Here is a 57,671-nt window from a genome sequence, read left to right on the forward strand (position 1 = left end):
AAAGACGGCTTTGTGCGACTATTTTTCGAGCATGTATTTTGGGTAAGTTTTTTTCGTTGTTTGTTTTACTCACGTTGCCTTCACAGGATACACTATTGCAATACCTAAACCTTAGCATAAGGATAAACGCTTGGCACTGTTACCATGGCATAAGATAGAAACTGTTTTACTCGATATGGACGGCACATTACTCGATTTGCACTTTGATAATCGTTTTTGGTTGCATCATATTCCGCAGAAACTTGCAGACAGAAGCGGAAAACCTTTTGCTCAATGCCAGCAAGAAATAAAAGACGCTTATGCCGAAGTGTATGGTCAATTGGAATGGTATTGCCTCGACTACTGGGCCGAAAAACTCGACTTAGATATAATGCAGGCAAAGCGTGAGCTGGTGCACTTAATTAAAATGCGTGAAGACTGCATCCCATTTTTGGATGCCCTCAAGGCGAGTCAACGTGAAGTGGTATTAGTAACCAATGCGCATCCTGGTAGCTTAAGCCTCAAAGTAGAAATGACCCAGCTCGATGAACATATCAACCGATTAATTTCGACTCATCAATTTGGTGTATCGAAGGAGTTCCAGTCTTTGTGGCAACAGTTGCAGGCTGAACTCGGCTTTAATCCAGCAACAACGCTTTTTGTTGACGACAGTGAACGCATATTGGACGCAGCAAAGGAGTTTGGCATAGCTTATACCCTTGGTATCACTAATCCCGATAGTCAAATGCCTGAAAACGAAATAGTGGGACATCCGCATACCAATAACTATCATGATTTACTATCTTCGATTATCGAAGACAATTTTTCTGCTGAGTCCTGTAAATAAATGTCTACTAAGATAGCCGTGGCCTCAGCCAATCCAGTAAAAGTAAATGCCGCCAAAGAAGCTTTTGAAGTCATGTTGAACACCGAAGTAAAAGTAGTTTCAGTCGATGTGGCATCGGGAGTGCCTGATCAACCTATGCATTCTGAAGAAACTCGTTTAGGTGCAGAGAATCGAGTTGATAATGCCATAAAGGCAATTGAGGCCGACTATTACATTGCTTATGAAGGTGGCGTCGATGTTTTTGAGGATGGCCCCAAGACATTTGCGATATTATGCATATCAAATGGCGAAGATAAGGTGTTTGGGCAAACGGCCACTTTGCCAATTCCTATCGGTATATACAATCAGTTACTTAAGGGTATTGAACTGGGGACAGCCATGGACGCGCTATTTAATACGCATAATATTAAACAAAAGGGCGGTGCAATAGGGCAACTTACAAATGAAGCCGAAACGCGTAAGAGTATTTATGCTTCGGCAACGAAACTAGCACTAAGCAGGTTTGTAAACGCTCACTTATTTTAATGGCTAGTGTTTCAAAAAGAGAGAGTATTGCTCAAAAATCTATCCGATAAGTGCCCGAACTAGTTTCTACTCCAAATAACGAAGCGCCTGCTTTTAGAGCAGGTGGAAAATCACTTGGCATTTTATAAGTACCTTCGGGGAAGAACTTACCGTCTAGTTGTAAACGGACATTGGCATCTAATGATAAAATATTATCGGGCAGAATCTGTAAAACAAAATCTGGTGATTGACAGCTTAAATTAGCTTCAAATAGGCCAAGTTTGGTTTGCTGCTGTTCAAAATCAATAGAAGCATTTAACCATGAACCTTTGCCCTTTAGGGCAACACAAGCTTGGTCAAATTCAAAATTTTCGACATCGACTCGTAGTCGGCCAGACGCAATTACTGGCACCGGCAATTGCATTTGCGACAGAGCAGTTTTAGCAGGAATAAACAATTGCGCATTTTGCGCACTAAGGGCTTGCGTATTTAATAGAGAAGCGGTAACTGACCCTTTTAAGGAAATAGCGTCGACATCACGAATGTTTCCGCTGTCTATATTGAGTTTTGCTTTAAGCATAAACAGGTACAGTGGTGACAGCTCCCACTCTATATCGTTTACGCGTAAACCCTTATAATCTAGTGCTTGGGCTGCGCCACTAAATAAGGTTCCTGAGACGCCGACAAAGCGTATTTGTTGTTGACTATTTTCTTGTATTTGCCCCGTAACAAAAGAAGCCGGAATGTAAGCAATTAAAAAGATGATATAGCTTACGAGAATTAATACTATCCACTGCCATGTTTTCAACTTAAGAGCTTCCTAATACTAAGCGTCTAACCTGCACAAAGCCTTGCGTATCGACTTCGCTAAAATCAGAACTAACAATAACTATACCGCGTTCTTCAACGGTTTCTAACCAAGTCATTAATCCATTAAATGGCACTTCGTCTATCCAAATTTGTAGGTTTTCGCCTTGCGGCTGCATCCTAGAAACAGATATACCTAAGTTACGTGTGGTTTGATTCACAAACTGGGTTAGCGAACCATTAAATTTAGGAGCTGTGCCTGACTGGCGTAATAATGCTGCGCGATTCGCTTGTTGCTGAACCCATGTTAAGGTTGACTTTTGACCTTCAAGCTCACGTTTTTCATTTTCAATTGCAGAGTTTAGTGGTGACCAAATTGCAAAATAAAAGATTGCGATTACCGCCGCTATACCAGCGATGACTATCAGCTTTTGTTCACGTTCTGTTTGTTGCTTAAACCATATTTTTAAGGCATTCATTGTATGCAAACTACCCTTTTACCGTAATGGTGCCAACAACTTGGTCACCTTGGTTATTAAAAGCGCCTTGTTCTATTTCAAAGCCTAGGTTGCCTACGTCGCGTGAAAATTTTTCGAGCGCCTCAAAGTTTGCCGCTACCGACTGCATACGAAGTTCGGCACGTTTGCTGTCAAATCGAATACTACGAGGCTTTACCCCTGAGCTTTCAAAGGCAGTACCTAACTTACTTAACATCACTAACATACTGGCGTTTCCACCACCTTGCTCTAAGCGTCGTACTTCATTTTGAATAGCCTTGCGTTTATTCAGCCTAACCGAAGCCAAAGACGGAAAGTTTTGTTTAATACTGGCATCAATTTGCTGGGTGAGTTGCGAGCGTTCACTTTTTAAACTGTTTAGTTCTGTCGCTTTGAACACTAAATTAATACTCAGTGCAACCGCGGCTAGCGTTGCGACCAACTTCCATTTGTCCCAGGCCGCATTAGATTTGTGCTTAACCACAAAATCGCCTTGGTACAAATTGAGCTTGGCTGCTTCAGCGCCTTCCAGTAGAAGTTGCATGGGAAGTAGGTCAAAGTGGTAAGTTGCTTCAATATCGCTAGGCCAGTTGTCGATTTCGCTGTAACAGTTAAAGCTTAGCTCAGAATCACTCTTGTTTTGCATGTGGCCTTGACTAACAAGCGGTAATAGCCAGCTTGCCTCACCTTGCATAATGTTGCCATTAGATGATTTTACTAAGAGCTCTGAACCCAATTGTAGTAGGGTAGTTGTTTGCGCTTTTGTTTGTGCTTCTTGCGGTAAGCCCTCTCTTGGTAAGCAATATGCATCAGGGATAAGTGTATCGCAAAACAAGTTAGCGTCGGCAAATGCTTGTTGCCAATTATTTAACTTTTGTTTGTCGATAACGGCAACTTCTTGAGTATCACCGTGTCGTTCACCCAATGCAAAAAATAAGTTATTGATGTCACCACATAACTCTTCTTCAATCATAAATGGAATGGCTGAAAGCACTTTTCGACTGGCGTTTTCAGGCAATGCTACCTGGGCAAAATATAATTCACTAGACGGCGCAAGTGCTATGATTTTTGCACTACTGGCGCGTTCTTGCAAAGAGCTCAGCTCGTCTGCATTTTGCAGTACACCCGAAGCAATGATTTCTTGTTCTTGCTTGCTATACACTAACCAATGTATTGGGTCTGCGGCGTTAGCGCCCAAGCGTATTATTAACTGCTGCATTTAAAATGCGCCTCCAAACTCTCTGCTAATGATGGTAATACCGTCTTCATTGACTCTAAAAACGGTCGACATCTTAAATTGCGAATCTTGAAATTTCGCTTTAGTGTTTAGTTTAAAATATTGTGTAGTAATATCAAACCAATCTCTTTGCTCAGCGCTCAACTGTATACTTTGTACTTCGTTAAGTTCAAAAAATTCTGCTATTTCAGTAAAACCTTCTTCTGGGCGCGTGCTAATGATCCCATTGGCGATATCGGCAGTTTCGCCTAAAAGAGCATCTAATACAATGGCGCTTTCTTCCGTAATGGTGTTTACATTGATTTTAATGTTAGTTTCTGGAATCACGCAAACCACTTTTTGTAAATCGTTTAGCCAGCCAGCTTGTGCGCCTTGGTCTACGCCATTGACTAAGCGTAATTCTGAGATATGTGACATGGCATTATTGGCAGGTAAATAGGGTGTCACTAAAGACTCATAATCTGCGTCTTCTGCGCCTAACTGGGCGGCCCGATCGTCTTCGTCTATCCAATCAATTAATGAATCTTTTATCACTTCTGCAAGATAGGTATCTTCGGTGAATTTGTTTAACAATGTTTCGAATGCTTTTTGTGCGGCTTCGCCTTTGGTACCAGTGCCACTCGAGCCCCCACTAGGGTTTCCGTTTCCGCCGCCACTGTTGCCGGTACCGCCGTTGTTGGCAGTAGCGCCATTGTTGCCGGTACCTCCGTTACCGCCAGAACCTCCGCCACTAGCATTAGGCGTATACTCTGAGCCAATTGCATTAAGATTAAAACAGGCCTGTAAGTCGCTCAACTTAGCTTCTATAAAGCCGCCTTCAATAGGGTACTCAAACTCTTGTGCCCAAGGTTGACTCAGATTGATATTATCGCCAGTTAAAGATTTCAAGGTCGCTAATGAGCTTTTAGCAAATTCTTCTGCACCCAGGGCATACCAATAGGCTTGATTGTTGGTTTTGATATTGACCGCTCGCGCAATGTTTATTTGCTGCCGGGCACTCATTTCAACCGCCAATACAGTTACCAATGCCATAATTAGTAACACCACTATAAGAGCGACACCGCGCTGCTGCTCAATGGAACTTTTAAATGTGTGTTTCAGTATCATTAGGCACGCACCTTAAATACGCGCCGTATTTCACCAAAGTTCTCTGTTGTGATGGTAACCGCAATAGCAGCCGGCAAAGTCGTATTTTCGACAGTTTCTTCCCATTCAAATTCCTCTTTAACGGTTTGCAAAACCTCAATTTTAAAGTCGCTGACTTGTTCAAGTAGTACTCTGACTTTGGGTTCGGTGCCAATAACTGAATCTACATATATAGTGTGTAGTCGCTCTAAACGGTTTTCTTGTACGCGATAAGCGACATTTTGCAAGTTGCTGCGCTTTAGGCGTAATTGTGGGTTTTGCCAACCGCCACGCACAAAGCCAATAGCATAGGCGTCGCTGTCGAGTTCAAATTCACCACCGTTGATGACTAGTTGGTTTTCAAGGCCTTGGGTGCGAGGAATACGCTCTTGCATTTGCAGAAAATCCCTTTCCATAATGAGCATTGTGCGTTGTAAGGATTCTAATTCTTGTGAGCGTTCATCAACTAATTTACTGCGCTCAAAAATTTCTACAAATATCGCGTTTGCCCCAAGGGCAACTATGGCAAAAATAGCAATAGCAATAATAACTTCGATAAAGGTAAAGCCAGTTTGTTTCTTATTTATGCCTATGGTGTCAATCTTACACCCCATGCAAGTCATGTTAGCGGCCTGCTAATAAAGGTGCTGATATCGGTTACTCGGTCGTTCATTTCTTCGTCGGTAGCTACGACAATAGTGAGTTGAAATAATGAGTCGTCGGGTGTTTTAGACACGGTTTGTTGCCAAAACCACTTTTTGCCAGCCATCTCTACTTCACCTTTGTCATTATTTTTGAGCGGCCACTTAACTTGTGCTCTTAATGTGCTTTCGGTCATTTGGTTATTGGCGACCCAACTGGCAATACTTAACTCTTGCACGCTGGTAAGGGTCATAATATGTTCTTGGGTGACTTTCAGAATAGCCACCCCAGTTATGGCCATAACAGCTAAAGCAACCAAAACCTCGATTAAAGTAAATCCTTTGTTTCGCTTATTATATGTGAGCATTAGATTGGACCCTCTCGAACTAAGGGCACCGTATCTATCCCTTTTAATAAGAAAGAGAAAGATTCTTCATCAAAATCTTGGCCTTGGTAGTCTAAGCGCAATTCAAAAGGTGTGATTTCACCGCTTGATAGAATAAATATTTGCGGTGGGTCAGGTTCTTCATCTTCTTCGTTGCCAATTTGCACGCCATCGCTGCTAACGCTTAACTCTTCGTCAAAAATGCGATTATCGAACAAACCTTCATCTTCTTGCCACGACAAACCTTCTAATGTGAGTTCTAGGCTAAGGCCTTCAGGTAGTTGGTATAAAGCAAAGTGCTCTTGGTCATCCATTGCGAGCCATTTTTCATCATCGCTGAGTTTAACAAATTCGTAAGTCTGCTCTTCGTCGTCAATACGAAGGCCCATTTCTAGTTGATTTATTACGGCATAATCGCTGGCTAAACTGAATAAGGCTTGCAAGCGTTGGGTTTCTTTTTCAATTTCTCTGCTTATATCTTTTGAGAAAATGGTGAATTGCACGGTGGCCATAACCAAGCCGATAATAGCCATCACCAGTATTACTTCTAATAAGGTGAACCCGCCTTCAGGTGTGCGCAATACGCCAGGTTTTAACATGATTTAAGTTACAGGTAATCGTTCAAATTCCAGGTGCCGATGTCGTCGTCGGTGCCCTCTTGACCATCGGGGCCAAGGGAATAAAGATCATAGCGGCCAACTTCTCCCGGGTATAAGAGTACGTAGTCGTTATCCCAAGGATCTTTTGGTAAGCGAGTAATGAACCCGCCTTCAGGGTAGGAACGAGGGATATCGCCGGTGGTCGGCGCGCTGACTAGAGCTTCCAAACCTTGTTCTGTGGTAGGGAAAGCGTTAGTACGCAAATTGTAACGCTGCAATGCACCTTCTAATTGCTGAATATCAATGGCTGCTTTTTTCAGACGGGCTTCTTCTGTATTGTCGAATAAAGCTGGCGCAACAACCGCTGCCATTAGGCCAATAATAAATAGTACGACCATTATTTCGATTAAGGTAAAGCCTTTTTGAGACTTGGTTTGTTTACCTTGAGCATATACATTCATAACAACTCTCTTTGATTATTGTTTAAATTAAACCTGTTAGCGTTAAATTCCGGTTAGGTTATTTAATGCTAAAATTGGCAACATAATTGCCATGACTATAAATAATACGACGGCTGCCATGGTAACGATTAAGGCAGGCTCGAGTATTTTAAGTGACATACTAACGGTGCTTTCAAACTCTCGCTCTTGATTGTCTGCAGCGCGTTTGAGCATTTGCTGCAATTCACCTGAACGCTCACCCGAGGCAATCATGTGCATCATCATAGGCGGAAACACTTTTGTTTCGTCTAAAGCTGCGCGCAAACTACTGCCTTCTTTGACCCTTTCAGCCGCTGTTTGTACTAAATTTTGTAGGTGCTTATTTTCAAGCACTCTGCCTCCAATTTTCATTGACTCCAGCAAAGGGACAGAACTTGCAGTTAATATACTCAGGGTTTGAGCAAAGCGAGCCGTGTTAGTTCCCCTAGCAAGTTTGCCAACAAAGGGTAGATTTAAAATTGTTTTATGCCATTTTAATTCCATAGCGGGATTTCGTAACAAACGGCTCAATATCAGTATCACAACAGATAACACTATTGCGGCAATAATGCCGTAGTCTTGCGTGCCCTCGCTCATGGCAATCAATATTTTGGTAATGGTAGGCAGCTCTTGCCCCATAGTGTCAAATTGTCCGACTATTTTTGGCACCACAATCGTGAGCAACATCACTACTACTGCCAAGGCTACCGTCATCATAATAATGGGGTAAACCATTGCTTGAGTGGTTTGGCTTTTTGTCTGTTGGCGTCGTTCTGAATAATCAGCTAGCCTGACAAGTACCGAGTCTAAATGCCCCGATTTTTCACCTGCAGCAACCATCGCCGTGTATAGGCGATCAAAGGCTTTTGGATATTCTGCTAATGCCTCGGCTAAACCATAGCCTGCCACCACTTTACTGCGCACCGCCATCATCATGTTTTTGGTGCGGGGTTTTTCTGATTGTTCGGCCACTGCTAACAAGGCTTCTTCAATAGGTAAAGAGGCTTCGATAAGTGTGGCTAATTGACGAGTTAATAAAGCGAGGTCGCTAACTGAAATTTTGGGGCTAAAAAAGGACTTAAATGACTTTTTGCTGGCTTTATCTTCGGCAACTTGCTCAACTTCTAAAGGGATTAGGTTTTTATCGCGCAACTGCTGACGTATTTGGCGAGAATTATCGCCTTCCAATACACCGCTGGTGTTTTTACCTTTGCCGTTTAGGGCCTTGTATGCAAATGCTGGCATTACTCTTCTCTGGTTACCCGTAGCACTTCTTCAAGCGCAGTAATACCGCTTAACACTTTATCGCAGCCGTCTTGACGTATAGAAGGTGTTGTTTTGCGAACATATTTTTCAATAGCTTGTTCGCCTTTGCCTTCGTGCATCATTTCTCTAATTTTCTCGTCAACAATAAGCTGTTCATGAATACCAGTTCGCCCCCTATACCCAGTATGATTACAGCTAATGCATCCTGTTGGTGTGAATATTTGGGTATTGTCGTCGGGTGCTAAGCTAAGTATTTCTTTTTCGCCAGCGCTGGGTGAATGGGGCTTTTTACAATCGTTGCATAATGTTCGCACCAAACGCTGTGACAGCACCGAGAGCAAACTAGACGATAACAAAAAGGGCTCTATGCCCATATCTTGTAGACGAGTAATGGCGCCAGCGGCAGTATTTGTATGCAGTGTTGATAGTACTAAGTGACCGGTTAAACTCGCTTGTACCGCTATTTGTGCCGTTTCTAAATCGCGTATTTCGCCCACCATGACTACGTCGGGGTCTTGGCGTAAAATAGCACGCAAACCACGCGCAAAGGTCATGTCGACTTTAGGGTTTACTTGAGTTTGTCCAATACCTGCTAGGTCAAACTCGATAGGGTCTTCAACGGTCAAAATGTTGCGGTCTTTAGAGTTTATTTCACTTAAACCGGCATACAAGGTCGTACTTTTACCTGAGCCAGTAGGGCCCGTCACCAGCATTATGCCGTGAGGCTTTCTGATCAGCTCCGAGAAGTAATCGCGGTTATGTGAGGTCATGCCTAAATCTTCTAAATTCAAACGCGCGTTGTTTTTATCTAGCAAACGTAATACAACACGCTCACCATGACTTGAAGGCATGGTTGACACTCGCACATCAACTGCGCGGCCACCAATTTTTAAGCTGATTCTGCCGTCTTGCGGAACACGTTTTTCGGCAATATCCATTTTTGACATGACCTTAATACGTGACACTAGCATCGATGACATTTTACGATTAGGGCGCAAAATTTCGCGTAATACACCATCAACTCTAAAGCGCACTACTAGCTGATTTTCAAAGGTTTCGATATGAATATCAGAAGCGCCTTCTTTAATTGCTTCACCAAGCATAGCATTAATCAACTTGATGATGGGTGCGTCGTCTTCATTGTCGAGCAAGTCTTCAGTATCGGGCATTTCTTCGGCAAGTGAGAATAAGTCGCTCTCGTTACCTAAGTCTTCCATTAACTGTTTGGCTTCAGACGAGTCGCGTTGGAATGAATCGGTGAGTAGCGCTTCAAAATCGTCTTGAGGTGTTTTTTTAAGAACAAAACCTTCACCGGAAAATCGTCGGATTTCGGCAAAGGCCGACATAGGTGTTTCTGTTGTATAATAAAGGTCGTAAGGTTGTGTATTTGTATCTAGCAATACACTAAAGCGTTTAGCAAAACTAAAAGGTAGCTGTTTACTTTCATGCTCGCCGTTTGCACTGTCTTGGGCATCAAATTCGTCATTCTGTGAATCATTAGAATAGGCATCAGCTTCAGTTGAGACTTCAACGATGCCAGCATCACTTAATAAGTCTTCGACCTCAGCGTGTTCGTTTTCAATACCGCTAGCCATTACTGATCTTCCTGCTTCTTTTTATCCATCAAATATTCCTCAAAAGATGGCGGTAAAGTAAGTTTATCATCCCAAGCCGGCAAACTCGGACTGCTGACGCTTGGCATAAGCGGTATACCTTTTGATTGATGGTCTAGTTGTTGCGCTCGAATGTACTGGTATTTACGATGACTGATTTCGTTCATGGTCATGCCATCACGAACAATGGTAGGGCGTAAAAACACCATCAAATTACGCTTACGTTTACTGGTTGTAGTGGTTTTAAATAAGTGCCCTATAATTGGGATGTCACCAAGCAAAGGCACTTTCGATACACTTTCTTGTACATCTTCATCAATGAGGCCGCCTAACACTATAGTGCCGCCGTCGTCCACTATCACCGTGGTTTTGATTTCTCGTTTGTTAATTGAAATGTCCACGCTGGTAGCACCACTTACGCTCGATACTTCTTGCTCAATGGTCAATTGTACAGCGTCACCCTCGTTTATTTGCGGGGTTACTTTTAATTTAATGCCCACTTCTTGCCGGTCGACCGTTTGAAAAGGGTTAGAGTTGTTTGAGCCTGTGCTCGTGCCAGTGATAATGGGTACATCCTGCCCCACAATAAAAAAGGCTTCTTCATTGTCCATTGTGGTTAAGTGCGGTGTAGCCAAAATGTTTGAATTAGTGTCTGTGCTTACCGCCTGCACCACAGCACCCCAGCCATTGCGCACAACACCTGCGATAAGGCCATTTGCACCGCCTAAAAGCTGTGCGAGTGGCGTCAAGTTGCCGAGGGTTTCATTAGTAGTTTGCACAGGTGTACCATCAGTCGATAAGTTTGTAACGGTAGTAGTTCTATCTTCTGCTTCTCTCAATGCAACGCCTAAAGAACCCACACCCACAACACCGTTGGTAAATTGTGTACCGCCACCTTCTTCTGAAACAAGTTGCACACCTAAGGTTACGCCATCGCCTTCAAACACCTCAACAATAATCGCTTCGACTTGCACTTGTGCACGACGCACATCGAGTTGTCTAATGATACCCTCTAAAGAACGCATCATGTCGGGCTCGGCAGTGATGACCAATGAGTTACTATCTTCATGGGCATCAATACTGATATCACGATTGTTGTTCGAACGTCGCTGCTGAGAATTGCCTTGAGATTCAGATTGCAAAGACGCACTCGCCCCTTGTAACACTTTGACCAAGTCTTCAGCTTTAGCATAGTTGAGAAATATCACACGAGTGTTACCAGTAGACTCTAACTCTTGGTCCATGCGTTCAATTAAATTAATCAAGCGCTTTCGGGATTTGTTATCACCACTTACAATGACGCTATTTGTACGATCATCTGCCACTATACGAGGGCCCGAGCGAGCGTTGGCGGTTTGCTTGCCCTGGTTACTATTTATGCTTTCAACAATTCTGACCATTTCCGATGCCGACGCATATTTTAATTTAATCACTTCGACTTCTTCGTCGCCGGCTTGGTCCACGCGTTCTATAATTTCAGCTAAACGATTAACAACCGCTGCTCGGCCTGTAACCATCATCACATTAGAAGGGTCATGAGCAACCACCTGTCCCCCGCCTGCTTGGTCGTTTAATTGACGAAGTATTGGCGCCAAATCACGCACTGGCACGTTATATACTGGGATGACCCGTGTGATCATCTCGTCGCCGTTAAAACTAGTTGCCTCTACTACTGGAATATTAGATGACTTGGCATCTTTCGAACGTACTACTTTCAATATGCCATTAGGCATTTCAACAACTGCAAAGTCATAGACTTGAAGTACGTTCAGAAAAAACTGGTAGTATTGTTCTTCGGTCATTAAGTCATAACTACGGACACTGATTTTGCCTCGCACGTTAGGATCGACAATGATGGTGCGTTTTAAATTTTTACCAACAATATTAATAAATTCAGTGATTTCAGTATTCTTGAAATTTGGCTGGTACTCCGCACCTTGCGATAGTGCTTGAAAACTATGCGCCACTAAAAAGCCGGTGGCGGCAAGGCTAAGAAAAAATCCTTTTAACTTTTGTTTGTGCTGTTTCAGCATCATATAAGGTTTACCTTTTTATCTACTGAGCAGTTAGGGTGTGTTTTCACTTGGGATATCTATGCTTAATGACATAGGCTCCCCATCGCGAATTATTTCTAACTGCAAATAATCTGCTTGCCGCAGTTGTACTACGGCTTCTTGTATTCTGCTGACATCGCTTAAATCGATGCCGTTTAATTCGGTTGCCACGTCTCCATTTTTCAAACCCAGCGTATTGAAAAGAGCTGGTTTGGGACCGGGAGAAACTCTAAACCCAATAAACTCACCATTCGAACGGTGGGGTCTCAGTGATATTAGTTCAGCAAAATTTTGTGGCGATTGCTGTAATTTTTGCCGTGCTTCTTGTACGGCTTTTTGGTTCTCAGTGGCAACTGTTTGCTCTTGGCTTGGTCCAACCGTAGATTGTTGACGACTATTTTGTAACGCTCGGTTTCTATTTCGGTTGGCTTCATCAAAGTCGATCCCTTCAAGCATCAACGTTTCGCGTGTAACTCTGTTTTTTATAATAACTCTGTCGGCATATATTTCGTCAAGTGTAACATTAGTACCGTCAATCTTATCACCAACACCATATGTCCCTTGTGTGTTTCGATAAGCCACAACCGCGGCACCAAGTTTTGGGTCGCTACTTAACACAACACCCGACAGCACCAAATTTAGCTTCGTTTCAGGCACATCGGTTATTGCTTCATTGCTGGGCTCCACCTCAACAGCTTCTGCATCGCCAAACAAGTTAAGCGCAAGAATATTGGAAATATCGGCGGTACGAGTTTGTGATGTATTGTTCTGAGCATTCTGCACTAGCATTGCGTTTTGTGAAGTTTGTTCTTTTTGCGGCATTAATTGCCAGGTCATTTTTGCAGCAAAAGCAACTAAATACAGGCTCAACAATAACACAATGACAAATATTAATTTGTTCTCGTGGCGATGATAAAAATCAGTGACTGTAGAAAGCGTTAAAGTGCTCATTCAATTAAATTTGATGTTTTGTTGGCTCATAAAGGTCAATGATAGCTAGTACGCGTGCTAGCTACAACCGTTGTGACGAAAACTTAGTTAAAAAGTTACATATATAGACTGTCTAAAATGGAATAAGTGCAACTTTTTGTTGCCAGATTCACTTTGCTTCGGTATTGCCGTGGTGTGTTATCGACACCAAGCCTATTTATGATAGTGGCACTGCACTTTTTTCGGCGTAATGATTCATCTCCAATTGAATCATTTGTGTACTTTAGATTTTGGCAAGATTATATGAAATGTTTTGTAATCTGTTAAACTACTAAGCATGAAACCACAAAAAATTGCATCAACAGAACCGGTTCGAATCGACAAGTGGCTTTGGGCTGCAAGGTTTTTTAAAACACGATCTTTAGCTCGGTCTGCGGTCCAAAGTGGCAAAATTAAGTATAACGGACAACAGTGCAAGCCGAGTAAAGCGGTTGAAGTAGGTGCGCAGATAAAGATTCCAACAGGCTACGATGAAAAAATAGTCATTGTAAACGCCATATTGGATAAGCGGCAGGGTGCACAGATTGCTCAGACACTTTATACAGAAACGCAAGAGAGTGCTGAGCAAAGAGAAAAGAATCAACAGGCACGCAAGCTAAGTGCTTTTCATAGCCCTCGGCCAGATTCGCGACCGGACAAAAAGCAGCGGCGTCAAATTATACAATTTAAGCAAAAGTAGACCCATACAACATGACAGATACACTCAACAGATTTTTGTTTGCAAACAGGCCTATCAGAGGCGAATTAGTCACTTTAGAAAAGAGCTTTCAAGAGACGCTGCGGGGAACAGAGTATCCAGTTGCGGTGCAAAAACTTTTAGGCGAATTAATGGCAGCCACTAGCTTGCTATGCGCAACACTCAAGTTTGAAGGCGAGATAGGCCTGCAAATTCAAAGTGAAGGCCTGATCAAATATGCGGTTATTACCGGCACGCATGAGCAAAAATTGAGGGGTGTAGCGCGTTGGGATGAAAGTGTTAATGAATTCCCTGACACCTTTTCTCAGTGGTTCGAAAAAGGTTATTTAGCGATTACTCTAAGCCCTTTGAAAGGTCAGCGCTATCAAGGAGTTGTTGCTTTAGACAAAGAAAACTTAGCAGAATGTTTAGAGGACTACTTTTTACAATCAGAACAACTGCTGACGAAAGTTATGTTGTTTGCTGATGTCACTGATCAAGCAAAAGCTGGTGGCATGCTTTTGCAAATTGTGCCTACTACCAGTGAAACAAGCAACGTGGTTAAAACACCAGACTTTGAACATGTCAGTATTATGGCTGAAACGCTTTCACAACAAGAAGTCTTAAATTTGCCGCATCAAGATATTGTGAAACGTTTATATCACGAAGACGACATCAGAATGTTTGAACCTCAAATAGTGATTTTTCATTGTGATTGTTCAAAGGAGCGCAGCGCAAATGCCTTGAAAAATGTGAGTAAGGAGGAGCTACTTTCTATCATCGAACAAGACGGCGAAATACAAATGGATTGCCAATTTTGTCTCGCCAAGTATAGTTTTGACAAAATTGACGTAGAAAACATTCATGGCCAGAACTTTGATGTAGGGCAAGCTTAGCGATTTTTGCTTTTCGCAGCCAAGATGATTCTATCACTAGCCATTATTGGTAGTGCGAAACCTGCGTTTAAGCCGCCATCAGGATGATTTTTGAACTGCATTTTGCCACCATGGCTTTCAATAATACGCTTCACTATGGCTAAACCTAATCCAGACCCTGAGCTCCCACGCGCAGCATCGCCCTGCATAAAAGGTGTGAAAAGGTCGTCTAACTTGCTTTCGTCTATGCCGTCGCCAAAGTCACGAATGGCGCAAAATATATATTTATTGTTTTCAACTAGTCCAGATTTAATTTTGATCTTATCGCTACCATATCGGAATGCGTTTTCGATCAAATTTTCGATAACTCGTTTTATACCAATTATTCTCAATTTAATTGGAGGTAATGGTTTTAAGTCGAGCTCTATATTGTGATTGGCTTCAATGCTTCGGGCATCTACTGATTCACTGATAAGGTCGTTTAAATTGGCAGTTTCCATTGCTTCTTGTTGATCTTGTCGGGCGTAATCAATAAATTGATCAATGATAGAATTTAAATCACCGATATCGTGGTCAATCCCGTCTTTGACCCATTCTTGTTCTTGCGGCAGCATCTCGCTGGCAAGTCTAATTCGGGTGAGTGGGGTGCGTAAATCATGAGAAATACCGGCAGTCATGATTATCCGGTCACTCTCAAGTTGTTTAATGCCTTGCGACATCTTATTAAAAGCCTCGGTTACAGCAACTACTTCGGTACTGCCTACGAGCGGCAGTGGTTCGGGAAAATGTCCTTTACCTACTTTTCTGGCTGCGGTTTGCAATGCCTGCAGGGGCCTATTTAGCCGCCTTACAAATAGCCAACCACCTGTCACACTCAAGGCACCAATCACTATAAAATACATGGTAAGTGGAGACAGTGATTTTTCATTTGCGCCTGCTAAAGGAATCGAAATCCATATATCAGTATTTTGAGGTGGTTTTATCCACACCACGTAGTCTTCGCCCGATTTAATTCTTATTTCGGTAAATGCCTGTAATTGTTCACTGACTTGCTGAGACATAAAATCGTAATAAGTTGCGTTTCCTAAGCCTGCGTGCAGGGCTGAAACTTCATCATGAAAACGCATGCCCGTGGTTTGTCTTAATTTCCACTTTTGCTCCTCAGTCAAGTCATTAATATCATGAACAAAAAAGGTGTTTATTTGGTTTGATATGAGTTTATTGATTTGCTTATAGCTGGGACTAATGAAGTAATGGGTCACCGACAGGTAAGACACTAATTGATTAATAAATAATAAGCCGCCAATTAACAGCGCCGTTTGCGCGAAGGTGCTGCTGGGGATGAACCGTGTAAAAAGTTGGCTAAACGCTGGTTTGGCCATCAGGCACAAATACGTAGCCTAGTCCCCATACGGTTTGTATATACCGCGGGTTGGCAGGGTCTTGCTCTAGCATGCGACGCAAACGTGACACTTGTACGTCGATACTTCTTTCTAAGGCACTGTAGTCTCTGCCTCTGGCCAAGTTCATAAGTTTGTCGCGTGAGAGGGGCTCCCTTGGATGTTGGACTAATGACTTAAGTACTGCAAACTCACCACTGGTTAAGGTCATGGGTTTGCCATCTTCACTCATTTCTCGGGTACCCAGATTAAGTTTAAAAGGACCAAATGTAACCAGTTGTTCTGATTGCGAGGGGGCACCAGGAGCTTCATTGGTTTTTCGCCTCAATACAGCTTTCGCTCTCGCTAAGAGTTCACGTGGATTAAAAGGCTTAGGCAAGTAATCATCAGCACCCATTTCAAGGCCAATAATACGGTCAACTTCGTCACCCTTTGCCGTAAGCATAATGATAGGAATTTCGTTTTCTTGTTGTCTAAGACGCCGACAAATTGATAAGCCGTCTTCGTCAGGCAGCATAAGGTCAAGCACCATTAAATGGAAATTTTCGCGTTCTAGTAGCCTATCCATTTGTTCGCCATTGGCCGCACTGCGAACTTGATAACCTTGTTCAAGTAAGTAACGCTCTAATAGAGAACGAAGTCTCATGTCATCGTCGACTACCAGAATTTTAGTTGTTTCTTGACCCATTATTCTTGACCCATTAAAACGTGCCTATGTTTGAATTGACTTGCCGAATCAACACCTATGCTTAAAATATAACGAAAACTCACGCATAAGCCAACAACGCTTATGTTTCATATTGTTTCAACTGCCTATATATTTACTTAAAGGCTACTTGACTAGCTATTTGGCTAGTCGTCTGCCACCCAGTCAACTTGCACACCGGCTCTTCGTTTCTTTTCCATCAGTTCATCAATAAGAGGTGTAAGGATCAATTCCATCGCAAGCCCCATCTTACCGCCAGGTACCACTAATGTATTCACTCTTGACATAAAGGAGCCATCAATCATTTTGAGTAAAAATGGAAAATCCATTTTAGTCATATCTCGTCGAAAGCGAACAACCACAAAGGACTCATCTTGCGACGGTATCTCGCGCGCACTAAAGGGGTTAGATGTGTCAACTGTAGGGACTCGTTGAAAATTGATATGAGTTCGCGAAAACTGCGGTGTAATAAAATGAAAATAGTCATCAAGACTTCGTACAATGCTGCTCATTACCGCATCTCGAGAGTGACCCCTGTCTGAAGTATCACGTACAATTTTCTGAATCCATTCTAGGTTTACTATAGGCACCATGCCTACAAGTAAATCAACATACGACGCGACGTCACAATCGTCGGTTTTTACACCACCATGCAAGCCTTCATAAAAGAGTAGGTCGGTTTTTTCGGGTAAATCTTGCCAAGGTGTAAAAGTCCCTGGCATTTGATTAAAGGGTACGGCTTCATCAAAAGTATGCAAATATTGCCGAAATTGCCCCTTACCTACTTCGCTGTATTGAGTGAATAATTGCTCCAGCAATTCAAAGTCATTCGCCTTTGGACCGAAATAACTAATATGTTTACCTTGCTCTTGGGCTTTACGAATTTCGACTTCCATTTCTGGGCGGGTAAAACGATGAAAACTATCGCCGCCAACAGAGGCTGCATTAATGTCCAGATTTCTGAAAATGTGCCTAATAGCATTGGTTGTTGTGGTCGTGCCAGCGCCAGACGAACCGGTTATGGCAATAATTGGATGTTTAATAGACATGATAATTTTCTTGAATTGTATACCCCATTTTTATGCATGGACGGGCGGGGCGTCAAGTTCTTTTCGAAATTAAGCGAGCGCGACGGGGTAAAAAATACCCCATCAATACAAACAAAAAGGCTTAATTTTCGCGTTTAATTGCACGGTAAGCGATGTCTGTTCTGAAGAAAACCTCGTCCCAGTGAATCTGCGCAAGCGCAGCGTAGGCGGTATCTTTAGCAGAAGAAATTGAATCGCCTAAACTGGTTACACACAGCACTCTACCGCCATTTGTAATTACCTTATTGTCAGCTTGCTTAGTGCCAGCATGAAATACTTTGGTGTTGGGATAGATTTTGTCTAATCCGCTAATGACTTTACCTTTGGCATAGGCTTCAGGATAACCACCAGCCGCCATAACCACACCAATAGCAGGACGAGGGTCAAACTCAATATGGGTACCTGCAAGTTTACCTTCACATGCTTTTACACATAAATCGACAATATCTGTTTTTAAGCGCAACATAATAGGCTGGGTTTCGGGGTCACCAAAACGGCAGTTAAACTCGATAACCTTGGGCTGGCCTTGCTGGTCTATCATCAGCCCAGCATATAAAAAGCCTTTGTAAGGAACTCCATCACTAAGCATGCCATTCACCGTTGGCATTATAACTTCAGCCATAATTTTTTTGTGGACTTCATCGCTTACAACTGGTGCTGGTGAGTACGCCCCCATGCCACCGGTATTAGGTCCTTTGTCTTCATTATATGCACGTTTATGATCTTGACTGGTAGCAAATGCAGCAACATTTTTGCCGTCAACCATCACAATAAAACTGGCTTCTTCGCCTTCTAAAAATTCTTCAATGACTACGCGACTACCCGCGTCGCCAAATTTATTGTCGGCAAGCATGTCATTAATTGCGTCGATGGCTTCTTGTTCGGTCATGGCAACAATGACGCCTTTCCCAGCGGCAAGTCCATCGGCTTTTATAACAATGGGTGCACCTTGCTTTTTAACATAAGCAATCGCTTGGTCAATCTCTTCAAACGTGGCGTATTCAGCAGTTGGAATATTATGTTTAGCCAAAAAATCTTTACTGAAGGATTTTGAGCCTTCTAATTGCGCTGCGGCTTTTGAAGGGCCAAAAATATTAAGGCCATTTGCTTCGAAGATGTCGACTACTCCGAGCACTAGCGGTTGTTCTGGACCTACAATGGTAAGACCAATACTATTCTCTTTTGCAAAAGCTAAAAGATTGTCAATGTCGTCTGCAGCAATATCAACATTACTCATGTTATTTTCTGTTTGGGTACCTGCATTACCCGGCGCCACAAACACATGCTCGACTTGCTCAGATTGCGCTGCTTTGTATGCCAATGCATGCTCTCTGCCACCGCCACCAATGACTAATACTTTCATTTTTGTTCTCGCTTGATACTCGTTTTTATAAAAGACTTATTATGCAAAAATTAGTTGTTTCTAATGATTAAAATGGCGCATACCTGTGAACACCATGGCAATGCCATGTTCATTGGCTGCATCAATGACTTCTTGGTCGCGCATTGAGCCACCTGGTTGGATAATAGCGGCTATACCGGCTTCAGCTGCAGCATCAATGCCGTCTCTGAACGGAAAAAACGCATCTGACGCCATCACACATCCTGCTACTTCTAAGCCTTCGTCAGCTGCTTTTATACCGGCTATTTTGGCTGAATATACTCTGCTCATTTGGCCCGCGCCCACACCTACCGTGGCTTGAGATGATGCATAAACGATGGCATTGGATTTAACGTATTTAGCCACTTTCCAAGTAAACAATAGATCACTTAATTGCGCTTCGCTCGGCGCCAATTTTGTAACAACTTTTAAATCGTCCAGCTCGACCATGCCAAAATCACGGTCTTGCACTAACAAACCGCCATTAACCCGTTTTAAGGTTTTTTCTTGGGTTAATTGACCATGCCAATCGCCGCATGCCAATACGCGAACATTAGCTTTAGCAGCAAGTATTTCTTGGGCATCATCATTAACACTTGGAGCAATAATCACTTCAACAAACTGTTGAGCAATAATCGCTTTGGCTGTTGCCGCATCGAGTGCTTTATTAAAAGCAATAATGCCACCAAAGGCTGACGTTGGATCGGTTTTAAATGCTTTTTGATATGCACTTTCAATGTTTGAGCAAACTGCTACACCACATGGATTAGCATGTTTGACTATAACACATGCAGGTTGATCAAATTCTTTAACGCATTCCAAAGCAGCATCGGTATCGGCAATATTGTTAAAGGAAAGTGCTTTTCCTTGTAGTTGTGTTGCGGTAGAAACTGATGCTTCTTCGATATTGTGTTCAACATAAAACGCTGCATTTTGATGGCTGTTTTCGCCGTAACGTAAGTCCTGTTTTTTCAGCATTTGCATACTGTAAGTGCGAGGAAACTCAAGAGGGGAATTTTTATCTTCTACTAAGCCACCAAAATAATTAGCGACCATTCCATCGTAACGAGCAGTGTGTTCAAAGGCTTTTACTGCAAGAGAAAAGCGTGTTGCATCAGATACACTATTAGTACTCTTTATTTGCTCCAGCACCTCGGCATAGTCATTTGGGTCAACCAAAATGGTCACGTCTTTATGATTTTTAGCGGATGCACGAACCATCGCTGGCCCGCCTATATCGATGTTTTCTATGGCATCTTCAAAAGTACAGTCTGGGTTTGCAACGGTTGCGGCAAAGGGATAAAGATTAACAACTACAATATCAATAGGGGTAATTTCATGCTTAGACATGGTGTTTGCGTCTACATCGCGTCGTCCCAAAATACCACCATGTATTTTAGGATGGAGTGTTTTAACACGCCCGTCCATAATTTCTGGGTGCCCGGTATGTTCGCTCACATCTTTTACGTCAATATTTTCTTGTCGTAATAAAAACGCTGTGCCGCCGGTAGAAAGGATTTCTACGCCCATGTCGTGAAGGGTTTTTGCGAACTCAACAATGCCTGTTTTGTCTGATACGCTCAATAGTGCCCGTGATATTTTGCTAGTGTTTTGCATGTGGTGCTCTTATCTGGAATTTTGATAAAAAAAAGAGCGCAAACAGACGCTCTTTATGGATTTTTATGCTTAGCCTAAACCGCATTGCTTAAGCTTTTTACGCAATGTGCCACGGTTGATGCCCATTAGATTTGCTGCTCTGGTTTGGTTGCCGCGTGTATAAGTCATTACTTCTTCTAGCAAAGGCGCTTCTATTTCAGCAAGAACGAGTTCATACAAGTTGTCTATATCTTGGTTATTCAATTCTTTTAAGTACTTATTGACAGCCTGTTTAACCGAAGAACGTAAAGGTTTTTGGGCTTGTGTTTGGGTAGGTGTTGTGACCGTCGTAGTAAACGGAGAAGTAAGGTTTTGATCGAACATTGTATGTGACAGCTCTCTTTTATTAGTCTAAATTAGGCTACATCGCAATTGCTGCTAAGGGCATTGCTGTGTAACGATGAAAAATAGTATGTTAATGCTTCTAATTGTTCTTCGGCGTCTTCGATTGCATTAAAGGAACGCCTAAATTCACGATTTGGATCGTACGAAGCGATATACCATCCGACGTGTTTTCTTGCTATTTGAGACCCTTTTTTCACCCCATATAACTGATGAATTTCACGCACATGATCAACAGAAATTTGAGCAAGTTCCTCAAAACTTGGGTTGGGTACCTGCGCACCACTTTCTAAATAAGCTGCAATTTGCTTAAAAATCCAAGGTTTACCTTGTGCAGCTCGGCCAATCATTAACCCATCGGCACCGGTATAGTCGAGAACCTGTTTTGCTTGCTCTGCGCTAACCACATCTCCATTTGCTACAATGGGAATATTTACCGACTGTTTAATTGCTTTAATGGTGTCGTATTCTGCATTACCTTTAAACATGCAGGCTTTTGTTCTTCCATGTACAGCCAACGATTTAATGCCGCTACCTTCAGCAATTTTGGCTATTTCAACGCCGTTTTTATTTTCTTGATCCCAGCCAGTACGAATTTTCAGGGTTACAGGTACTTTTACTGCATCTACCACCGCTAATAAAATTTCTTCTACTAGTTTAGGTTGCTGTAACAGAGCAGACCCCGCCAATTTCTTATTCACCTTTTTTGCTGGGCAACCCATGTTGATATCAACAATTTGTGCCCCGCGTTCTACATTAAATTGTGCCGCTTGTGCCATTAATATAGGTTCGCTTCCAGCGATTTGTACTGACCTAATACCCACTTCACCATCATGATTCATGCGCGCTAGGGATTTTTCAGTGTTCCATACTCTCGGATTAGACGAGAGCATTTCAGAAACCACCAATCCAGCACCCATTTTCATGCACAAACGTCGGAAAGGTCTGTCTGTGACCCCCGCCATTGGCGCTAGAATAAGATTATTTCGCAGTTTATACGGACCTATTTGCATATGCTAAGGCAACCCTCAAATTGGGCGCGTATGTTAATCGTTTTTGCAGGCTTTTTAAAGGCTATTTTTTAATCAATTTGACAAAAATATGCTTGACTTAGGAATTTTTAACGGCGTTTAGACGCAGCCACTCACCTTCTATCGCAGGCGCCGCAAAAACAAAACTATCGGAGTAATGCGCTTCTACAGCTTTTTGCTGTTCTAACAAGATACCAGACATCAGCAATTTACCGCCGGGTCGACAAAAGTCAGAGATAGTATTCGACAAAGACTTTAAGGGTGCTGCTAAAATATTTGCCAATACTACGTCGGCTTGTATTGAGGGTTGGTGCTCAGTTAAATAAAGTGAGAGTCTGTCGTCGACCCCATTGCGCTGTGCATTGTCTTTGCTAGCAATAAGCGCTTGTGGATCAATATCGATACCAATCACCTTACTGGCGCCGAGCATTAAAGCCGCTAATGACAGTACACCAGACCCACACCCGAAATCCACCACAGTTTTCCCAGCTAAGTCGGTAGCGTCTAGCCATTGCAAACATAAGGATGTGGTAGGGTGAGTGCCTGTACCAAATGCAAGGCCAGGGTCTAGTTTAATATTGACAGCGTTTGGGTCGGGGGGTGTTTGCCAACTTGGGCATATCCATAAGCGGTCACCAAATTGCATGGGATGGAAGTCTTTCATCCACTCGCGTTCCCAGTTTTTTTCTTCGAGTTGATCAAACTCAACAAAGCAATCGCTATGACCTGCCATTGCTTGAATTATTTGCTCTTTAAGGGCAATGAGATCTTCACTCGCGTCGTATAAGCCAATTACCTGAGTATCGGGCCACAACAATACTTCGCCAGGTTTAGGTTCGTAAACGGGAGTATCTTTGGCGTCGACAAAGGTCACCGCTTGGGCACCATGTGTTTCAAGAATATCGCTTATAGTTTCAGCATATGCCCCTTTGAGGCTTATTTTTATTTGTTGCCACGCCATTTATTTTTTACTTTTGTTGTGATTCTAAGGCTTCAATTTCTTTCCAAATTCCTTCTGCCTCGGCAGTTAACATTGAATAAGTTTTGATATCGCCTTTACGTTGCGCAAGCATAGCCTGTTCAAGTTTTATATCATAAGTTTTTCTGAGTTTTTTGCTAGGGTTTGATTTAAATAAGCCGAACATAGTTTTCTCTTTGAGTTTGTATTCTATTCTTATACGATAAACATGCTTAATTGTTTACTAATAGTCGCATTGAATGCCAAATATGAAATTTATTTCAATAATTCATGCACTTGCATATTTACTCGTAAGTAGAAAAGGTATTATGAGGTCACTAACGGTGTTTGCTTCAACTCAACAAGGTAGAAAGTTTTATGAAACTGCTTAAATGGTTTTCAGTGATGGTAGTTTTCATGATTTTTGTATTATCGATTGGTATTTATATTTTGGTGTCGGAACGTAATTTTGATTCAGAAAGCAAAGCTCTTTTTACCGAAAAACATCCATTGCCTCCAAACGATGGACAAAATACAAGCTCGTTAAGGGCCAAATATTTTGGGACTAGCACGATTTTATTTAATGATGGTGCTCAATCTATCTTAATTGATGGCTTTTTTTCACGCCCTAGTTTGTCAACAATTCTCTTTAGAGACTTTGAACCTTTGCCTACTTCAGATATTGACGCAATATTAAGTGATGCAGGTATTTCTGATTTACAGACAGTTGCAGTTGTTCATTCTCATCATGACCACGCTATGGATTCTACTTGTATCGCCAATAGTCAAGGCGCCATTTTAGCAGGTTCACCGTCAACGATGAATATTAGTTGTAAAGGAGAGGTGGTAAAAGAACAGTTTGTGGTTGATTTTCGTGATTCAACAGAAACCTCGATGACGCAAGTTTTTGGTAACTATACACTCACATTTATAAAGTCTAAACACTCTCCCACTGAAGGCGCTGCAGCAGAGCTCCTTGGTATTGGTCAACCTATTCATAGCTTGATTACGCCACCATTGGGCATAAGGGCTTATGCTGAAGGGCAAAGTTATTCTATTTTGATTGAACACGACAAAGGCAATGTGCTAGTACATGCTAGTGCTGGCTTTTTGCCCGATGTATTACTTTCCGAGTTACAAGATAAGCGGATTGATTGGCTATTTTTGGGTGTCGCTAATATCAAAGAAGATTATGTAAATGACTATTTTGCACACACAGTTGCGCCTGCACGTGCAAAATATATTGTCCCTGTGCATTGGGATGATTTCACCCGTAGTTCAAGTGAAACCCTTTATCCTGCTCGCGCTATTTTTGGTGATTTCAGTTTAGAAATCGAATTGCTTGCGAACTGGCTACAAAAATCAGAACAACAAGGAAGAATCAATAAAACACATTTAGTGTTAATGAACATGGGTGATGAGGTAAGTATTTCAGCTTCGCAATAACACTGCCGAAAAGTTAGAATGTCCTTACCTTAGCAAGGACATCTTAGTGTGTATTTACTTTTCGCGATCTAGCTTTTTCTCTAAATAGTGAATGTTTGTGCCACCATTAAAGAAGTTTTCGTCTAGCATAATACGTTGTTGTAGAGGCACATTGGTCTTAATACCGTCTATTACTAATTCGTCTAAAGAATGACGCATTCTGGCGATTGCTTCGTCACGGCTTTCACCGAAGGTAATTAGTTTACCAATCATCGAATCATAGTAAGGCGGAACGGTGTAACCCGAATAAATGTGCGACTCCCATCTTACGCCAAGTCCACCTGGTGCATGGAACATCTTTATTTTTCCGGGACTAGGAATGAAGCTTTCTGGATCTTCAGCATTGATACGGCATTCTATTGCATGACCCCGAACTTTAATTTGTGATTGTTCTATCGATAATGGTTGTCCTGCGGCAATTCGCAATTGTTCTTTAATGAGGTCAACACCAGTAACCATCTCAGTGACAGGGTGTTCAACTTGAATACGAGTATTCATTTCAATGAAGTAAAATTCGCCGTTTTCGTATAAAAACTCAAAAGTACCTGCGCCGCGATAGCCAATTTCAATGCACGCTCTGCGGCAACGATCACCTATTTTTTCGCGCATTGACTCAGAAATTCCTGGTGCGGGTGCTTCTTCTACCACTTTTTGGTGACGGCGCTGCATTGAACAGTCACGTTCACCTAAATGAATAGCGTTACCTTGACCATCAGAAAGTACCTGTATTTCTATATGCCGTGGATTTTCGAGGTACTTTTCCATGTACACAATGTCGTTATTAAATGCAGCACCGGCTTCTTGTTTCGTGGCGCGCACCGACTCATCGAGTTCAGCTTCGCTTCTAACAACGCGCATTCCGCGACCACCACCACCGCCAGCCGCTTTAACTATCATTGGATAGCCAATGCGTTTCGCTATTGCTTTGTTCTTTTCGAGATCATCACCAAGTGGGCCATCAGATCCAGGTACGCAAGGCACACCGGCTTTTCGCATCGCACTGATTGCAGAAACTTTATCGCCCATTAAATTAATTGTGTCGGCCGTTGGGCCAATAAATACAAAACCGCTTTTTTCGACGGCTTCCGCAAAATCAGCGCTTTCTGATAAAAAACCATAGCCAGGGTGTATTGCAATTGCGTTAGTAACTTCTGCAGCCGCAATAAGGCGCGGGATATTTAAGTAACTTTCCATTGCTGGAGCATTACCAATACAGATTGATTCGTCAGCAAGTAATACGTGTTTTAGATTACGATCAGCCGTAGAGTGCGCAGCCACCGTTTTGATGCCCAGTTCTTTGCAGGCACGCAATATACGTAGCGCAATTTCGCCACGATTAGCAATTAAGACTTTATCCAACATAATGTTGCCCTTTATTCAATGATGAAAAGAGCTTGTTCAAACTCAACAGCTTCTTGGTTAGCAACAAGGATATCTTTTATGATGCCGTCGGTATCAGACTCAATTTGGTTCATCATTTTCATGGCTTCAATAATGCAAAGGGTATCACCCTTACTCACTTTTTGGCCTACTTCAGCAAAAGGTTTAGCTTCTGGTGAAGATGAACGGTAAAAAGTACCTACCATTGGTGATTTAACAACATGTCCGGTGGCCTTTGCAGGCTCAGCAGCCGGCGCTGTTTCTACTGCGGGTGCAGCTGCTGGCATTGGTGCTACAGGTTGTGGCGCATAAATAGGAGCGGGTTGGGTAGAGCCACCTCTATGTATACGAACAGACTCCTCGCCCTCTGTAATCTCAAGTTCGGCAATGCCAGACTCTTCAACTAATTCGATAAGCTTTTTAATCTTTCTAATGTCCATGTTTTAGCCTTATTAATCGTTATTATATGGTTACTGTTGTGTCGTAATTTATTTCTGTAAAGTGGTGACCAAAGCGTCGAAAGCGTAATCGTAGCCCTTTGCACCTAATCCAACAATTGTGCCTATGGCGATGTCAGAAAAATAAGAATGATGTCGAAAATTTTCACGTTGGTGCACATTAGAAATGTGTACCTCAACAAAAGGAATGGCGACCCCAGCCAATGCATCTCTTATCGCAACACTCGTGTGAGTATATGCCGCTGGGTTAATAATGATGCCGTCTATAACGCCTTTAGACTTATGTATACGCTCGATAATTTCGTGTTCAGCATTTGATTGGCAACAAGAAACTGCCACATTTTTTTGTTGCGCTAAGTCTTTTAACGAGTTTTCGATATCCTCTAAACGAATTTGTCCGTATAAATCGGGTTGGCGAGTACCTAGTAAATTAAGGTTGGGGCCATTTAATAGTAAAATATGCATTAAAATACTCGTTATTGGACTTATTTAAGCAAATTCTGCAGACATCGTTAAAAAACGGAAAAATTACACTGCTGTCTGAAAAAAATCGACGTCCGAAATCAATATTTTGTAAAATAACACAGATTGTGAGTGATTTTCAGCTTTTTACTGGTCTTATCAGCGAAGTTGTCGACTATTTTGCGTAAATTATGAACAATATTTTTGAATTAAGATCTTATCTTCTCGAATGCAAGCGTTACAAATGATGCCTTTAATATTATTGTCTTAAAAACTCAATATTTATCTATCAATTTTCAGTTGATGACCGATAACATATTTATGTTGGATAACAAAAAAGTATTTGTTTAACGTGGCAATACCAAACACTGATGATTTATCTTCAAAATATAGCCAACTGCTAAGCCGCTTAACGCGAGCTTGGGCGGTATGCCGTCGGGATGAACTAGCCTCACTAGATAACTTCATTGCGTCTTGCGATGCATTGTATACCTTTAGTAAAGCACATGATTTTTCAGCATTAAATTCACTACTGTCGAAAGTATTGACAGTGTGTAACAGCATTAAGCAAACAAATCGAAATGACAAAAACGCCGCTAAAGAAATTGAATGGTTACTTAACCAATTACTAAGAAGTAGTTCTGACAATGTTTCCCCGTTTATAAAGTCGGCTAATGCGCTTAAGTATACAAATGACAAAGCCAGCGGCACTTTGGACGAACAAGTCGAACCAGAGGTTTTAGTTGACGACGCTGAACTTATATCCAGTCGCAATTTGTCGAGACAAAAGACCAATATTGTTGTTATTGATGACCAGGTCTCTATCGGCAAAGCGCTAACAATGACACTAGAAGATTTTTCTTTGAATGCCCAGTTCTTTGAATCGATAGAAGCATTTAAAGAGGTAATGAAGGATATTGCCGTAGATCTAGTGTTGCTCGATATTATGATGCCCAATGTGACTCAAGAGCAAGTATTTGAATTTGCAAATGAGTTAGTAAAAAAAGATATCAAGGTGATTAGCTGCTCTGCTACTTTTACCCTTGAAACAAGGTTACTCGCTGTAAGGGCAGAAGTATCAGACTATATTGTAAAACCGATTAATACTTATGTGCTAGTAGAAAAAATAAGCCGTGTTTTAGAATGGCAAAAACGCGCAAAATTTAATGTAGTTATTGTTGATGATCAACAGACTATGGGCGAGTTTTATAAAACTATGTTAGAACAAGCCGGCTGTAACGTGAAATTTTTTAAGTCTGCGGCGTTGCTATTTAATTCATTAGAAGACTTAAGCCCTGATATATTTTTGTTAGATATGAATATGCCTGATGTAAATGGCGTAGAAATAGCAAAAATGTTGCGACAAGAACAAAAATTTGAATTTGTGCCTATTATTTTTATCACTGCAGAAGAAAATAAAGAAGAGCATTTGTTGGCCCTAGAGGCAGGTGCAGACGACATAATTACAAAATCTTTGCCGATTCAGCAAATTACACGTCAAATTAATCATCGTTTAATGCGGGCTTCAGAACTCAAAGCGTTTGTTGCTACTGATCAGCTAACGGGTGTGTTAAATCATGGCCAAATAGTTGAAACAGCGAATCAAACCATACGCCTATCCAATCGTCGCAAAACATCCACAGCTATTGCCGTAATTGATGTAGATCGATTTAAGTTAGTCAATGACCACTACGGTCATCTTATGGGTGATAAAGTATTGTGCGTATTAGGCCAGCTTTTGTCGGCTTCCGTGCGTGAAACAGACCATGTTGGTCGCTACGGCGGAGAAGAATTTGTGATTGTGTTTGTCGATTGCGAACTAGACCATGCGGCAAGGAAAGTCCAATATATCAAAGATACATTTAATCGTATGAAGTTTAATAGCGAGGGCACTAAAGAGCAATTTTCGGTGAGTTTTTCTGCCGGCGTGGTCGACTTACTGGCATTTGATAATATTCAAGAAGCGATTGGCAGTGCAGATAAAGCCTTATATAAAGCGAAAGAACAAGGACGCAACAAAGTTATAAAATATCGCCTTAAGTAAAGCTAACCCGCGATTAACAATCCTTTAAAGCTCTTACACTCTGCATTATAGCCGAGTACCGCCACCAAGTTGTTCGACAGCTTTTGATAGTGCTTTACCCATATCGTTTAGCGCAATAATATTTTTTGTGGCCCCCAACTCAATAGCAACTCTTGGCATACCAAATACAACGCAAGACTGTTTATCTTGGGCCATGGTAATTGCGCCTGCTTGATACATCTGCAACATGCCATTTGCGCCGTCTTTACCCATGCCAGTTAAGATACAAGAAATAGCATTTTTGCCTACTACACTTGCTAAACTTGCAAACATTGTATCAACAGAAGGTCTATGACCAGATACCAAAGGGCCGTCAGACAGCTTTATTCTGTAATCTGCCCCGTGTTTAAAAACTTCTAGGTGCTTATCGCCAGGCGCAATATAAGCGTTACCTGCCAGCAAACGTTCATTATCTTTAGCTTCTTGTACATTTATTTTACACAAGGAATTGAGTCGGTTAGCAAAAGACTTGGTGAAATTAGGGGGCATATGCTGAGTAATCACCGTAGCAGGAAATGCTGGTGATAAGTTAATCAATACTTGTTTAATTGCCTCAGTCCCGCCAGTTGAAGCACCAATACCGACAATCGTTTCGGTTCCAGAGTATTGCAATGGAATCGCTTTAGCACTTGTTGACGCAGGAGGACTGGCTTTTGGTGTAGTGTTAGCTGCAGCTCGAATCTTTTCAACAATTTCTTGTTGATATTGACCAATGCCATTAACCACATCAAGCTTAGGTTTGGCGATAAAATCAATGGCACCTAGCTCTAAGGAGCGTAAGGTGGCTTCAGCACCGCGTTCGGTTAAGGTTGAAATCATTACCACCGGAGTGGGTTGTGCTTTCATTAGTTTGTCTAAAAAAGTCAAGCCGTCTACTTTAGGCATCTCTATGTCTAAGGTAATTACGTCGGGCTTATGTTGCACTACCATTTCTTTTGCGACAAAAGCATCTGGCGCAGCTCCGACCAATTCAAAGTCGGGTGTTTGGCGAATTATTTCACTTAGCAAGCTTCTAATAAGTGCGGAGTCATCTACAACAAGAACTCTTATTGTCATTACAAAACCTCTATCATTTAGAATAAATCAACATCGCCAGAAGCTGGAGCGGTATTGACTTTTTTGCGATACTCGCTTTCTCTTTCAAGTATCGTAGTATTGTGTAGCGATTTAAGTTTGCGGACTTTTACTTCACCCGTCAGTGGAAAAAAATACACTTTTCGAGGGTATTCTCCAAGCAAGTCTTCGGCTTGAACTTTTATGTTCTCTGTGGCTAAAAAGTCTCGAATAAAGGAAACATTTTGCTCACCTACACTGTTGGTTCTGAGCTGCTGTAATACATTGGCGCCACCAAATACTTTTGCTTCAAGCCGTTGTTTTCCAGCGCCTAATTTCATCAAGTGGTTAATAAGAACTTCCATGGCATAACTGCCATAACGAGCTGACTCTGAATTAAAATTAACGTCATCTTTATTCGCGGGCAATAAAAAGTGATTCATACCTGCAACGCGTGTTATTGGGTCGCGTAGGCAAACAGAAACACATGAACCTAACACAGTCACAATGAGCGTAGAATCTTGAGTGGCAAAATACTCGCCGGGCAATATTTTAACGGCATCAATATTAAAATTTTTGTCGAAGTATCGATTAGGAGCTAGGTCATCACTGAAAAATTCACTCAAAATTGCCTACCTCCATTTAATTGATAAATCGTTTTTCCTAGCGGCTTAATAATATTTTTAGCATGCGAGAAATTTTCTGAGTGGCCAGCAAAATATAAACTTTTATCATGCATATGTTTTGTTATTTTTTCTAGAATATTAAGTTGTGTACTTTTATCGAAATAAATCATTACATTGCGGCAAAACACGATATCAATATTCTTGGGTAAGTCCCAGCTAGCATCCATTAAGTTAAGACGCTGAAAAGAAATTAACCGTTGAAGTTCAGGTACAACTTTTACCAAACCTGCTTGCGCACCTTTGCCACGATAAAAAAAACGTTTTTTGAAGCTTTTATCAAAAGCATCGAGTTGTTCTATTTTAAATACACCTGCTTTTGCTTTGTCCAAAACGTTCGAATCGATATCTGAGGCAATAATTTTCACCGGTATATCAAAGGATTTAAACGCTTCAACCGCGGTCATAGCGATGGAGTAAGGTTCTTCACCAGTAGAGGATGCGGCGCACCATATACTGACGCTGCGCCCTTGACCAGTAAATCTATTCTGCGAAAGTATGTCGCGTAGCTCATCAAAATGATGTTTTTCTCGAAAAAACGAAGTAAGGTTTGTTGTGAGCGCATTTATAAACTCTTGATGCTCGCTTGTATTGGCATCAACAAATTTCAAATAAGCCTCAAAGCCCCCTAGCTTTAGTTGTCGAACTCGCCGGCTTATACGGCTATATACCATTGAGTCTTTACTATCGGCTAAATTAATACCCGTAAGTGCTTTAAGGCGCTTACGCACGGCCTCAAAATTGGCCGGCGTATAGGGGAACTCTTTATTTTTTGACTCACTCTCGGCCAACATGCTTAAAAGCTTTCCCACTCATCTTCTTCAGATGCTACAGGTAACAATTTACGGCTCGAGCTCGACTTGCTTGGTTTTGCTATTACTGGTGAAACCGACGCAGATGGCAGTTCTTCGAATTGTTGACTCAAAACATCACCTTGAGATGGTGTCAGTTCAGTAGTGGTGTCACCCTCGTTTAATTTGAATGTGCCTACTCTTTTGGTTAAATCGCCAGCTTGAGTGCTCATGCTTTCAGCAGCAGCTGCTGATTCCTCTACTAAGGCAGCATTTTGCTGGGTCATCTCATCCATTTGGGTTACAGCTTTACTGACTTCATCGATACCGCTGGCTTGCTCAGCAGAGGCGGCAGCAATTTCACTCATAATGTCGTTAACGCGCTGGATAGACACTACAATTTCTTGCATTGTGTCACCCGATTTATTCACTAAAGTATTCCCACTTTCGACTTTAGAAACCGAATCTGAAATAAGGTCTTTAATGTCTTTGGCAGCATTGGCAGAGCGCTGCGCAAGTGTACGTACTTCAGACGCTACCACTGCAAAACCTCTACCTTGCTCTCCTGCTCGCGCGGCTTCAACTGCAGCGTTTAGTGCAAGTATGTTGGTTTGGAAAGCAATCCCGTCAATAACGCCAATAATATCTGCGATTTTTTGAGAAGATTCATTAATTGACGACATAGTATCGACCACTTGGCCAATTAATTCTCCACCACTTCCTGCAACTTCCGCAGCTTGCGAAGCTAAACCATTAGCTTGGTTGGCATTTTCTGCATTCAATCTAACAGTGCTGGTTATTTCTTCCATACTAGAGGCAGTTTCTTGTAAACTCGAAGCTTGTTGTTCGGTTCGCACCGACAAGTCAGAGTTACCTTTGGCAATTTCAGTAGAAGCGTTATTAATGGTCTCACTGGCTTCTCGAATTTTACTGATCATTCCTGCTAAATTGGACGATGTTGTGTTGCAATAGTCTTTCAAGTCTTGGAAAGTACCTTGATAATCACTTGTAACACGTTTTGTTAAATCACCTTCGCTTAAACCAAGCAATACATTACTCACTTCATTGAGTCCTGACTCAGTAGTCTTCATTAACTGATTTAGGCCTTGCGCTAAGGTTAATAAAAAGTCTTTTTTACCGTCTTCGTCGATACGTTTGGTAAAATCACCCGCCAAACTCGCTTCAACAATTTCTGCTATTTCACTTTCGGCATTAATTTCGTCAGTGCGCTCTAACCACTCTACTACCGTACCGATGCGAGAACCGTCCGCACCCAGTATTGGGCTGGCAGTTAATCTGAAATGACGAGGCCCTATGGTAATCTGAACCACATGCTTACTGGTCATGCGTTCAAGCATGGCTTTTTGGTGACTAGGATCTTTATGGAACAAATCTATATTTTTTCCGATTATGTTGTCGGCATCAAAGTGTGGAAGCACTTTCTTTAAATCCGCTTCGCATTCTTTTAACATGACTTTTACAGAGCGATTTAGATAAATTATTTCACGGTCGGCATTAGCAATCATGACATTGACTGACGCACTATCTAAGGACTCTAGAATGCGAGCAACACGTCTCTCTTCCTCGTATACTTCAGTCATGTCGTGCCACTCAACAGAGTTACCGATATTTTTACCTTCGTTATCCTTGATTGGGTTAATCATTAGCTTAAAGCTATATGTTCCCAAGTCTAACCGAGCCTCATGCACGTTAGTTAACTTGTCGAGCACTGAATGTTGGTGTGCAGGGTTTTTATGGAAGCCATCGATGCTGGTACCAATAAGCGTTTCCACGTTAAATTGTGGTAAGTTTTTACGAATGTCGCTTTCGGCTTTTTTAAGTAAGGTATAAACTGCATCATTCATATAAACAATTTTACGATTTTCATCAGACATCATGAAACAGGTAGAACTGTTGTCTAAGGCCTGTTTGATTTTTTGCGATTCGAGCGCAGTAACAGCGGCTGCTTTTAACTGTTCGGTGAGTTCAGACAGTCTCTTTTCTAATATCCCCATCTCATCTTTACGGCTGGTATTAAAGGGGATTTCATAATTTCCTTTGGCAATCTCACTAAAATTACCAATCAATTTGTTTGCTGATTTATTTAACGAACGCACAATTGTAAAACCAATAATTGAACTGATAAATAGCATCGCAGTGATTATGATAAGGGTAGTGGTTCTGCTGCTAGAAATGGTTGAAATACGCTCTTCTAAAAGCGTTTCTAGTATTCCGATACTACCGTTATGAATGGTATATAGCGAATTAATAGCAGCACTATAATCATTAAAGAAATTAGTAGAACTATAAGTTCCAGCACTTTTCTGCAATATTTCACGCTGAGTAAGTTGCGATAGTTGATCTAGATTTGATTTTAAACTTTTGGTTTCTTGAGCAAGCTTGCTAAAACGTTCGTCTGACTCCGCCGCAGATTCCATGTTATAGAGCAGGTCAAGCAAAGGTGACTCAATGTTATTCAAATAGCCATTGATAGCGGCCTTTTGCACGGGGCTAATTTGGGCTGCAGATAACGCGCCTGCGCCGGCACCTCTTACACGGCCAAGTGAATCTGAAAGTCGTGGCAGATTCTGAAAATTAGCGATAATTGCATGATAAGAAGCTGCGGCTGGGTCATAACTCAATAGGTAAAACTTAGAAATTTCCGAGATGAGCATATCACCAGATGTAATTATGCCAGAATGGATACTAAATGACTCACTTGGACTCACTCTGTTGCTGGCAACACCACTTTTAATATTATTCCAAGTTTGTCTGATATTATCTAAACGCTCAAGCAAATTTCTGCTAGCTTCGCTTTGTTTTAAAGAGGCTTCGACTTTCTTAATTTGCTGTTCAACATCAATCGCTTTTTGATTGATTGACGAAAGCTTAGATGAATCCCCGTTTAAATAACTGGCTGACAAGCCGCGATGTTCAGCTATCACTTTGTTTAACATCACAACATGTGAGGCTGGCTGTACACCATTTTGCTCAATAACTGTAGACGCTTGTGATTCAACTGAAAGGCTAGTGTAATAGTAGGTAGGTAAGGCTAAGCCTAAAAGCGCTAACAAACCTATCACTGACATTTTCAAAGACAATTTAAAATTATCAAAAATACTTAACACTTTCATTTTATTCTTGCTCCACTTTTAAGCTTGAATCTAACAACCCTAATTCATCACTCGAAATTAGCTTTTGTATGTTGACTAAAATTATCATTTGCTCATTAATTGAGGTGAGTCCATGCAAATAAGCACTGTCGAAGGCGACGCCAAATTCTGGTGGGGATTTCACTTCAGACTCACCTACTTTAATAACGTCGCTAACTTCGTCTACCACTATGCCGACAATACGCTCGCCAACCATCAACATGATGACAATGGTGAATTCGTTATAAGTGGCTTCTCCTACATTAAATTTGAGGCGAAGGTCAACAATAGGCACGATATCACCCCTTAAGTTGATGACTCCTTTAATGTAATCAGGCGCATTGGCAATTTTAGTGACTTCTTCATAGCCCCTAATTTCTTTTACCGTCATGATGTCTAGAGCGTAGTTTTCTTCACCTAAAACAAAGGTTAGAAATTCCTGATGAGCTTCATTGCTTAAATGATGCTCAATATTTTGTGTTTGTTTGGGAGTGGTTTGACTAGCTTGCAATGGACACCTCCTGAGGGGTAACTGTATTGATTTCTGTGGCAATTGACTCTACGTCCAAAATCATAGCAACACTGCCATCGCCCATAATGGTTGCGCCTGCAACGCCAGGGACTTTTTTGTAATGTTGTTCTAAGCTTTTTATGACCACTTGTTGTTGTCCTTCTAAGCCATCTACTAGAATACCAAATCGTTTTCGACTGGTTTCTACCAGCACTACTATTGCTTCTGTCGGTTCGCTTATAGCGTTGTCGAGCGACATGAAATCATGTAGGGCAATTAACGGCCAATATTCATCTCTGACCCAAAGTAAATGGTCATTTTTAAGTGTCTTAATTTGTTCAGCGGCGGGTTGCATCGACTCAACAATATTGGTTAAAGGAATAACGAAAGTTTGCTCGGCAACAGAAACACACATTCCATCGACAATCGCTAAAGTCAACGGCAAACGAATTTTAAACACGCTACCAGTGCCTTCATGACTTTCAATTTCTACTAATCCACCAATGGATTCAATATTACGTCTCACCACATCCATTCCAACGCCGCGTCCTGATACATCCGTAACAGCTTCAGCGGTTGAAAATCCGGCTTCAAATATTAATGGCCAAACTTTTTCGTCAGGCATGTCTTCACTGACATCTAGGCCATTTGCCATGGCTTTTTCCAAAATTTTGTCACGATTGAGGCCAGCACCATCATCGGTAATTGAAATAATAATATTACCGCCTCGTTGCTCAGCAGCTAAAATTACCGTGCCTTTTCTCATTTTACCTTTTGCTTCACGCGCGTCGGGCATCTCTATGCCATGGTCAATGCTGTTGCGGATTAAATGGGTAAGTGGGTCGACTAATTTTTCGATGAGGCCCTTATCTATTTCTGTATTACCACCCTCAATAATGAGCTCGACTTCTTTATCGAGTTTGTCTGCTAGATCCCGTATGACGCGAGGAAAACGATTGAAGGCAAATGACATAGGCAGCATACGCATAGACATAACAGCTTCTTGTATTTCTCTGATGTTTCTAGATAATTCACTGATGGCGCCGTCTAACTTTTCTTCCACCTCGCCATGTACGTCTCGGCCTACAATCTTAATCATAGATTGTGTAATAACGAGCTCACCCACAAGGTTGACTAAAGAATCAATTTTTAGTGTGTCCACTCTTATCGAACCAGATTCTTTTGTATCAGCTTTAGATTTCTTAGCAGCACTTGGTTTTTTTGTCGCGTTAGTTTTTATAGGTTTGGTGACTTTAGGCTGGCCTGTTGTTGAGTCTTTTGCCACTGCCGGCGCGTTATTGCCGCTTTTATTTGAGTTGTTTGGTTTATTTTGAGCGGCAGGTTCGTTTTCGATGGTTTCAAAAAAGCCAAAGCCATCTTCTGCTTCGTCTTTTTCTTTGGCCGCCATTTTTTCAGCTGTGGGAGATTCAGAATCTTCAAAAAAACCAAAGCCATCTTCATTTGAAGATTCGGCAGTTGTTTCTTCATCTGTCTGAATCTCGTCGAAAAAGCCAAAGCCATCTTCTGTATTGGTTTCAGAGCTTGAATTTTCGCTGGTTACTGTTTCTTCGAAAAAGCCAAAACCTTCGTCTTCAGAAGTTGGTGTTTCTTCGACGCCTTCGTCTTTTAATAAAGCTTCTAGAGCTTGAGTACCTTTGTTTATTTCGTCCCAATCAATTTCATCTTCATTCTGGTAACACTCCAAAATATTTTTTAATGTGTCTACCGTAATAAGTAATTGGTCTACGATTGTTTTTGTCACGACTAGTTCGTTTTGGCGAGCTAAGTCAAGTATATTCTCCATGACATGCGTCAAACCAGTTAGGGCGTCAAAACCAAAAACACCACTACCGCCTTTTATCGAATGGGCAGCCCTAAAGATGCTATTGAGTTCTTCTATATCAGGCTCGTCAAGAGACAAATCCATCAATAGGTGTTCCATATCGTCAAGATGCTCTTGGCTTTCTTCAAAGAAAACGCCATAGAATTGACTCATATCAACCGACATTATATTTCCCCTAAGTTTGGCAAAGTATCAGCTTATTTTTGCAAGACTCGTTAACACAAATTTATTGAAGTACTTTGGCAGCAACAGTCAATAATTTTTGTGGGTCAAAAGGTTTTACCATCCAACCGGTAGCCCCGGCTGCTCGGCCTTTTGACTTCATGCCATCACTTGCTTCTGTCGTTAGCACAACAATAGGCGTGTTTCTATAACTGCCCATCCCGCGCAAAGACTTAATTAGTGTCAGACCATCCATGCGTGGCATGTTTTGGTCAGTCAGCACAAAGTCGTACTGTGCACGTTTACACATGTCCAAAGCAGCTTGTCCGTCTTCAGCAGTTGTTACTTGATACCGAGCTGATTTCAGTGTTACTTGCACCATTTGTCGAATAGAAGGTGAGTCGTCTACAACCAATATATGCTTATTCATCGCTTACATTTCTCGCTTTATAGTGACGGAAGTAAAGTTGCCAGGAGCAATTACTTCAACTTGTTTACATAATTTGTTAATCAAGGGCATACCCCGCCCTGAAAGAGCTAATTCGTTTTTACTTGAAGATGACTTTGCATCGTAGCCTTTGCCAGAATCTTTAATTGAAAATGCAATTTCTTCTGTTTCAGGTTGATATTCCAAGGTCATTTCCAATTTGTCTGTGTCTTCCATATTTGCCAAGCGTTTTTCTTTTAACTCTATGTAATCCGCAAAACCGGCGACATCATTTTTCAAATCAGAATCAAGATCCAATATGCCATGGTCTAACGCATTGCTAATAAGTTCTGCAAATACAGTGAAAGCTCGTTGTCTTAAGTCACCTACCATATCAGCCGAATGCATCAATGCATCGAACACACCAATAACATCGGTAGCGGCAATCACCTCGCCCTGCAAAGTTAACGATGCAATAATACTGCCAGTTTTCTTCACAGCATTAGAATTTTGATTTTTTTCACGGCTACTGAGTATGTCTGCAACTTGCACATCGCAAAGTGATAAGTCGTCTTGCAATTCCAATAATTCGTTAAACACAGTAAAATAATTAACTACTCTGCTCACTAAATGTTCTTGGTAATCCCAGTTGCTTAAAATATCAAGTAACCTAGACATACCAAAAGCTTCACCATTGTTATTTTCTTGTTCAATTAAGCCATCACTAAAAAAGAACAAATTACGGATATTTTTCGCCGAAATAGAGCTAATACCCGGATCAAAATCTTCCGGCTCCATTATGCCTAATGACATCGATGTACTTGGGTAATGAACTAAACTTTTATCTTCATTTAGGGCAATGATATCGGGCATGCCACCATTAAAAATATCGATGCTTTGGTCATGGGGATTGATTTCTAAACCAATTACCGCGACAAATTTGTCGTCGGGTAAATCGCTACACATTTTTTTATTTGCTTCATGAATAATATGCGCAAGCGGTAAACTCTTGCGCAGCATAGCTCGCATCGTATTGATTAATGGGATAATACTAATGGCCGCCGACAATCCATGCCCAGTTGCATCTGCTAAAAAAATCAATTTGTTGCCATTGGGGGCAGTGTCGCTAATGAAAAAATCGCCATTAAAGGCGCTTGAAGATTGTAAATAAGTGGTTATGTGGTCGCTGTCTTGTTGCAAGTTAGCAGATAAATGTTCATACATATATCTCGCCAATGCTTCTTCTCGCTTTTGCTGATTGACCATTGCTTCTAGACGTTTGGTTTGTTCACTCAATTTTTTTGCTTTTTGAAAGTTGCTGTGAACGCGTAACAACTTTTGCCACAATAAGTCTAAAGAGAGGGGTTTTACTAGAAAATCATCAATACCACTTTCGAAGGCTTCTACCATCACATTTTGATTTTCGTCTGCAGTTATCATCATGATTGGCGTATCAATTTTGGCGTGTTGTTTAAAATGTTTTATCGCTGTTATGCCGCTTCCATCCGGTAGGTTATTGTCCAACAGAATAAAATCGTATTCGGTATCTTTGATTTGACTTTTTGCAACGGCTAATGTTTGTGCAAGATCTACGACACATTCATTGGAACTTAAGAATGTGTCGATGATTTCACCAAATAGATTATCGTCTTCAACAACTAATATACGCATATTGGCAGCTCGGCCTTGTATTAGGCTATTTCAAATAAACGGTCGAAATTTGCAATTTGCAAGATTTCTTTAGCACTTTCTCTAGCACCTCGAATACGCACTTTGATATTCATTTGCTTCGCTTTCTTTTGAAAAAGTACCATCATGCCAAGCGCCGAACTATCTAAGTATCCGACTTTACTAAAATCGAGCGCGATTTCCTTAATGCCACTGTCGTTAAGAACGGCTTGATATTGGTCAGTAAATTGCTTGTGATAACTGAAATCAAAACGCTCAGGTACTTGTATTGTTTTTTCACTCATTGCTAGTTCTTCCTTTCGGTTCGCATTGCTAGGTATTCGGTTTAAAATAGGTCGATATCGCCAGAATCCATGCTATTTGCTGATACTGGGTTGTGAGCTTGGAGATTGCGAGCTTGGAGCTCTTCCACATGGGAGTGCAATCGATTCATTGTTTCGTTTAGGTTGTCTAATTGAATGTGATTTACTTGGTCTTGAATGAACTGAAGAGAACCGATAGTAAATGCTAAATTTTGTCCATTAATGTCGCCAAACTGGAGACCCCTGATCGAATTATGCAAGGCTTCATCAAGTTGTGCTGACACCGCTTGTAAACCTTCAGTAATTGATGAGTCTTGCTCAGCTTTAGCAATAATACTAAGCAAAGCTTCGTTAATTTCTTTTTTTGCATCAATAACATAGCTCACATCATAACTAGCGAGTTCACCTACATCTTTGGTCAACCCTTCTATTTGTTCAGACATTGCTTTAAGTTGTTTTTGTATTGCTTCGCTGAATTGTGAAGACCGGTTTGAGAGCGACCTTACTTCGTCAGCAACAACCGCAAAGCCTCTGCCATGTTCACCTGCACGGGCGGCTTCGATAGCAGCGTTTAGTGCTAATAAGTTTGTTTGGTCTGAAATGCTGTCAATGTCTTTGACAGCTTTGAGAACCTCGGGCACTGAATCGTAAATCTCAGTAACCTGGTCTAGTAATGCCATGCTCGATGCTGACATATCTACTGTTGATTTGATGAATTTGTCTAGTGTTTCGCCGGTACTCCCAGCAAAGGTACGCATTTTTTCACTATGCATGATCTCTGAGTCATCATCGGATGTGATAAGTGATTGGATGGTTTCCATTTGTTGCGTTACTAATGATTGTAACCTATCAAAGCTAGTACTGAGGGTAGTAACGGCATCATCTTGAGTACTTTTTATGTCACTCATGTTATTTTCGCATTCTTTCATTGCAAGTAGTGCTTCAGATCGTAGTTGATCGAATTGTTCGGCCTTACTGTTTATGAGGGGCGCTTCGTTTACGATATCAACCGCAATTGCGGTTTGGTCATTGCTTGTGCCGAGATGCAATAGATGGGTATACAAGATACATCCTGACAAACCGAAAATGGCAATGCCAAGACTGATAGTATGAAACCCGAAAAACATAAGACCTACTGCCAGCAATATAGTAAGACTGCTAGCGACCAATGTATAAAGCGATACCTTGTTCATTCTTTTCTCTTGATGACGCAACGCATTCCCAAGATTGGACGTTTGAGCCTTGCACATTAGATGCACAATTTGCCTATGCGCATCATACATTGCGCACAATAGTCCTCACTGAGCAAAATACGTTAAGATTAATGCCTAGTAAGGGTATCGTATGAAAATGGGAAAAGTTTAGTAACTAATTGGATTTAGGTAAGGTGTTTTTGGCATGCGTGGCAAAAGGTTCCGCTTTCATAAAACCTGTCACTCTAGCACGCTCGAGCTCTTGCCCATTTAAGTTGAAAAACATAATCGTTGGCAAGCCGATAATATTAAATTTTTCCTGAAACTCTAAGTTGCTTGGTGTATTTTCAGTTAAATCAATTTGCATCCAAACTACTTCTGATAATGCATCAACCACTTGAGGGTCTGGAAACGTGTATTTTTCAAACTCTTCACAAGCCTTACACCATGTGGCGTAGAGGTCTAACATAACGGTTTTACCTGAGGCATTCGCATCAGCAAGTTTTTGCTCAAAATCTGTAAGATCACGAACGACCATAAACTCTGGATGACCTTGTTCATGAGCAAGATTGTTGCTTGTTGTGCCCAAAAGAGTAGGTATCCAATTCATTTTTTGTAAGGCTACTATTGTGAACAAAATACTAATCATTAAACCCGATGCAGCAATAAGTGTCCTAACACCTTTCATGAAAGTGGTCTGTGTTGCTTGATTGACGGTGTACCAGTATGTAAATAGACCTAAACCTAAGGCAGCCCAGAGTAAATCAGTCCAGTCTGCGATAATAAAGCGTTCAACAAATAAAATCGCTACCGTTAGCATCATGAATCCAAATGTCACTTTAATAACATTCATCCAACTGCCTGCTTTGGGTAATAATTTGCCACCGGTAACACCAAATAGTATCAATGGAATACCCATACCGATACTGAGCGCATAAAGTGCAGAAAACCCGAAAATTAAACTATCGCTTTGTGCAACCACGATCAATACTGCGGTAAGTGGCGCCGTTGTGCATGGCGAGGCGACTAAGCCCGAGACCACACCCATAATAAAGACACCCCAATAATTACCTTGTTTTTGTTCGCCACTTAAGCCATTAAGTTTTTCTTGCCATTTAGCAGGCATTTGAATTTCGTATAAACCAAACATAGCTAATGCCAATGCTACAAACAGAATAATAAACACCCCTAATAGAATAGGATGTTGTAATGCGGCTTGAAACTGCACGCCCGCTGAAGCAACAATAAGGCCTAATATAGAATAAGTAATAGCCATACCTTGCACATAAACAAAAGACAGCGTAAATGCATGTGATGCTTTAATATCTTTTTTGCCTTTGCCAATTACAATGCTCGATAAAATTGGGTACATTGGATACACACATGGGGTAAATGCTAGACCTAAGCCCAGCAAAGCCAACAGACCTAAGCTAATAAAAACACTTTGGTCAGACAGCAGTTTTTCAGCCAGCGTAAACTGCGAAGAAACCGCGCTACTTGTATCGCTTTGGCTATTGTTTGCCAATGAAGGGTTTGCACTACTAGCACTATTGGAGGCTGATAAATTTTGTTTAATCGTAGTCGTTTGGTAACACAAACCGCTGTCGGCACAACCCTGATAACTAAATTCCACTGTGTCATCAGCGCCATTAGCTAGAATATCGTTTTCAGTGCTTAAAATAGGGTAACTTAAGGTGGTTTGTTGCCCATTATTGGTTATATTCGGAGCACCTAACTCTCTGAAAAAGGCATCGATGACAAAAGCGTTTTGATTAAACTGAAAACCTATATCACTCGCAACTGTCACAACAATGTTGTCTTGGATTTTCTCAATGTTGGCTGAAAACACTTCTTCTGGAGTGGGAAGACCGCTATCAAACTCCGACAAAAATACCACTTTTGTAGTGGGTGGATAGCACAAGCCAGCTTTAGCACAACCTTGGAATCTAATTTTGACTGAACTGTCTTGTTTGGCCCTAATGATAGGATATGACATTTCCATATCGACAAAAAACACGTCAGAAAGGCCAAAAAATTCGTCTTCTATTTGCTCGTGCTGGGGGTAAGTGGCTGCGCCAAGCGTCGCATTTTTGGTGCTAGTTTTAAATTGTTTTTTGTATAGGTAATAACCGTCGGCAATATCCCATTTAATGATAAGTTGATCACCACGTTGCTCAAAATCAAAGCCGAATGCCTCATCTACTTTCAAATACTTGGGTGAATCGTTAAATAATGAGTCTGGGGTCTGCTGAGCAAAACCAATATTACTCGCAACAAATAAAGATAAAAACCCGAGAAAAAAAGTAACTTTTGACCAAGCGTTATGCATGAATTAATCCTAGCAAAAAATAGAGTGTCGGCGAATAGACCATGAAACCACATAAAAACTTTCACATTTGCTGGGTTTAAACCTGGAAGTCTTTAGCCAACAAACAAGCGCATAGGTTAACATACTATTATTCCGCATTTTTAGATTGATTAATTCATGGGTGTCCCAACTTATACTTAAGCCCATGAAGAGAAGGAAAATTGTATGCTGCCATTATTTTTGTTGTTCGTCATACTGCCTATAGCCGAAATCATGTTACTAATTAATGTGTCGGCCAGTATTGGTGGCTGGAATACGTTTTTTATTGTTATTGTGACTGCATTTTTTGGTGCTTATTTTGTGCGTCAGCAGGGGTTTTCTCTTCTTAATACCATGCAGACTAAAATGGCGAGTGGGCAGGCACCCAGTTCTGAAATGGCTCAAGGTTTGTTGCTACTGGTTGCTGGTGTGCTGCTCATTACGCCCGGGTTTATTACTGATGCCCTCGGGTTTTTATTTACGCTACCATTTAGCCGAGAGCCGATCGCTCGCTTTTTAATGAGCAGAATTAACTTCCAAACGATGGGCGGTGCAGCACATCAGCAATTTAGAGATCAGCAAGGCACTGAACAAAACCACCACCAAAGTAAGGGTGACATTATTGATGGTGAATACGAAGACAAAACCGACGCTGATAGGGCAAATGACGAAAAAAACCGCCTAAATTGAATTTTTTTTTGCTTTAGGTCTTGAGATTGATTGCCTAGCCCCCAACTATCTACCAACTTAGATTTGTGCCCCTTGAGATAGACATTATTCAAAGCGCATAGCAGGTGTTGTTGACTTAAGCTTTAAAGCCAATAACAACTTAACTTAAACCCTTATGTTAATAAGAATGTTTACATGAATTTTCAGGAGATTTGAAAATGGCAATTCGTCCTTTACATGACCGCGTCATCATTAAACGCGAAGAAGTAGAAAGTAAGTCTGCCGGTGGTATTGTGCTCACTGGTTCGGCTGCTGAAAAATCGACTCGCGGCAAAATAATTGCTGTGGGTAACGGTCGCGTTTTAGAAAATGGCGACGTGAAAGCACTCGACGTTAAAGTTGGTGATAGCGTAATTTTTAGTGAAGGTTATGGCGTTAAAACTGAAAAGTTAGACGGTGAAGAAGTGCTCATCCTTAGCGAGAGCGATATTCTTGCGGTTGTAGAATAAGCCCAAAAAAATAATCCATATGAGCTAGCTGATAGTCACTCAGCAAATAGTTACTCAGCAAACTTGTTTGAAAATCAATTATTAGAGGAAAATAACAATGGCAGCTAAAGAAGTTTATTTTGGCGACGACGCTCGCGCAAAAATGCTTAAAGGTGTTAACGTATTAGCAAATGCGGTACGTGTAACTTTGGGGCCAAAAGGCCGTAATGTAGTATTAGAAAAATCATTTGGCGCACCTACTATCACTAAAGACGGTGTATCTGTAGCGAAAGAAATCGAACTAGAAGATAAGTTCGAAAACATGGGCGCTCAAATGGTAAAAGAAGTGGCGTCTAAAGCGAACGACGAAGCCGGTGACGGCACCACTACTGCTACCGTACTTGCACAAGCAATTGTGACTGAAGGTTTAAAATCGGTTGCAGCTGGCATGAATCCAATGGATCTTAAGCGCGGTATCGACAAAGCGGTTGTCGCTGCTGTTGAAGAATTAAAATCCCTTTCTACTGAATGTGCCGACAGCAAGTCTATTGCACAAGTAGGCACTATCTCTGCTAATTCTGACACTGTTGTTGGTGAAATCATTGCCGAAGCAATGGAAAAAGTGGGTAAAGAAGGTGTTATTACTGTTGAAGAAGGTCAAGCTCTTCAAAATGAACTTGACGTCGTTGAGGGTATGCAGTTTGACCGCGGTTATTTGTCTCCGTACTTTATCAACAGCCAAGAAAATGGAACTGTTGAATTAGAAACACCATTTATTTTGTTGGTTGACAAAAAAGTATCAAACATTCGTGAGTTGCTTCCTACACTAGAAGCGGTAGCAAAATCTTCTAAGCCTTTGCTTATAATCGCAGAAGATGTTGAAGGTGAAGCTCTAGCAACACTTGTAGTAAACAACATGCGCGGCATTGTTAAAGTTGCTGCTGTTAAAGCACCTGGTTTTGGTGACCGTCGCAAAGCAATGCTACAAGATATCGCTACTTTAACCGGTGGTACGGTTATTTCTGAAGAAATTGGTCTTGAACTAGAAAAAGTTCAACTTGAAGACTTAGGTACGGCTAAGCGTGTTGTGATTACTAAAGACAATACGACCGTTGTTGATGGAGCTGGCGAGCAAGATGCCATAGAAGGCCGTTGCAACCAAATTCGTGCACAAGTTGAAGAGTCCTCTTCTGACTACGACAAAGAAAAGCTTCAAGAGCGCTTAGCTAAATTAGCTGGTGGTGTTGCAGTCATCAAAGTTGGCGCAGCGACTGAAGTTGAAATGAAAGAGAAAAAAGCCCGTGTTGAAGATGCATTACATGCAACACGCGCAGCAGTTGAAGAAGGTGTTGTAGCTGGTGGTGGTGTTGCACTAGTCCGAGCAGCTTCTAAAGTAGCAGAACTTAAAGGCGATAACGAAGACCAAACTCACGGTATCACATTAGCGTTAAGAGCAATGGAAGCGCCATTGCGTCAAATTGCGTCTAATGCAGGTGCAGAGGCTTCTGTTGTGACAAACGCAGTTAAAAATGGCGAAGGCAACTTTGGTTACAACGCAGGTAATGACAGCTACGGTGACATGATAGAAATGGGTATTCTTGACCCAACTAAAGTGACACGCTCAGCCCTTCAGTTTGCGGCATCAATTGCAAGTTTGATGATCACTACCGAAGCGATGATTGCTGATGCTCCAGCCGAAGAAGGCGCAGGCGGTGCTCCTGCCATGCCTGATATGGGCGGCATGGGTGGAATGGGCGGCATGATGTAATAGATTTTAAATCTATTAGCCTCGCTCTAACCATTTAAACAGAAAGCCTGAATAGTGATATTCAGGCTTTTTTATTGGCTGCTTATCAATATTTAATAATACTTTTTTTATGTTTTAAATGTGGGGAAGTAAAACCTACCTTACTGCCAAGCTTAATGAATTCTATGATACGAAAGCAGATATTTATGCCAATTTCGTTATGACCATAAATAATTTAGTTTGACAGCATATGTTGCGAGTAAAAAATAAACACAGCACTTAATACCGCTTTCATTTGCCCGACAATAGCCATTGATATCTGCATTTATCGCATATCTAACCGCACCAAATTTGCCAGGGGGAAAAATGTAGTTGAAGTAGAAAAGAAACTTTTAACAGCGGTACCTGCTGAGTTTAAAAGCAAAACAGAATAAAAACCTTTATAGAAAATACTGGTGTCAAAGTAAAAAGCTACTGATTAAACCTTATAGATAGATTGAGTAAAGCTTTTGTAAATAACCTTTAACCCTAAAACGACTTTTGCTAGCGTGAGCTACCATGGTTTCAATCTGTAGTGTAGTAGGATGGTTAATATGCGTAACAATCGTTTTCTGTTGATTTGTAGTTTGTTGTTTCTCATAGGATTATCAGCATGTGGTGGTGGCAGTAGCAGTGATAGTGACTCTGCACCTCCCCCGACTCCCCCCACCCCCACTGTTACATTGTCAGTATCCTCCGAAAGTGTTGAAGTGAATACAGAGTTCAATTTGGCTTGGTCTACCATTAATGCAGATACATGCACTGCGTCTGGAAGTTGGAGCGGAGATAAAGCAAGTTCTGGCAGCGAAATTATTACAGAAGTGCAAATAGGAACCAAAGGCTATACGATTTCTTGTTCTGGCGCCGGAGGGCAAGTTTCATCTAGTGTTGAAGTTGAAATAACTTCTCTGACCAATACTGACCAGTGGGATCATGTTCACATCCCCTACGGCACAGACGACCCTAATCGCCAGTGGCTCAACATTCACTTAGCCTATGACCAATCTACGCCAATGCCTATATATCTGCTTGCCCATGGCAATGGTGGTTCAGCCGATGGTGTGAGTGAAAATGAATTACATGCTCTCGCCAACGAAGGTTATGCGACAATAAGTTGGGAATCTATACCAACAATCAGTAACTCTGATGAAGGCGCGATAGGTATTGCCGATGCGCAAGTGATGTTTGAATGGGTCATTGCTAATGCAGATACATACAATTTGGATCCTGACCACATTGTTGTTGGTGGCCGTTCTCGTGGTTCTATTATTAGCTGGCAGTTAGCCCACAGTAATCATCCATCGATTAAAGGTATTTATATGTATAATGCGCTGCCGCAATCAGCATGGCAGGATGTGGGCACATGGAGTCCTGTGGATGAGATCACTATCGATAGTCCCGTCACTTATTTGGTTTATGGCCCTGATTTTGATGATGATGACGGCCATAACCCAGTGAATGTTGATCCATTGCTAGCTCGTTACGACGAACTAGGAATCGGCGACAAAATAACTCGTCATGTTGATATGTGGGGAGATTTTCGTGGAGATAATGGTGGTTGGACTAATGACGCTCACACAATGCATTACTTTGCCGAGTTCGCAGCACAAGTCGAAGAAACTATTATCCCTCATACCTTAAGCCGTAATACATTGTTTATGGGGCACAGTTTTTTCGCCCCTATTGCCAGACAAATTCCTGTACATATGACACAACTTGGTAACGGCGATCATAGTCAGCACGTAGAATCTTCACCTGGTGAAACAGGTACGCCAATTGCGCTATGGGAGGACGAAGGTCATAGAAATACAGTTCAAGCTATTCTTGACACCGGAGAGGTTGAATTATTTGGTATGACTGCTAGCCCGACCATGCAAGGTTATACGCTTTGGATAGATTATGCCTTGTCTACAAATCCAAATACCAGAATCGTAATAGGCACACCTTGGTTGGATTTCCCCGCCAATTATAGTGACGCAGCCATCTATGAGAATACGATTATTGACGGTATTGATAGTAAAATCCAAGTTGATATAGATGCACTTAGATTACTGTACCCTAATACAGAAATAATCAATTTACCTTACGCTTTTGCTGCAATCCAATTGAGGAATATGTTTGAAGCAGAACAATTACCAGGTGTGACAGAACTTATTGGTAGTAATCCTGAGACGTCTATCTTTCGAGATGAAAAAGGTCATGGACATGGAAATGGCTTATTGCTCGACTTAGCAGAATTTATCTGGTTACGCCATATTTATGGCATTGACTTAGATTCATACGAATATAGCGCTGGACATGACATAAATCTGAAAGAGATTGCCAAATCTATTCTAGATAAATACGCCTACTACTTTGAACCATCAACCCCCATCATTCAAAAGGGGAAAATCACGAAGCAGATAGAAGTCAATGGGATTACTCGGGAGTACATCATTTACGTACCAGAAAACTATACGAGAAATACCTCACAGCCGTTGCTGATGTCATTTCACGGACTGACAGGTAATATGGAGTTAAATTACGGTAACACGAAGTTCAATGAGCAGGCAGAGAGCAATAACTTCATAGCCGTTCACCCAAATGGGCTTTCCAACAGATGGACACTGACCGCCGACAACAATGCTGATGTGGATTTTATTCAAGCTCTACTAGATGAGGTGGAGAAAGACTTCAACATAGACTCGAACCGAATTTACTCCACAGGTATGTCCATGGGCGGCTTTTTCAGTTTCCATTTGGCATGTAAGCTCTCAGACAGGATTGCCGCTATCGCTTCAGTGACAGGATCTATGTATCAACATGCTATTAATGATTGTTCACCGTCAAAGCCTATGCCCATCCTTCAGATACATGGTACTGAAGATGACATAGTTGATTACTCAAGTATAGCTGGCTTACTTGACTTCTGGACAAACCATAACAATACAGAAATTACCCCCGTCACGTCCAATATCCCCGATGTTGATGCAGAAGATGGAAGCACGGTAGAGCGCCTTGAGTATTTGAATGGAGATCAAGGTGTTGAAGTCCATCATCTTAAAATAACGGGTGGCGGTCATGATTGGGCAGGTTTCAGAGGGAACATGGATATCAATGCGACCGAAGAGGTTTGGAACTTTGTGAAGGACTATGACCTTGATGGAAAGATTGAATAATGGCGTTGAGACTTAATGTGATCAAGTTTGAAATTCACACCGGCTGGGCTACAAGCCGTCCTTCGAGTTAGCTATGTGTATCTAATTTACGCCTATATTGTTGGCTATGCAGACAATGAGTCATAATAATTTTAAACTTTGTTTTGGATTAGTGTGAATCACGATGTTTTCTCAACAAAAATTTTATTTTATTATTTTTTCAACTGCTTAACTAAGCCTTATGAGCGGTCGGGGTATAAAGCAGGGTAGCATACATTATATTTTTTAATTCTGATTTAATCACTTAAAAAACTCACCCATAGGTTTTTATAAACGGTATTTCTAATTCCTTCACCATGCGCTTTTTTTCCATCCCGTACTTTTTCTTTGAGTCTATATATGTGTTCTTCAGGAATAGCCATCGCGTTATAAGTATTGTTTATTATGTCGGCCATAGGTTCTTGACTGTGATATACACCAAACCAATCTTTTGCTGGTGTTACACTTTCATTATGATACCAATTGGCAATTGCAGGGCGAGCCGAAAAATCCCATCCTCCTGAAAAAGTAATGATCTTGTTTACAACAATTTTTTTGGCGATGAAGGCCGCCATTCCGCCACCTTGAGATTGACCTGCAACTATGATTTTTTTCCAGTTTATACGACCATTTACTAGAAACTTATCCCAGTGCCCTTTTTTATCAAACTGAATTAAATAACTAAGTAGTTTTTCAAAACGATTAATAATCGCGTCTTGAGGTTGATCTGGAATGAGTGGTAAAAGCTGCGTACCAAACACTCGCTGTGTCCTAAATTTTTCTGCGGGCGACTCAGCTTGATACCAAACGAGATGAGGTACATCAGCTTTTGTTATTGAAGCATCTGTGGCTGATGGCTTGATCATAATCTGATGAATGTTGTTTGCTAAAATAGTAGATGGTTGAACTTCGATAGTTTCTGCACTCGTTTTAGCATGAGAAAAGCCAATAATGATACAAAATAATATACACACTACATTGAATAAGTTTATCCTTTTCTCTGGTTTAAGCATGCTAATTTCCTTTCCCTAAAATAAAATTTACACCTGCTTGTGCATGAATGGTGGTCGTATTGAAAATTGGAACATCAATATCACTTTGACTAATCATCAAAGGAAACTCAGTACACCCTAAAACAACAGCTTTTGCACCCGCGTTAATAAAGTCGTTTAAAATGCTCAAAACGTATGACTTAGAATCTAACACAATCTTACCGTAAGTGAGCTCTTCTTGAATGATCCTGTGTAACTCGTTTAGCACCTTTGCACTTTGTGGCACTAATACTTCTATGTTTTGCTGAACTATCCTTTTTGTAACAAAATCCTGTGACATTGAATATTTAGTGCCAATAAAACAGACCTTTTTTATGCCTTTAGATTTTATATCTGATGCCGTAGCATCAGAAATATGTAGAATGGGCGTCGACACTTCTTTGGCTACCAATTCGTATACTTTATGAGGTGTGTTGGCACAAAACATCAATTGCTGTGCGCCGGCTTTTTGAAGGCTTAATGCTGCCTCTGTAAGCAGTTCCGCGATTTGTTCCCATTTTGACTCAAGTTGTAGCCGGTGGATCAAGGACTGATTTAAGGTATAGACTAATAACGGAGGGTTAGTATTGTCTCCAAAGTGATTGTTTACCGACTGATTAATCTCTCGGTAATACTCAATAGTAGAATGCCAAGATGTCCCGCCTATTAAGCCTAATTTTTTCATGCAATATACTCATTTTAATTGGCTAATTTTCGATGGCTCAACAACCAATACAAGATGAAGCCAATGAAGACTTGGGCAGCTAACATTAGCCACGCTTTATAAGATGATTGAAACGCGGCAGCGATGCATACGACAATTGAAATATAGGGTAAAGCAAACCACATCAGCTTTTTAAAAATAGCAGAGGGGAGCGGCCAATCTTGTTCAGAGCGCAGTTTCAAAAGCGCTAAGGTACACAAAAAGTAAACGACTAATCGAGAAAGCACGCTGACCATAGCGAGCCAAATAAAGCCGCCAGACAAGCTCAATAAACATGCAATTACGCCAAGTGTGATAATAGAATGATCAGGCGTAGAATATTTTTTATGCAAGTGGGAAAACCATTTTGGGAGCGCCTGCGACTCTGCCATCGCAAAGGTTAACCTCGATGTGCTTATCATGGCAGCAAGCAAATTAGCAGCAATTGAAAATACCGCAGCCATCGCTATCATCCACGCTCCCCATGGACCTAATAATGTATCAGCAAGTGCAATTAAAGGTGTACTGTCACTATTTGACTCGTTCACAAATGCCACATAACTCAATTGTACTAGTGCATATAAAATTGCTGTTGCTATGACAGTACTCATTAGTGCTAGTGGTACATTTTTCTTTGCTTCTTTGGTTTCTCCAGATGTAACTAATACTGTTTCGAAACCAATAAAAGCGTATAACGTTAATAAGGCTGCTGCACCAACATCACTTATCGCAACTGGAGACATTTTTAAGTTTGCGCTTCCTATTTGAGACAATGCAAAGCCGATAAGTATGACAATTGGCAACAACTTAAGCAGAGTGAGGCCATCTAAAAAGCGTATGGCTCTTTTAACACCGATGAGATTAATAAAGGTCAATAAAGCGCACAACACAATGACCATAAAAGATTCGTTTAGGTAGGCAGTAGCATCTGCCAACAAAAAACCTGCATATTTAAATAGCACGTGAGCATTGGCGGCAAGTGCTGCAGCTCTAGCCAAATAATAAATCCAGCCTGTTTGAAAAGATACTGCGCTACCAAAGGCTTTCTCGGTATAAACAACCGGGCCTCCAGTATTTTGAAACTTAGCGGCAAGTTGGGAAAAACTCCACACAACAGATAAAAGCAAAATACCAAATACTAAAAAAGCAATTGGGCTTGCATTTCCTAGTATATTGTCCATTTTTGCGGGTAAAGCAAAAATACCTGCACCAATTACACCATTGATGACGAGTAAAGATGCTCCTATTAAGCCAATCTCTCGTTTTAACTGCATCGTATGCCTATGTGAAAACTGTTTGTTCGACTATAGACTAAAATGATATGAATGGACAAATTAGTAACTCTTATCCCATCGACTTTATTTATCATAAAAACCCTGAACATGGCGTTTTTTATAGCGGTAGAACGGGATTGTTTTGACTACTATTGTGCCATTGCCAAGTGCTAGCAATGTAACAAGCGCTATGGCGTTGTTTGTGTCAAAAGCAAGATTAGCGTTAGCCAATAAGATTATCCTAGTAGATATTTCTTGCATGATTGCCTTTCGGTAATAGAGCAAGCAATCATAATTTTTTGCGCGTGCTTATGTTTATCATTAATGTTTTCGAGCAGTAACTTTGTCGCTTCTTTACCAATGCTGTATGGCTCTTGCTTGACGACCGTAATCGGCACCTTGAAAAATTCTGCCATGGGGATATCGTCAAAACCAATGATCGAAACATCTTCCGGTATCGATATACTCTCTTCGTTTAAATGTCTTAATAGCTCAGTAGTGATAGCTAAATGCTGAGTGAAAAAAGCAGTAGGCGAAGAATTCGAGGCCAAAACGCTTCTTGGCGCATGCTCAAAGCCCGTTTCTCTTTGCCAATATTGTATGAGATCTTTATCTAATGGAATATTATGTTTTTCGAGGGCTGACACATACCCAAGGTAGCGTTCGTTTCTTGATTTTACGTTTTTAAAGGCTTGGGTAACAAAGCATATTCTTTTATGCCCCAATTTAATTAAATACTCAGTCGCTTCAAAAGCAGCTTTACGATAATCAGACAAAATCAGGTTTTTTTCACTGCCATCATGTTCTAACTGAACATGAACAATGGGCATGCCTTTATCAATATAATCACGGATAAGTGTATTATTTTCGCCTGAAGAAGCGATAATAATGCCATCCACCCTCATTTGATACAGCGCTTCTAAAGACTTTGCTTCAGTTTCGGGGTCAAAATCGGTGTTGTAAATTAATGCGTTATAGCCAAAGGCCTTGCAGTAATCATCTACTCCACGAATAGTATAACTTGTATCAAAGCCTGTTATGTCTCTAACGATAACGCCTATGGTCTTAGTCTTATCTGATTTTAAGTTTCTTGCGATAGGGTTTGGTACATAATCTAAGTCTTTAATTGCCAGTCTAATGCGCTCTTGAGTCTGTTTTGACATATAGTCAAAACGGCCATTAATGTATTGTGAGGCGGTACTTTTAGATACCGATGCGCGCTGGGCAACATCCACTAATTTTACTTTTGCCATCGTTAGATATGTGTAGATAGTGTCAGTTTTGTAATATTGACATACTGCAAGATTATGCTAATTTAATCAACTAAACCGGTTTAGTATTTTAGTAATAAATATCAAAAAACACTGATAGAGTACTCATCTTTTGAAAATTAAAGAAATCAAAGTCTTCGTTTGCAGCCCCGGCAGAAACTTTGTCACAGTAAAAGTGATAACCGACAGCGACATATATGGTTTAGGTGATGCAACTCTCAATGGCCGCGAGATAGCAGTTGCCACTTACCTTGAAGAACATCTTATTCCTTGCTTGATTGGCCGTAATGCGCATGATATTGAAGATATTTGGCAATATCTTTATCGCGGTGTTTATTGGCGCAAGGGTGCTGTGAACATGGCTGCTATTGCTGCCATTGATATGGCATTGTGGGACATAAAAGGTAAAGCGGCAAACATGCCTGTTTACCAATTATTAGGGGGCAAAAGTAGAAGAGCGGTAGGTTTATACGCCCATGCCAATGGTGACACTATTGAAAATACCTTAGATAAAACTGAAGAGCTTATTGACCAGGGCTTTAAGGCTATTCGCTTGCAGTGCGCTGTGCCAGGTTTAAATGTGACGTACGGCGTTTTAGGGGATAAGGCCGATTATTTTGAGCTTCAAGGTAACCGACCACTCCCACCAGAAGAAGAATGGTCTACCCAAAAGTACTTTAATATGGTCGTTGATCTTTTTGCACAGGCGAGAGCGCGGTTTGGTAACAATATTCATTTATTGCACGATGTGCATAGCCGTTTAATGCCAATTGAGTCAGCTCGATTAGGCAAACTGCTAGAGCCCTACAACTTATTATTTTTAGAAGATGCATCTATTGCTGAAAACCAAGATAGTTATAAAGTCATACGTCAGCACACTACTACGCCGCTTGCTATTGGTGAGACATATAACACTATTTGGGACTGTAAAGAACTTATTCAAAATCAACTCATCGATTATATTAGAGTTGCTGCTACCCATGCCGGAGGTATTACGGCCTTGCGTCGTATAGCTGATTTCGCCAGTATCCACAATGTTAAGACCGCTCCGCATGGCGCGCCTGATTTATCGCCTGTTTGCTTTGCGGCGCATATGCATTTAAATATTTGGGCACCAAATTTTGGTATTCAAGAATTTGTGGGTTTTGGTAATGAGCATTCTGCGCGCATTTTTCAACATACCCTTACACTTGAAAATGGCATGGTGTTTTTATCAGATGCACCTGGCTTAGGTATCGAATTTGATGAAGAAGCTGCCAAGGAATATCCTTATAAACGCTCTTATTTGCCAGTGAGCCGTTTGGAAGACGGCACTGTTTGGCATTGGTAGGCAGGCATGACTAATTTTAGATTTGAAGGTTCAGGAAAAATCGCATGAGTAAGAATATACGGGTATTAGTACAAGGCACTGGGTTTGCTGGTCAAGGTCATACAGCAGCGTTTAGAGATATGGGTGCTGAAGTGGTGGGTATTGTGGGCCGTACCGAAAGCGTCGTTCAACAAGTCGCAAAAGAACTCGATATTCCCTATGCAGGGACTGACTGGAAGCAAGCGCTCATTGACTGTAAGCCAGACGTGGTATCAATAGGCACACCCGGGGGCGTTCATGAAGAGCCCATTCGTCAAGCGATTGAATTTGGGTGTCATGTATTTAGCGACAAACCCCTTACTCATAGTGGCGAGACCTCTAAAAAGCTATATGAACTCGCAATTGAGAAAAATGTGAAAACTGCCTTTGCGTCTAGTTTTAGGTATATGCCTGAAGTCCAACACGCCAAACGGCTAGTGGCCGCTAATACGATTGGTGAACCTCTCGAAGTAGAATATATTTCGCACTTTAACCTAGAACGAAATATACCTTTTGGTTGGTCGCACAGAAAAGAAGATGGTGGTGGGCGTTTAAATAATAATTTCACCCATAAATTATCAATCGTTACTTCAATCTTAGGTGAAAAAATCTTATCGATTATGGGTGATGTGAGGGATGATTTAGGACGAGCCCCCATTGTTGAGGGTGTTCATAACTTCAAAACACGACGTGATTTTATCCCTGAAGACATCGATGAACCTTCATTAAAATGGGGTGAGTCAAACGTGGAATGGTCGTATACCGTTCTAGCAAAAATAGAAAGCCCATTAACGCCAAAACCGGTATCTGTTATGTTTAAACATGGTGGCTTGCATCCACGATTTAATGAAGACCATATTGTGATTTACGGTAGCAAGGGGGCCATCTATGTTAAAGGGCACTATGCCAGTGGCCCGCTATACCTGTATAACGAGAATAACGAATGGGTTGAACAAGCTTTACCTAAGGATATTGCCGAAAGCATTCCAAATGTTGAAGGCGATACAGAAAGAAACTGGCGTAATCTAATCAAGGTTTTCCTCAGTGATATTAAGGGTGAAGAAGTAGCTCCTTACCAAAGCTTCAAAGAAGGCGCTCAGTATCAACAATTAATTGATATTATTAGAGAAAATGACAGCTGGGTTGACGTTAGTCATCTACAGTAAAAGGTAACGCCATGTTGTATGAATATTTAGTCATTGCTGGCTATTTCTTGCTAATTATAGGAATAGGGTTTGCCTTTAAGAATATGGCAAAAAACTCCACTAGTGACTACTTTCGTGGCGGTGGTCGCATGTTATGGTGGATGGTGGGGTCGACGGCATTCATGGCGCAATTCTCAGCATGGACGTTTACTGGAGCAGCCGGCAAAGCCTTTACTGATGGTTTTGCCATTACCCTTGTCTTTTTTGCGAATACATTCGCTTATTTTTGTGGTTGGTTATATTTTTCAGCCCGCTTTCGACAAATGCGGGTTGATACGCCAACCGAAGGTATTAAACGCCGTTTTGGTAAACAGAATGAAACCTTTTTTTCTTGGGCGTTAATTGTATTTAGCTTCATCAATGCAGGCGTATGGCTTAATGCCTTAGGGGTATTCGCTAGTGCGGTATTTGAAGCTGACATCACTTTAACAATAATAGTAATTGGGCTAACGGTAGTATTTGTATCAGTACTGTCGGGTGCGTGGGGAGTGGTGGCATCAGACTTTGTACAAACATTGGTAGTGGCCGTTATTTCCATAGCCTGTGCAGTCGTTGCTTTGGTCATGGTAGGCGGGCCTGTTAACTTGGTCAGTAACTTCCCTTCGGATTTTATTGTTGGTCCAGATATGAATTATGGCCTGATATTAGTCGGGACATTTGTTTTCTTTTTAGCAAAGCAAATGATCACGATAATGAATATGCATGACGCCTTCCGATTTTTAAATGCAAAAGACTCTATCAACGCCCGAAAAGCGGCTTTTTTGGCGATGATACTAATGGGCTTTGGTAGTATTATTTGGTTCATTCCGCCTTGGGCTGCGGCCATTTTATATCCGGATGCTGCGGCCGCGTATCCTGAACTTGGTAACAAGGCGGCCGACGCCGTATATTTGGTATTTACTCGAAACGCTATGCCGGTGGGCACAGTAGGCTTGTTGCTAGCAGGATTGTTCGCTGCAACCATGTCTTCTATGGATTCAGCTCTCAATAAAAATGCAGGGATATTTGTTCGAAGTATTTATCAACCTTTATTACTAAAAAAGAACAAAAGCGTAGACGATAAGCACTTACTTAAAGTGAGTCGTGTTATTAGTTTTGTGAGTGGGATGTTCGTTATATTAGTTGCTTTGTTTTTCAAATCATTAAAAGAGTTGAGTTTATTCGAGCTAATGATGAATATGTCGGTGATGATCCAAGTCCCGCTGCTCATCCCTTTAATTTTAGGCTTATTCATTAGAAAAACACCACAGTGGGCCCCTTGGGTCACGGTAGCCATTGGGCTTGTGGTATCGTGGTGCACAGCAAATGTATTAACCCCCGACGTATTAGCAGGCTGGTTCGGTATGGAACAAGTATTTACTCGCCGTGAATCGATAGATTTAACGTTGATGATAACAATCGCTTCGCACTTGTTGATTACAGCCGGCTTTTTTTGTTTAACAAGCTATTTTTACAGAGAAGACCGAGACGACAACATAAAAGAGACCAAAGACTTCTTTAATGATTTGATTACCCCCGTTGTCGCTGACTTTGAACAAGACGAGTACGACAGGCAGCAACGT

Annotated in this window: 53 protein-coding genes and 2 pseudogenes (2 of these 55 running past the window's edge); 14 read left to right on the plus strand and 41 right to left on the minus strand. The window is 41.3% G+C overall.

Translation table 11 applies throughout. From position 1 onward, the window contains the following. Positions 1-73, minus strand: partial view of an ADP compounds hydrolase NudE gene (nudE, locus tag RM552_RS10085; RefSeq protein WP_311368707.1) — the 5' portion only. It extends 491 nt beyond the left edge of the window; only the first 73 of its 564 coding nucleotides appear in the window; its start codon is at positions 71-73; its stop codon lies off the left edge, out of view. A 57-nt stretch (positions 74-130) separates the two neighbouring features. Between nudE and yrfG the strand changes: the two genes are divergently transcribed. Both yrfG and yjjX read left to right on the plus strand, forming a co-directional pair. Beyond that, entirely contained in the window at positions 131-826 is a 696-nt protein-coding gene (gene yrfG, locus RM552_RS10090) for a GMP/IMP nucleotidase (RefSeq protein WP_311368708.1), read from the plus strand. Beyond that, complete coding sequence (gene yjjX / locus RM552_RS10095) at positions 827-1,351, plus strand: inosine/xanthosine triphosphatase (protein ID WP_311368709.1); 525 nt, start codon at positions 827-829, stop codon at positions 1,349-1,351. Between the two features lie 31 nt (positions 1,352-1,382). On the opposite strand, the gene RM552_RS10100 is transcribed toward yjjX, so the two are convergent. From RM552_RS10100 to gspC, 12 genes are read right to left on the minus strand one after another with little or no spacing between them, the layout of a single operon-like run. Beyond that, complete coding sequence (locus RM552_RS10100; protein ID WP_311368710.1) at positions 1,383-2,138, minus strand: type II secretion system protein N; 756 nt, start codon at positions 2,136-2,138, stop codon at positions 1,383-1,385. A gap of 1 nt (position 2,139) precedes the next feature. Then, a complete protein-coding gene (locus tag RM552_RS10105; protein ID WP_311368711.1) occupies positions 2,140-2,616 on the minus strand; it encodes a type II secretion system protein M in 477 nt (158 codons plus the stop codon). Between the two features lie 10 nt (positions 2,617-2,626). Then, the gene (gspL, locus tag RM552_RS10110; protein ID WP_311368712.1) at positions 2,627-3,853 is read right to left on the minus strand and encodes a type II secretion system protein GspL; all 1,227 of its coding nucleotides are present in this window, start codon (positions 3,851-3,853) and stop codon (positions 2,627-2,629) included. Next, positions 3,854-4,978 (minus strand): type II secretion system minor pseudopilin GspK, encoded by a 1,125-nt coding sequence (gspK, locus tag RM552_RS10115; RefSeq protein ID WP_311368713.1) that lies wholly within the window; start codon positions 4,976-4,978, stop codon positions 3,854-3,856. It abuts the gene before it with no gap. Continuing rightward, positions 4,978-5,619, minus strand: coding sequence for a type II secretion system minor pseudopilin GspJ (gspJ, locus tag RM552_RS10120; protein WP_311368714.1), 642 nt, complete (start codon positions 5,617-5,619; stop codon positions 4,978-4,980). The genes gspK and gspJ overlap by 1 nt, the downstream gene beginning before the upstream one ends. After that, complete coding sequence (gene gspI / locus RM552_RS10125) at positions 5,616-6,005, minus strand: type II secretion system minor pseudopilin GspI (protein ID WP_311368715.1); 390 nt, start codon at positions 6,003-6,005, stop codon at positions 5,616-5,618. Before gspI ends, gspJ begins: the two co-directional genes overlap by 4 nt. Further along, entirely contained in the window at positions 6,005-6,622 is a 618-nt protein-coding gene (gene gspH / locus RM552_RS10130; RefSeq protein WP_311368716.1) for a type II secretion system minor pseudopilin GspH, read from the minus strand. Before gspH ends, gspI begins: the two co-directional genes overlap by 1 nt. An 8-nt stretch (positions 6,623-6,630) precedes the next feature. Beyond that, positions 6,631-7,083, minus strand: coding sequence for a type II secretion system major pseudopilin GspG (gene gspG / locus RM552_RS10135; protein WP_311368717.1), 453 nt, complete (start codon positions 7,081-7,083; stop codon positions 6,631-6,633). Positions 7,084-7,125: 42 nt separating this feature from the next. Next, positions 7,126-8,346 (minus strand): type II secretion system inner membrane protein GspF, encoded by a 1,221-nt coding sequence (gene gspF, locus RM552_RS10140; protein WP_311368718.1) that lies wholly within the window; start codon positions 8,344-8,346, stop codon positions 7,126-7,128. Then, positions 8,346-9,962, minus strand: coding sequence for a type II secretion system ATPase GspE (gene gspE / locus RM552_RS10145; protein WP_311368719.1), 1,617 nt, complete (start codon positions 9,960-9,962; stop codon positions 8,346-8,348). The genes gspF and gspE overlap by 1 nt, the downstream gene beginning before the upstream one ends. Continuing rightward, positions 9,962-12,016, minus strand: coding sequence for a type II secretion system secretin GspD (gene gspD, locus RM552_RS10150; RefSeq protein ID WP_311368720.1), 2,055 nt, complete (start codon positions 12,014-12,016; stop codon positions 9,962-9,964). The genes gspE and gspD overlap by 1 nt, the downstream gene beginning before the upstream one ends. A 30-nt stretch (positions 12,017-12,046) precedes the next feature. Continuing rightward, complete coding sequence (gspC, locus tag RM552_RS10155; RefSeq protein WP_311368721.1) at positions 12,047-12,985, minus strand: type II secretion system protein GspC; 939 nt, start codon at positions 12,983-12,985, stop codon at positions 12,047-12,049. A 316-nt stretch (positions 12,986-13,301) separates the two neighbouring features. Between gspC and hslR the strand changes: the two genes are divergently transcribed. Together hslR and hslO are read left to right on the plus strand one after the other, a co-directional pair. Continuing rightward, entirely contained in the window at positions 13,302-13,703 is a 402-nt protein-coding gene (gene hslR, locus RM552_RS10160; RefSeq protein ID WP_311368722.1) for a ribosome-associated heat shock protein Hsp15, read from the plus strand. 11 nt (positions 13,704-13,714) lie between these two features. Then, positions 13,715-14,596, plus strand: coding sequence for an Hsp33 family molecular chaperone HslO (hslO, locus tag RM552_RS10165; protein WP_311368723.1), 882 nt, complete (start codon positions 13,715-13,717; stop codon positions 14,594-14,596). Here the strand turns inward: hslO and envZ are convergent. The 9 genes from envZ to RM552_RS10210 all read right to left on the minus strand — a co-directional run bounded on the left by envZ (position 14,593) and on the right by RM552_RS10210 (position 23,324). After that, positions 14,593-15,957 (minus strand): two-component system sensor histidine kinase EnvZ, encoded by a 1,365-nt coding sequence (gene envZ / locus RM552_RS10170; RefSeq protein WP_311368724.1) that lies wholly within the window; start codon positions 15,955-15,957, stop codon positions 14,593-14,595. The two genes, hslO and envZ, sit on opposite strands and share 4 nt — an antisense overlap. Beyond that, entirely contained in the window at positions 15,938-16,663 is a 726-nt protein-coding gene (gene ompR / locus RM552_RS10175; RefSeq protein WP_311368725.1) for an osmolarity response regulator transcription factor OmpR, read from the minus strand. Before ompR ends, envZ begins: the two co-directional genes overlap by 20 nt. Before the next feature lie 164 nt (positions 16,664-16,827). Continuing rightward, a complete protein-coding gene (locus tag RM552_RS10180; protein ID WP_311368726.1) occupies positions 16,828-17,730 on the minus strand; it encodes a phosphoribulokinase in 903 nt (300 codons plus the stop codon). A gap of 121 nt (positions 17,731-17,851) precedes the next feature. After that, the gene (gene purD / locus RM552_RS10185; protein ID WP_311368727.1) at positions 17,852-19,132 is read right to left on the minus strand and encodes a phosphoribosylamine--glycine ligase; all 1,281 of its coding nucleotides are present in this window, start codon (positions 19,130-19,132) and stop codon (positions 17,852-17,854) included. Positions 19,133-19,192: 60 nt separating this feature from the next. Further along, the gene (gene purH / locus RM552_RS10190; RefSeq protein ID WP_311368728.1) at positions 19,193-20,767 is read right to left on the minus strand and encodes a bifunctional phosphoribosylaminoimidazolecarboxamide formyltransferase/IMP cyclohydrolase; all 1,575 of its coding nucleotides are present in this window, start codon (positions 20,765-20,767) and stop codon (positions 19,193-19,195) included. A 69-nt stretch (positions 20,768-20,836) separates the two neighbouring features. After that, the gene (fis, locus tag RM552_RS10195) at positions 20,837-21,130 is read right to left on the minus strand and encodes a DNA-binding transcriptional regulator Fis (protein WP_311368729.1); all 294 of its coding nucleotides are present in this window, start codon (positions 21,128-21,130) and stop codon (positions 20,837-20,839) included. Positions 21,131-21,162: 32 nt separating this feature from the next. Next, positions 21,163-22,161: a tRNA dihydrouridine synthase DusB gene (gene dusB, locus RM552_RS10200; RefSeq protein WP_311368730.1), complete on the minus strand. Its 999-nt coding sequence runs from the start codon at positions 22,159-22,161 to the stop codon at positions 21,163-21,165. Between the two features lie 97 nt (positions 22,162-22,258). Further along, a complete protein-coding gene (gene prmA, locus RM552_RS10205) occupies positions 22,259-23,140 on the minus strand; it encodes a 50S ribosomal protein L11 methyltransferase (protein ID WP_311368731.1) in 882 nt (293 codons plus the stop codon). A 7-nt stretch (positions 23,141-23,147) separates the two neighbouring features. Next, on the minus strand, positions 23,148-23,324 hold the full coding sequence (locus tag RM552_RS10210; RefSeq protein WP_311368732.1) for a DUF6435 family protein: 177 nt from the start codon (positions 23,322-23,324) through the stop codon (positions 23,148-23,150). A gap of 191 nt (positions 23,325-23,515) precedes the next feature. Here RM552_RS10210 and RM552_RS10215 point away from each other — a divergent pair, with 191 nt between their 5' ends. Beyond that, the gene (locus tag RM552_RS10215; protein ID WP_311368733.1) at positions 23,516-24,583 is read left to right on the plus strand and encodes an MBL fold metallo-hydrolase; all 1,068 of its coding nucleotides are present in this window, start codon (positions 23,516-23,518) and stop codon (positions 24,581-24,583) included. Between the two features lie 54 nt (positions 24,584-24,637). Here the strand turns inward: RM552_RS10215 and accC are convergent, their stop codons facing one another. The 3 genes from accC to aroQ are packed head-to-tail and all read right to left on the minus strand — an operon-like array spanning position 24,638 to position 26,925. After that, the gene (accC, locus tag RM552_RS10220; protein WP_311368734.1) at positions 24,638-25,984 is read right to left on the minus strand and encodes an acetyl-CoA carboxylase biotin carboxylase subunit; all 1,347 of its coding nucleotides are present in this window, start codon (positions 25,982-25,984) and stop codon (positions 24,638-24,640) included. Positions 25,985-25,995: 11 nt separating this feature from the next. Then, positions 25,996-26,442, minus strand: a complete 447-nt coding sequence (gene accB, locus RM552_RS10225; RefSeq protein WP_311368735.1) for an acetyl-CoA carboxylase biotin carboxyl carrier protein — start codon at positions 26,440-26,442, stop codon at positions 25,996-25,998. A 48-nt stretch (positions 26,443-26,490) separates the two neighbouring features. After that, entirely contained in the window at positions 26,491-26,925 is a 435-nt protein-coding gene (gene aroQ / locus RM552_RS10230) for a type II 3-dehydroquinate dehydratase (protein ID WP_311368736.1), read from the minus strand. 349 nt (positions 26,926-27,274) lie between these two features. Between aroQ and RM552_RS10235 the strand changes: the two genes are divergently transcribed. Continuing rightward, positions 27,275-28,966, plus strand: coding sequence for a GGDEF domain-containing response regulator (locus tag RM552_RS10235; protein ID WP_311368737.1), 1,692 nt, complete (start codon positions 27,275-27,277; stop codon positions 28,964-28,966). 45 nt (positions 28,967-29,011) lie between these two features. On the opposite strand, the gene RM552_RS10240 is transcribed toward RM552_RS10235, so the two are convergent. The 12 genes and pseudogenes from RM552_RS10240 to RM552_RS10290 form a co-directional block, all read right to left on the minus strand. Continuing rightward, positions 29,012-30,061 carry a protein-glutamate methylesterase/protein-glutamine glutaminase gene (locus tag RM552_RS10240; RefSeq protein ID WP_311368738.1) on the minus strand — a complete coding sequence of 350 codons (1,050 nt, stop codon included), beginning with the start codon at positions 30,059-30,061 and terminating at the stop codon, positions 29,012-29,014. 17 nt (positions 30,062-30,078) lie between these two features. Beyond that, positions 30,079-30,684 carry a chemoreceptor glutamine deamidase CheD gene (cheD, locus tag RM552_RS10245; protein ID WP_311368739.1) on the minus strand — a complete coding sequence of 202 codons (606 nt, stop codon included), beginning with the start codon at positions 30,682-30,684 and terminating at the stop codon, positions 30,079-30,081. Next, complete coding sequence (locus RM552_RS10250) at positions 30,681-31,532, minus strand: CheR family methyltransferase (RefSeq protein ID WP_432277209.1); 852 nt, start codon at positions 31,530-31,532, stop codon at positions 30,681-30,683. The genes cheD and RM552_RS10250 overlap by 4 nt, the downstream gene beginning before the upstream one ends. Before the next feature lie 5 nt (positions 31,533-31,537). Continuing rightward, on the minus strand, positions 31,538-33,526 hold the full coding sequence (locus tag RM552_RS17740; protein ID WP_432277210.1) for a methyl-accepting chemotaxis protein: 1,989 nt from the start codon (positions 33,524-33,526) through the stop codon (positions 31,538-31,540). Continuing rightward, positions 33,512-34,666 (minus strand): annotated as a pseudogene (locus tag RM552_RS17745) (nitrate- and nitrite sensing domain-containing protein); the annotation flags it as partial. The gene RM552_RS17740 and the pseudogene RM552_RS17745, both read right to left, overlap by 15 nt. A 1-nt stretch (position 34,667) precedes the next feature. Continuing rightward, on the minus strand, positions 34,668-35,156 hold the full coding sequence (locus RM552_RS10260; protein ID WP_311368843.1) for a chemotaxis protein CheW: 489 nt from the start codon (positions 35,154-35,156) through the stop codon (positions 34,668-34,670). A gap of 28 nt (positions 35,157-35,184) precedes the next feature. Beyond that, a complete protein-coding gene (locus RM552_RS10265; RefSeq protein ID WP_311368740.1) occupies positions 35,185-37,203 on the minus strand; it encodes a chemotaxis protein CheA in 2,019 nt (672 codons plus the stop codon). A gap of 61 nt (positions 37,204-37,264) precedes the next feature. Continuing rightward, positions 37,265-37,630: a response regulator gene (locus RM552_RS10270; protein WP_311368741.1), complete on the minus strand. Its 366-nt coding sequence runs from the start codon at positions 37,628-37,630 to the stop codon at positions 37,265-37,267. 3 nt (positions 37,631-37,633) lie between these two features. After that, positions 37,634-39,298: an ATP-binding SpoIIE family protein phosphatase gene (locus RM552_RS10275; protein ID WP_311368742.1), complete on the minus strand. Its 1,665-nt coding sequence runs from the start codon at positions 39,296-39,298 to the stop codon at positions 37,634-37,636. Positions 39,299-39,318: 20 nt separating this feature from the next. Further along, positions 39,319-39,600, minus strand: a complete 282-nt coding sequence (locus RM552_RS10280; protein WP_311368743.1) for an STAS domain-containing protein — start codon at positions 39,598-39,600, stop codon at positions 39,319-39,321. A gap of 41 nt (positions 39,601-39,641) precedes the next feature. Then, positions 39,642-40,901: a methyl-accepting chemotaxis protein gene (locus RM552_RS10285; protein WP_432277205.1), complete on the minus strand. Its 1,260-nt coding sequence runs from the start codon at positions 40,899-40,901 to the stop codon at positions 39,642-39,644. Positions 40,902-40,986: 85 nt separating this feature from the next. Continuing rightward, positions 40,987-43,140, minus strand: a complete 2,154-nt coding sequence (locus RM552_RS10290) for a protein-disulfide reductase DsbD (RefSeq protein ID WP_311368745.1) — start codon at positions 43,138-43,140, stop codon at positions 40,987-40,989. 204 nt (positions 43,141-43,344) lie between these two features. On the opposite strand from RM552_RS10290, the gene RM552_RS10295 reads away from it, so the two are divergent. The 5 genes and pseudogenes from RM552_RS10295 (at position 43,345) to RM552_RS10315 (ending at position 49,259) form a co-directional block, all read left to right on the plus strand. Then, a complete protein-coding gene (locus RM552_RS10295; protein WP_311368746.1) occupies positions 43,345-43,848 on the plus strand; it encodes an FxsA family protein in 504 nt (167 codons plus the stop codon). A gap of 197 nt (positions 43,849-44,045) precedes the next feature. Continuing rightward, positions 44,046-44,336 carry a co-chaperone GroES gene (locus RM552_RS10300; protein WP_311368747.1) on the plus strand — a complete coding sequence of 97 codons (291 nt, stop codon included), beginning with the start codon at positions 44,046-44,048 and terminating at the stop codon, positions 44,334-44,336. Positions 44,337-44,433: 97 nt separating this feature from the next. After that, positions 44,434-46,083 carry a chaperonin GroEL gene (groL, locus tag RM552_RS10305; protein ID WP_311368748.1) on the plus strand — a complete coding sequence of 550 codons (1,650 nt, stop codon included), beginning with the start codon at positions 44,434-44,436 and terminating at the stop codon, positions 46,081-46,083. A 248-nt stretch (positions 46,084-46,331) separates the two neighbouring features. Then, positions 46,332-46,481 (plus strand): annotated as a pseudogene (locus RM552_RS10310) (endonuclease III); the annotation flags it as partial. 174 nt (positions 46,482-46,655) lie between these two features. Further along, positions 46,656-49,259, plus strand: a complete 2,604-nt coding sequence (locus RM552_RS10315; protein WP_311368749.1) for an alpha/beta hydrolase-fold protein — start codon at positions 46,656-46,658, stop codon at positions 49,257-49,259. 275 nt (positions 49,260-49,534) lie between these two features. On the opposite strand, the gene RM552_RS10320 is transcribed toward RM552_RS10315, so the two are convergent. The 4 genes from RM552_RS10320 to RM552_RS10335 form a co-directional block, all read right to left on the minus strand. Next, positions 49,535-50,290 (minus strand): BPSS1187 family protein, encoded by a 756-nt coding sequence (locus tag RM552_RS10320; protein WP_311368750.1) that lies wholly within the window; start codon positions 50,288-50,290, stop codon positions 49,535-49,537. Position 50,291: 1 nt separating this feature from the next. Beyond that, a complete protein-coding gene (locus RM552_RS10325) occupies positions 50,292-50,993 on the minus strand; it encodes an aspartate/glutamate racemase family protein (protein ID WP_311368751.1) in 702 nt (233 codons plus the stop codon). Between the two features lie 14 nt (positions 50,994-51,007). After that, positions 51,008-52,285, minus strand: a complete 1,278-nt coding sequence (locus RM552_RS10330; RefSeq protein ID WP_311368752.1) for an APC family permease — start codon at positions 52,283-52,285, stop codon at positions 51,008-51,010. A gap of 236 nt (positions 52,286-52,521) precedes the next feature. Then, entirely contained in the window at positions 52,522-53,538 is a 1,017-nt protein-coding gene (locus tag RM552_RS10335; RefSeq protein WP_311368753.1) for a LacI family DNA-binding transcriptional regulator, read from the minus strand. A 130-nt stretch (positions 53,539-53,668) separates the two neighbouring features. Here RM552_RS10335 and manD point away from each other — a divergent pair, with 130 nt between their 5' ends. The 3 genes in view from manD to RM552_RS10350 are tightly spaced (at most 44 nt apart) and all read left to right on the plus strand, a layout consistent with a single transcriptional unit that may run on beyond the window. Further along, the gene (gene manD / locus RM552_RS10340; protein ID WP_311368754.1) at positions 53,669-54,886 is read left to right on the plus strand and encodes a D-mannonate dehydratase ManD; all 1,218 of its coding nucleotides are present in this window, start codon (positions 53,669-53,671) and stop codon (positions 54,884-54,886) included. A gap of 44 nt (positions 54,887-54,930) precedes the next feature. Continuing rightward, positions 54,931-56,070: a Gfo/Idh/MocA family protein gene (locus tag RM552_RS10345; RefSeq protein ID WP_311368755.1), complete on the plus strand. Its 1,140-nt coding sequence runs from the start codon at positions 54,931-54,933 to the stop codon at positions 56,068-56,070. An 11-nt stretch (positions 56,071-56,081) separates the two neighbouring features. After that, positions 56,082-57,671, plus strand: partial view of a sodium:solute symporter family transporter gene (locus tag RM552_RS10350; RefSeq protein WP_311368756.1) — the 5' portion only. The gene runs 156 nt beyond the window's last position; 1,590 of the gene's 1,746 nt are visible here — the first part of the coding sequence; its start codon is at positions 56,082-56,084; the stop codon falls past the right edge of the window.

This window comes from Glaciecola petra (genome assembly GCF_031846345.1).
Lineage (GTDB): Bacteria > Pseudomonadota > Gammaproteobacteria > Enterobacterales > Alteromonadaceae > Glaciecola > Glaciecola petra.

Coding starts and splice junctions, on each gene's coding strand:
- envZ (WP_311368724.1), bottom strand. CDS start 15,957: ATGGCCAAACCAGCGTTTAGCCAACTTTTTACACGGTTCATCCCCAGC.
- RM552_RS10335 (WP_311368753.1), bottom strand. CDS start 53,538: ATGGCAAAAGTAAAATTAGTGGATGTTGCCCAGCGCGCATCGGTATCT.
- aroQ (WP_311368736.1), bottom strand. CDS start 26,925: ATGCATATTTTACTATTAAATGGCCCCAACCTTAATTTACTAGGTACT.
- gspL (WP_311368712.1), bottom strand. CDS start 3,853: ATGCAGCAGTTAATAATACGCTTGGGCGCTAACGCCGCAGACCCAATA.
- gspF (WP_311368718.1), bottom strand. CDS start 8,346: ATGCCAGCATTTGCATACAAGGCCCTAAACGGCAAAGGTAAAAACACC.
- RM552_RS10215 (WP_311368733.1), top strand. CDS start 23,516: ATGAAACTGCTTAAATGGTTTTCAGTGATGGTAGTTTTCATGATTTTT.
- RM552_RS10280 (WP_311368743.1), bottom strand. CDS start 39,600: ATGAGTGAAAAAACAATACAAGTACCTGAGCGTTTTGATTTCAGTTAT.
- RM552_RS10210 (WP_311368732.1), bottom strand. CDS start 23,324: ATGTTCGGCTTATTTAAATCAAACCCTAGCAAAAAACTCAGAAAAACT.
- RM552_RS10275 (WP_311368742.1), bottom strand. CDS start 39,298: ATGCGTATATTAGTTGTTGAAGACGATAATCTATTTGGTGAAATCATC.
- purH (WP_311368728.1), bottom strand. CDS start 20,767: ATGCAAAACACTAGCAAAATATCACGGGCACTATTGAGCGTATCAGAC.
- RM552_RS10300 (WP_311368747.1), top strand. CDS start 44,046: ATGGCAATTCGTCCTTTACATGACCGCGTCATCATTAAACGCGAAGAA.
- RM552_RS10240 (WP_311368738.1), bottom strand. CDS start 30,061: ATGACAATAAGAGTTCTTGTTGTAGATGACTCCGCACTTATTAGAAGC.
- RM552_RS10315 (WP_311368749.1), top strand. CDS start 46,656: ATGCGTAACAATCGTTTTCTGTTGATTTGTAGTTTGTTGTTTCTCATA.
- groL (WP_311368748.1), top strand. CDS start 44,434: ATGGCAGCTAAAGAAGTTTATTTTGGCGACGACGCTCGCGCAAAAATG.
- accB (WP_311368735.1), bottom strand. CDS start 26,442: ATGGACATTAGAAAGATTAAAAAGCTTATCGAATTAGTTGAAGAGTCT.
- RM552_RS10345 (WP_311368755.1), top strand. CDS start 54,931: ATGAGTAAGAATATACGGGTATTAGTACAAGGCACTGGGTTTGCTGGT.
- RM552_RS10320 (WP_311368750.1), bottom strand. CDS start 50,290: ATGCTTAAACCAGAGAAAAGGATAAACTTATTCAATGTAGTGTGTATA.
- fis (WP_311368729.1), bottom strand. CDS start 21,130: ATGTTCGATCAAAACCTTACTTCTCCGTTTACTACGACGGTCACAACA.
- RM552_RS10285 (WP_432277205.1), bottom strand. CDS start 40,901: ATGTATGATGCGCATAGGCAAATTGTGCATCTAATGTGCAAGGCTCAA.
- hslO (WP_311368723.1), top strand. CDS start 13,715: ATGACAGATACACTCAACAGATTTTTGTTTGCAAACAGGCCTATCAGA.
- ompR (WP_311368725.1), bottom strand. CDS start 16,663: ATGGGTCAAGAAACAACTAAAATTCTGGTAGTCGACGATGACATGAGA.
- RM552_RS10290 (WP_311368745.1), bottom strand. CDS start 43,140: ATGCATAACGCTTGGTCAAAAGTTACTTTTTTTCTCGGGTTTTTATCT.
- hslR (WP_311368722.1), top strand. CDS start 13,302: ATGAAACCACAAAAAATTGCATCAACAGAACCGGTTCGAATCGACAAG.
- RM552_RS10330 (WP_311368752.1), bottom strand. CDS start 52,285: ATGCAGTTAAAACGAGAGATTGGCTTAATAGGAGCATCTTTACTCGTC.
- prmA (WP_311368731.1), bottom strand. CDS start 23,140: ATGGCGTGGCAACAAATAAAAATAAGCCTCAAAGGGGCATATGCTGAA.
- yjjX (WP_311368709.1), top strand. CDS start 827: ATGTCTACTAAGATAGCCGTGGCCTCAGCCAATCCAGTAAAAGTAAAT.
- purD (WP_311368727.1), bottom strand. CDS start 19,132: ATGAAAGTATTAGTCATTGGTGGCGGTGGCAGAGAGCATGCATTGGCA.
- dusB (WP_311368730.1), bottom strand. CDS start 22,161: ATGCAAATAGGTCCGTATAAACTGCGAAATAATCTTATTCTAGCGCCA.
- gspD (WP_311368720.1), bottom strand. CDS start 12,016: ATGATGCTGAAACAGCACAAACAAAAGTTAAAAGGATTTTTTCTTAGC.
- RM552_RS10105 (WP_311368711.1), bottom strand. CDS start 2,616: ATGAATGCCTTAAAAATATGGTTTAAGCAACAAACAGAACGTGAACAA.
- RM552_RS10325 (WP_311368751.1), bottom strand. CDS start 50,993: ATGAAAAAATTAGGCTTAATAGGCGGGACATCTTGGCATTCTACTATT.
- gspI (WP_311368715.1), bottom strand. CDS start 6,005: ATGCTCACATATAATAAGCGAAACAAAGGATTTACTTTAATCGAGGTT.
- RM552_RS10265 (WP_311368740.1), bottom strand. CDS start 37,203: ATGTCGGTTGATATGAGTCAATTCTATGGCGTTTTCTTTGAAGAAAGC.
- gspC (WP_311368721.1), bottom strand. CDS start 12,985: ATGAGCACTTTAACGCTTTCTACAGTCACTGATTTTTATCATCGCCAC.
- gspH (WP_311368716.1), bottom strand. CDS start 6,622: ATGTTAAAACCTGGCGTATTGCGCACACCTGAAGGCGGGTTCACCTTA.
- RM552_RS10180 (WP_311368726.1), bottom strand. CDS start 17,730: ATGTCTATTAAACATCCAATTATTGCCATAACCGGTTCGTCTGGCGCT.
- gspE (WP_311368719.1), bottom strand. CDS start 9,962: ATGGCTAGCGGTATTGAAAACGAACACGCTGAGGTCGAAGACTTATTA.
- gspJ (WP_311368714.1), bottom strand. CDS start 5,619: ATGACTTGCATGGGGTGTAAGATTGACACCATAGGCATAAATAAGAAA.
- accC (WP_311368734.1), bottom strand. CDS start 25,984: ATGTTGGATAAAGTCTTAATTGCTAATCGTGGCGAAATTGCGCTACGT.
- gspG (WP_311368717.1), bottom strand. CDS start 7,083: ATGAATGTATATGCTCAAGGTAAACAAACCAAGTCTCAAAAAGGCTTT.
- RM552_RS10270 (WP_311368741.1), bottom strand. CDS start 37,630: ATGAATAAGCATATATTGGTTGTAGACGACTCACCTTCTATTCGACAA.
- RM552_RS10295 (WP_311368746.1), top strand. CDS start 43,345: ATGCTGCCATTATTTTTGTTGTTCGTCATACTGCCTATAGCCGAAATC.
- gspK (WP_311368713.1), bottom strand. CDS start 4,978: ATGATACTGAAACACACATTTAAAAGTTCCATTGAGCAGCAGCGCGGT.